The sequence below is a fragment of the Enterobacter cloacae complex sp. 2022EL-00981 genome, assembly GCF_028737495.1.
In the GTDB taxonomy this organism is placed as follows: domain Bacteria; phylum Pseudomonadota; class Gammaproteobacteria; order Enterobacterales; family Enterobacteriaceae; genus Enterobacter; species Enterobacter cloacae.
The window spans coordinates 57672-113702 of sequence record NZ_JAQZRK010000016.1 but is presented as its reverse complement, the minus strand read 5'-3'; the positions used below and the strand labels follow the sequence as shown (position 1 = coordinate 113702).

The window sequence follows — 56031 nt, the reverse complement described above, 5'->3', positions numbered from 1 at the left end:
TGTTGAGCAGGGCAGAAGAGAGGGACGCCAGACGGTGTTCGTTGGCGAGATCCAGACCCGCCGAGTTGATGCGGCCTTTGCCGTACAGCTCGCGCGGCAGGGCAATCTTCGGATGCGGCAGACCAATCTGGCCTTCCTGAGCCGCCATTTTCTCAACGGCCTGCACCGGATCGGCAACCAGTTCGTCCAGCGGCAGAGTGGTATCGGCAATGCGGTTAACGAAGGAGGTGTTCGCCCCGTTCTCCAGCAGACGACGCACCAGGTACGCCAGCAGGGTTTCATGGGTACCCACCGGAGCATAAATACGGCACGGACGGTTCAGCTTGCCCTCTGCCACTTTACCGGTGACCTGCTCGTACAGCGGTTCACCCATGCCGTGCAGGCACTGGAATTCGTACTGGCCCGGATAGTAGTTCTGCCCGGCCAGGGTGTAGATCGCCGCCAGGGTATGAGCGTTGTGGGTAGCGAACTGCGGGTAGATCAGGTTTGGTACGCCGAGCAGTTTTTTCGCACAGGCGAGGTAAGAGACGTCGGTGTAAACCTTGCGGGTGTAAACCGGGTAGCCTTCCAGACCTTCCATCTGGGCGCGTTTGATCTCGCTGTCCCAGTAAGCGCCTTTTACCAGTCGGGTCATCAGGCGACGACGGCTGCGGCTGGCCAGATCAATCAGGTAATCAATAACGAACGGGCAGCGTTTCTGGTAGGCCTGAATAACAAAGCCAATTCCGTTCCAGCCTGCCAGTTCTGGCTCAAAGCACAGTTTTTCCAGCAGATCGAGCGAGATCTCCAGACGGTCTGCCTCTTCGGCGTCGATGTTGATGCCAATGTCATACTGGCGCGCCAGCAGGGTCAGGGATTTCAGGCGCGGGTAGAGCTCTTCCATCACCCGGTCGTACTGCGCGCGGCTGTAGCGCGGGTGCAGGGCGGAGAGCTTGATGGAGATGCCCGGACCTTCATAAATACCGCGACCGTTGGACGCTTTACCGATGGCATGGATCGCCTGCTGGTAAGAGACCATGTAGGCCTGCGCGTCGGCAGCGGTCAGGGCCGCTTCACCCAGCATGTCGTAAGAGTAGCGGAACCCTTTATCTTCCAGCTTGCGGGCGTTGGCCAGCGCTTCGGCGATGGTTTCACCGGTAACAAACTGCTCGCCCATCAGGCGCATCGCCATATCCACGCCTTTGCGGATCAGCGGCTCGCCGCTCTTGCCGATAATACGGTTCAGGGAGCGGGAGAGGTTCGCTTCGTTGTGGGTCGAGACCAGCTTGCCGGTAAACAGCAGACCCCAGGTGGCGGCGTTAACGAACAGCGACGGGCTGCGGCCAATGTGTGACTGCCAGTTGCCGTTGCTGATTTTGTCGCGGATCAGCGCATCGCGGGTGGCTTTATCAGGAATACGCAGCAGTGCTTCTGCCAGACACATCAGCGCCACGCCTTCCTGGGAGGAGAGGGAAAACTCCTGCAGCAGGCTCTGCACCATACCGGCACGGCCGCTGGCGGTTTTCTGGTTACGCAGTTTGTCGGCCAGCTGATACGCCAGGCTGTGCGCCTGCGCGGCGACGGCTTCAGGCAGGCGAGCCTGCTCCAGCAGCATTGGCACGGCGTCCGTTTCAGCACGGCGGTACGCACCGGTAATGGCGGCGCGGCTGACGGACTGCGGCAGGATCTGCTCCGCGAACTCCAGGAACGGCTGATGATTCTCGTCGCCAGCAACCGGCGCGTCTTCGCTCTCATTGGCGGCACCTGCCAGCAGGGCGGGCAGCTCGGGCAGACCTTCGTCGCTCTCAAGCCGTTCGAGATAGTTAAAAATTGCCTGCTTGATTAGCCAGTGCGGCGTGCGGTCAATGCGGGTTGCTGCGGTCTTAATCCGTTCGCGGGTTGCGTCATCCAGCTTAACCCCCATGGTGGTCATGCCCATGCCAAAACTCCTGTTGTTCTTTGATCGTGTTCGGTGGTTAGCCTGAAATATCCACCATGTTGCAACTTTGTGCAACCGTGTTAAATGTGACCCGGCTAGCAAGCTGAAAAATGAATGGATTGTTAACAGATGGTTAGCTGGAAAAAAGCGCTGGCTTCTGCATACGAAGCCTGTTTTTATGCGGTACTTAACACTTTTAAAAGGTGCAACCCGTATAAATGTGAGCGAGTGCAACCTATAGGAAAGACATATAAAACCGGGGATGAATTTGATGTAAATGCAGTGTTAAATCGTTTGTGTGCGAGCACTGCTTACGGCAGGATACGCGCGGCCAACAGAAACACAGATACCCATCACCCCGTTCCGGTGATGACATAACAAGGCAACCCGGACGGTTGTCGCTCGACTTTTGGAGAATTTGAATGGCAATGAGCACACCGATGCTGGTGACATTTCTCGTTTATATTTTTGGCATGATCCTGATAGGGTTTTTGGCATGGCGTTCTACAAAGAACTTTGACGACTACATTCTGGGTGGCCGCAGTTTAGGCCCAATGGTGACTGCGCTTTCTGCGGGGGCATCGGACATGAGTGGCTGGCTGCTGATGGGGCTGCCGGGTGCGATTTTCATCTCCGGCATCTCTGAAAGCTGGATCGCCATTGGCCTGACTCTCGGGGCGTGGATTAACTGGAAGCTGGTAGCAGGCCGTCTGCGCGTGCATACCGAAGTGAACAACAACGCCCTGACGCTGCCGGATTATTTCACCGGCCGTTTCGAAGATAACAGCCGCATCCTGCGCATTATCTCGGCGGTGGTGATCCTGCTGTTCTTCACTATTTATTGTGCCTCCGGCATTGTGGCCGGTGCGCGTCTGTTCGAAAGCACCTTCGGCATGAGCTACGAAACCGCCCTGTGGGCCGGTGCGGCGGCTACCATCCTCTACACCTTCGTGGGTGGGTTCCTGGCGGTAAGCTGGACCGACACCGTGCAGGCGAGCCTGATGATTTTCGCCCTGATCCTGACCCCGGTGATTGTGATCTTCACCGTAGGTGGTTTTGGCGAGTCGCTGGAAGTGATCAAGCAGAAGAGCATTGAAAACGTCGATATGCTGAAAGGGCTGAACTTTGTTGCCATCGTCTCCCTGATGGGCTGGGGTCTGGGCTATTTCGGTCAGCCGCATATCCTGGCGCGCTTTATGGCGGCCTACTCTCACCACACCATCGTTCATGCGCGTCGCATCAGTATGACGTGGATGATCCTCTGCCTGGCAGGGGCGTGCGCGGTGGGCTTCTTTGGCATTGCATACTTCAACAACAACCCGGCGCAGGCGGGCGCGGTAAACCAGAACGCCGAGCGTGTGTTTATCGAGCTGGCGCAGGTGCTGTTTAACCCATGGATTGCCGGTATTCTGCTCTCCGCTATTCTGGCGGCGGTGATGTCCACCCTGAGCTGCCAGCTGCTGGTCTGCTCCAGTGCGATCACCGAAGACCTCTACAAGGCATTCCTGCGTAAAGGCGCAAGCCAGAAAGAGCTGGTATGGGTAGGGCGCTTTATGGTGCTGGTGGTGGCGCTGGTGGCCATTGCGCTGGCGTCGAACCCGGAAAACCGCGTGCTGGGTCTGGTAAGCTACGCGTGGGCGGGCTTTGGTGCGGCGTTTGGTCCGGTGGTGCTGTTCTCCGTGATGTGGTCGCGTATGACCCGTAACGGCGCGCTGGCGGGGATGATTATTGGTGCGGTCACGGTTATCGTCTGGAAACAGTTCGCGTGGCTGGGCCTGTACGAAATTATCCCGGGCTTCATCTTCGGCAGTCTCGGTATTGTGGTCTTTAGCCTGCTGGGTAAAGCGCCGTCTGCCTCCATGCAGAAACGCTTTGCGGAAGCGGATGCCCATTACCACACTGCGCCGCCGACGAAGCTCCAGGCTGAGTAATTTTTCTTCCTGCACACTGTAAGCCGGGTGAGCGTCAGCGCCACCCGGCTTTTTTCTTGCCAAAATCCGTAATTTACGGTGATATCGCTGCACTTATAACAATGAGGATAGCGAAGCATGACAATCAAAACAGGGTTACTGGCAGCGGCATTCCTGATGCTGGCTGGCTGTACGGCACCGTCGCAGCATACGGCGACTGACACCTGCAAAGTGGATAACCAGATGCAGCAGACCACGCTTTATTTCGGCTTAAATCGTCCGGCCGGGGCGCAGATCACCCCCGACGAATGGCAGCAGTTTGTTGACCGGGACGTGACGCCGCGTTTTCGTGATGGCTTAACGGTGTTTGATGCGCGCGGACAGTGGCTGGGCAACGACGGTAAAGTGGCGCGTGAGCCGAGCAAGGCGTTGATGCTGATCCACGGAAAAGATGCGCAGAGCGAGAAGAACATTGAGGCGTTACGCGGGATCTATAAATCCCGCTTTGCGCAGGAGTCAGTGATGCGGGTCGATCAGCCGGTGTGTGTGCAGTTTTAATGAAAACGGCGGGATAACCCGCCGTTGTTGCATCGTAGGCCGGGATCGCTGCGCGCTACCCGGCATCACATCACAGCACCAGGCCCGCAAAGCTCGCCGACAGCAAACTCACCAGCGTCGCGCCATACACCAGACGCAGACCAAACCGCGACACCACGTTGCCCTGCTGCTCGTTCAGGCCCTTGATTGCACCTGCGACAATACCGATAGAGGCGAAGTTGGCGAACGACACCAGGAACACGGATAAAATCCCCAGCCCGCGCGATGACATCTGATGCGCAATTTTTTGCAGCTCAATCATCGCCACAAATTCATTCGCTACCAGCTTAGTTGCCATAATACTGCCGGCATTTAAGGCATCGCTCAGCGGAATACCCACCAGCCACGCCAGCGGATAAAACACATAGCCCAGGATCTGCTGGAAGCTCATGCCAAATACGCTGGAGAAGAGGGCGTTAATGGCGCTAATAAGCGCAATAAAGCCAATCAGCATCGCCAGAATAATCATCGCCACTTTAAAACCGGCCAGAATATACTCGCCCAGCATTTCGAAGAAGCTCTGGGATTCATGCAGTTTTTCGAGCTTAATATCCGGCTCCGCTTCCGGGCGAACCGGGTTGATGACGGAGAGAATAATAAAGGTGCTGAACATGTTCAGAATGAGCGCCGCCACCACAAATTTAGCGTCGAGCATGGTCATATAGGCACCGACAATCGACAGGGAGACGGTCGACATGGCCGTGGCCGCCATGGTGAACAGACGACGTGACGAGAGATCGCCCAGTACGCCCTTGTAGGCAATAAAGTTTTCAGACTGTCCGAGGATCAGCGAACTCACCGCGTTAAAGGATTCCAGCTTGCCCATGCCGTTCAGTTTTGACAGCAGCGTGCCAATCAGCCGAATAAAAATCGGCAGAATGCGCCAGTGCTGAAGAATACCAATGAGTGCGGAGATAAAAATAATCGGGCAAAGCACGCCGAGGAAAATGAACGCCAGCCCTTTTTCACCCATTCCGCCAAAGACGAAATTGGTCCCTTCGCCGGCAAATTTCAGCAGTGATTCAAAGAAACCGGAGACGTATTTAATCAGGAATAACCCGCTTTCGGCGTGCAGGAAAAAGAACGCCAGCGCAATTTCAATAACGATCAGCTGTAAAACAAAGCGAATGCGAATTTTTCGGCGGTCAAAACTTACCAGCCAGGCAAGCGCAAGAATAATCACCAGCGCCAGCAGGAAATGGACAATCTTAAACATGGTTTATTTTCGGTTAGTTTGCGAGGCGGATATTTAGCCACAGCGCTGATTAACCGTAAATGGGCATTTTCGTTATACCTTATAAACCGGAACGTCACGAGCGCAACTATTACCCCGCGATGCGTTTACAACTCGTCATCAAAAACCACACATTTCGCTTGTTTTTCTTATCGCCGTAATGATAATCACTATCACAAGAATTTACCTTTCTTTGCATCAGTTGACCGCGATAAACATTTAAGGTGTCTGCATGTTTGTTCCATTTCTCATTATGTTACGCGAAGGCCTGGAAGCGGCCCTCATTGTTAGCCTCATCGCCAGTTATCTGAAGCGAACCCAGCGCGGACGCTGGATTGGGGTGATGTGGATAGGGGTTTTCCTCGCCGCTGCGCTCTGTCTTGGCCTGGGCATTCTGATCAATGAAACCACCGGTGAATTCCCGCAGAAAGAGCAGGAGCTGTTCGAAGGTATCGTTGCCGTGATAGCGGTGGTGATCCTCACCTGGATGGTGTTCTGGATGCGTAAAGTCTCGCGTAACGTGAAGGTGCAACTGGAGCAGGCGGTAGATAATGCCCTGCAGAAGGGAAATCATCACGGCTGGGCGCTGATCATGATGGTCTTTTTCGCCGTGGCGCGTGAAGGCCTGGAATCCGTTTTCTTCCTGCTGGCTGCCTTTCAGCAGGATGTGGGGATCTGGCCACCGCTGGGGGCGATGCTGGGGCTGGCAACGGCCGTGGTGCTGGGTTTCCTGCTCTACTGGGGCGGCATTCGCCTGAACCTGGGGGCCTTCTTTAAATGGACCAGCCTGTTCATTTTGCTGGTGGCCGCAGGGCTGGCGGCAGGGGCGATTCGCGCTTTCCATGAGGCGGGTCTGTGGAACCACTTCCAGGATGTGGCGTTCGATCTTAGCAATGTTCTTTCTACCCATTCACTGACCGGCACGCTGCTCGAAGGGATCTTCGGCTATCAGGAAACGCCAAGCGTCAGTGAAGTGGCGATGTACTTTATCTATCTTATTCCGGCGCTGGCGCTGTTCTTTATGCCATCGCGCCCCAGCGCTCAGCCGTCGCGTACTGCGCCCTGATGTGCTTACTGTAGTTACAACATACTTTTAAAAGGGAAGGGTCATGGCAATTCAATTTCGTCGTAGTGCGTTACAGGTTGGTGTGGCAGCGCTTGTTGCTTCTGCCTTCGCCGCTCAGGCTGCTGATATTCCACAGGTCAAGGTGACGGTGAATGATAAGCAGTGTGAGCCGATGACCATTACGGTCAACAGCGGTAAGACACAATTTATTATTCAGAACCACAGCCAGAAAGCGCTGGAGTGGGAAATTCTCAAAGGCGTGATGGTCGTGGAAGAGCGCGAAAATATCGCGCCGGGCTTTAGCCAGAAAATGACGGCTAACCTGCAGCCGGGTGAATATGACATGACCTGCGGTCTGCTGACCAACCCGAAAGGTAAGCTCATTGTTAAGGGAAATGCCACAGCGGATGCCGCGAAAGGCACGGCCCTGCTGAGCCTGGGCGATGCCATCACCGCTTATAAAGCGTATGTCATCAAAGAGACGGCAGACCTGGCAGCGGGAACCAAAGCCTTTACGGATGCGGTGAAAGCGGGCGATATCGACAAAGCGAAATCCCTGTATGCGCCCACCCGTCAGCACTACGAGCGCATTGAGCCGATTGCGGAGCTGTTCTCCGATCTTGATGGCAGCATTGATGCCCGTGAAGACGATTACGAGCAGAAAGCGGCCGATCCAAAATTCACCGGCTTCCACCGCCTGGAGAAAGCTCTGTTTGGCGATAACTCCACCAAAGGGATGGAGAAGTATGCCGATCAGCTCAACAGCGACGTGCTGGAGCTGCAAAAGCGCATCAGCGAGCTGGCCTTCCCGCCATCTAAAGTGGTGGGCGGTGCGGCCGGACTGATTGAAGAAGTGGCCGCCAGCAAAATCAGCGGTGAAGAAGATCGCTACAGCCACACTGATCTGTGGGATTTCCAGGCGAACGTCGATGGCGCGCAGAAAATTGTTAACCTGCTGCGCCCACAGCTGCAGAAAGAGAACAGCGAGCTGCTGGCGAAAGTGGATGCCAACTTTAAGAAAGTCGACACCATTCTGGCGAAGTACCGCACCAAAGACGGGTTTGAAACCTACGACAAACTGACCGACGCCGACCGTAACGCGCTGAAAGGCCCGATTACCACCCTGGCGGAAGATCTCTCCCTGCTGCGTGGCGTACTGGGTCTGGACTAAGCACGATGAACAAGCATGACGAATACGACGTGGCGGAACCTTCACGTCGTCGGTTGTTGAAAGGGGTAGGGGCGCTGGGGGGCACATTTGCCCTGGCCGGAGGGTGTCCGGTGGCGCATGCGGTAAAACCGCAAAGTGCGCCCGGTACGCTGTCACCGGATGCCCGTATGGAGACGCAGCCTTTCTATGGCGAACATCAGGCGGGCATTCTGACACCACAGCAGGCCTCCATGATGCTGGTGGCCTTTGATTCGCTGGCAAGTGATAAAGCTGACCTGGAGCGCCTGTTTCGCCTGCTCACCACCCGCATCGCGTTTTTGACTGCAGGGGGACCGGCGCCAGAAACGCCAAACCCACGACTGCCGCCTATGGACTCGGGGATCTTAGGGTCGTTCATCGCCCCGGATAACCTGACCATTACGGTGTCGCTGGGCGAATCGCTGTTTGATGAACGTTACGGGCTGGCAAAACAGAAGCCGAAAGCGCTGCAAAAAATGACGCGTTTCCCGAATGACTCGCTGGATGCTGCTCTCTGCCACGGCGATCTGCTCCTGCAGATTTGCGCTAACACGCAGGACACGGTGATCCACGCTCTGCGGGATATCATCAAACACACGCCTGATCTGTTGAGCGTGCGCTGGAAGCGGGAAGGGTTTATCTCTGACCATGCTGCCCGCAGCAAAGGCAAAGAGACGCCGGTGAACCTGCTGGGCTTTAAGGATGGCACCGCCAACCCGGACAGCAGCAACGGCGCGCTAATGAAAGAGGTCGTCTGGGTCACAGCCGATCAGGGTGAGCCTGCCTGGGCCGTCGGCGGGAGCTATCAGGCGGTGCGGGTGATTCAGTTCCATGTGGAATTCTGGGATCGCACGCCGCTTAAAGAGCAGCAGACGATCTTTGGCCGTGACAAGCAGAGCGGGGCGCCGCTTGGCATGAAGCACGAGCATGATGTGCCGGATTACGCCAGCGATCCTAATGGCGATACCATTGCGCTGGACAGCCATATCCGGCTGGCGAATCCGCGCACCAAAGAGACGCAGTCAAGCCTGATGATGCGCCGGGGCTATAGCTACTCGCTGGGGGTGACCAATTCCGGTCAGCTGGATATGGGGCTGCTGTTTGTCTGCTATCAGCACGATCTGGAGAAGGGCTTCCTCACCGTGCAGAAGCGGTTAAACGGCGAAGCGCTGGAAGAGTACGTTAAACCTATCGGCGGCGGCTATTTCTTCGCGCTGCCCGGCGTGCGCGATTCGAACGCCTGGCTCGCGCAAGGGCTGATAGAAGCCTGATAATTGTCCCTGCGATAGTTCGCGGGGACATTATTTTTTCATATGACTATCCCTCTGTTATATTTCTGTAATATACCTGTATGAGACTGTTTTCAACTGCAGGAGCAGTCTTAAAAGTTGCATTCAGGTAAAATAAATGTTGCATTTATGATAATCCCTGATGTACTTAAGATAAGACAGCGGTAGTTCCCGGCAGTGATGCTGAATCACTATGGAGATCGCGAATGGTATCGTCCTGTACTGGACAAGGTAAACACAACAACCGCAGTACCCGGCGCGGAGGCTCAGACTCCGGCAGCGATTTCCTCACCACTAAATTCTCCCCTTCTATTCAGAAACCAGATTCTACCGACGTGCAGAATGGTGCGCGTAGCTATTCTGTATCGTCATCCGGCAAGGCAAGCAATGGCTTACAAGGAAGCCAACCCTCTGATGTTCGTGCGCATAATCGTGCCGAAACTGGCGCGTGTGATGAATACCAACAACTCAAGGTGCTATCCATGGGAAGACAAAAAGCAGTGATCAAAGCTCGTCGCGAAGCAAAACGTGTGCTGAGACGGGATTCACGTAGTCATAAACAGCGTGAAGAAGAATCGGTCACCTCGCTTGTGCAGATGAGTGGCGTAGAAGCAATTGGCATGGCGCGGGACAGCCGTGATAATTCCCCAATTGTGGCGCGCAATGAGGCTCAGGCGCACTACCTGAATGCTATCGAGAGTAAACAGCTCATCTTTGCAACCGGTGAAGCCGGATGCGGGAAAACCTGGATCAGTGCAGCCAAAGCAGCGGAGGCCCTGATCCATAAGGACGTGGAGAGAATTATTGTTACCCGTCCGGTACTGCAAGCTGATGAAGATCTCGGCTTCTTGCCCGGTGACATATCGGAGAAGTTTGCCCCTTACTTCAGGCCCGTTTATGACGTGCTGGTGAAGCGACTGGGTGCATCCTTTATGCAGTACTGCCTGCGACCAGAGATTGGCAAGGTGGAAATCGCGCCGTTCGCCTATATGCGCGGACGTACATTTGAAAATGCGGTCGTCATTCTTGACGAGGCTCAGAACGTGACCGCTGCGCAAATGAAGATGTTCTTAACGCGCCTCGGGGAGAACGTGACGGTTATCGTCAATGGCGATATTACCCAGTGCGACCTGCCATCCGGCGTGAAATCCGGCTTGAGCGACGCCATGTCACGTTTTGAGGAAGACGACATGATTGGGGTAGTACGCTTTACCAAAGAAGATTGTGTGCGGTCGGCGCTGTGCCAGCGCACGCTGGGAGTCTATTCCGACTGACGGTAAAACATCGCCGTTTTACCGCTCACCTGTCATCCCTTCCCGGCGTAATGCCGGGAAGCTTCGTTTATTTCTTCTCACGACTCGCGTCTGGTTGTCTTTTAAAAGATTGCCTGTCTTGCGGAATTCATCATGTCGGTTATTCATTTTTGACGCTGGTTTTTTTATCACGCTCAGCGAAATGTGATGTGTATTTATAATATCCACAAAGTACCCATGAATATCATGATCGCGCTAATTGTTCGCTCAAATTTAAACGTGAATGTTGTCACATAATGTTACTAAGATGTGAAAATTAAGTTGGTGTATTGTGTCTAATTCTCTATGTTTCGTACTGATTCAAACAACATTCTAACAAGAAAATCCCATGGGGAACCGTTTCCCTGGAACATCACGTTGAGGGTCATACATGAACGAACTGGTTGGTGCAATTAACGGTGTTATCTGGAGCCCGGCGTTAATATTTTTATGTCTGGGTGTCGGCCTCTATTTCTCATTACGTAGTCGTTTTTTGCAGTTACGTCATATAAAACATATGATTACCTTGATGTTCCAGGGGCGTCCTACCGATGCTGGCGTATCGTCGTTCCAGGCACTGACGATGACGCTGGCAGGGCGTGTAGGGACCGGGAACATTGCTGGCGTCGCCACCGCTATTACCTTCGGTGGACCGGGCGCACTTTTCTGGATGTGGATTGTGGCGTTTTTGGGGGCCAGCTCTGCGTTTGTGGAATCTACGTTGGGCCAGGTTTATAAAGAAAAAATCAACGGTGAATATCGTGGCGGTCCTGCCTTTTATATTGAAAAAGGATTAGGCGTTAAATGGTATGCATGGTTATTTGCCGTCGTCACCATTTTCTCCTGCGGTTTATTACTGCCAGGGGTACAAGCAAACTCGATTGGTGCCAGCCTGGATATTGCATTTGGGCTTGATCCAAATGTCACGGCAGCATTACTTGCCGTACTGTTAAGTTTTATTATTTTCGGTGGTGTGAAAAGGATCGCCAGTTTTAGCAGTATGGTCGTTCCGTTTATGGCGCTCGGCTATATTATTGTGGCTTGCGTTATTATCGCCATTAATATTACCGAGCTTCCTGGTGTGATTCTGTTGATCTGGAAAAGCGCTTTTGGTCTGGAAGCTGGTTTTGGTGCCATTCTTGGTCAGGCTATCATGTGGGGCGTTAAGCGCGGGGTCTATTCCAATGAGGCGGCGCAAGGTACCGGGCCGCATGCGTCATCTGCGGCGGCAGTGAGCCATCCGGTGAAGCAGGGGCTGGTTCAGGCTTTCTCGGTCTATATCGACACGCTGTTTGTCTGCTCGGCGACCGGGTTTATGCTGTTGATCACCGGTCTGTATAACGTGCAGGGCATTGACGGTGCTGCACTCTACACCGGTATTTCCGGCGTGGCAGCAGGGCCTGGCTATGTGCAGACGGCAATGGAAAGTATGATGCCAGGCTTTGGTAATTACTTTGTTGCTGTTGCGCTGTTCTTCTTTGCCTTCACGACCATTATTGCTTACTACTATATTGCTGAAACTAATATCGCCTTCATCAACCGTAAAATTCACCGTCCATGGCTGACATTCGTGCTCAAATTATGCCTGATGGCTTCAACGGTATATGGCACAGTTCGTACGGCGGATCTGGCATGGGGGCTGGGGGATATTGGGGTAGGGCTGATGGCATGGCTTAACATTATTGCCATTGTGCTTTTACATAAAAAAGCGTTTGCCAGCCTTAAGGATTATGAAATTCAGAATGCGCAGGGGGTGGATCCGCACTTTGACCCGATTCGACTGGGGATTAAAAATGCGGACTACTGGCTGGAAGAGCGTAAAGATGAACCTGCTGCGAATCCAGAACAGACGACTTCTGTCGTGAGAGAGCAGAACGCAGGGAAACTGAACAATTAATCGTGGTAGCCCGTATTGCTATACGGGCTCAGACAGCTGGCAATGTGCGCTTTGTGGGTTTCGCCCGGCGGCGCTACGCTTGCACGGGCCTACGAGGCTTGTCGGCGGGATAAGGCGACTATAAAAGAAAAAAGCCCGTACTTTCGTACGAGCTTTTGTCTTGAATATGGCGGTGAGGGGGGGATTGACTCGCTTCGCTCGCCCTTCGGGCAGCCTGTTCGCTGCGCTCGCAGTCTGTCCAACTGGCTGTCGCCAGTTGTCGAACCCCGGTCGGAGGTTCTCATCCCCCCCTTTCGGAGACTATAAAAGGAAAAAGCCCGTACTTTCGTACGAGCTCTTGTCTTGAATATGGCGGTGAGGGGGGGATTCGAACCCCCGATACGTTGCCGTATACACACTTTCCAGGCGTGCTCCTTCAGCCACTCGGACACCTCACCATATTGTTTTGCTGCCTGACCGCTTGGGGGGCAACGGGGCGCTACTATAGGGAGTTGCGCTAAAACGGTCAAGCAGATTTTCAGCTTTAGTGCGTGTTCGGTTAAGCCTTAATCAGCTTTGGTCACAGCACGCGCGCTTAACGCTGTGAATCGAGCGCTTCGCTGTTTTTCACCACTTCCTGCGCCTTACCGTAGCTCTCGATCAGCAGCTGGTACGCCGGGAAAATGTGCGTGTAGACTTCTGCCCACTCGGCCGCATCTTCACGGTTCCATGTCCGCTGGATCTCAGAGGCAACGGCAGCCGTATCCATTGGCACTACGCCCGCCTGCACCACACGGGCCAGGGTGATCTCCTGCGCCATTTTGCTGTAAGTACCGGACGCATCAATCACCGCAAAGACTTTATAGCCATCCGCTACTGCGCTAATCGACGGAAACGCCATGCAGACGCTGGTGATGGTACCGGCGATAATCAACGTCTTACGTCCGGTGGCTTTAACCGCAGCCACAAATTCCGGGTTATCCCAGGCGTTGATCTCCCCTTTACGTGCCACATACTGTGCATGCGGCGCGTTGGCATGAATTTCCGGGATGAGCGGACCGTTCGGGCCCTGCGGGACGGAAGCGGTGGTGATCACCGGGATGTTCGCAAGCGTCGCGATTTTCGCCAGAGCCGCCGCACGGGCACGCAGCTCTGGCATCGGCATATCGCCGACGGTCTGGAACAGGCCACTCTGGTGGTCGATAAGCAACATCACCGCATCGTTCACATCAATGACCGGACGTGCTCCATTAAAGTTGGCAGGTGTAGACATGTTCATCTCCTTTATTACGGTTAGATCTGGCCGAAACGGCCGGAGTTGAAATCACGAATGGCTTCATTGATTTCGGTTTTACTGTTCATCACGAACGGGCCGTAGCCCTCAATCGGTTCATTCAGCGGCGCACCGGCCATCAGCAGTACTTTGGCATCGCTGCTGGCTTCCAGGTGTAACCTGTCACCTTCCTGACTCATGACCACCAGCTGTGCTTCTCCCGCGTGAGCCGTACCGTTCACCGTGACATGGCCTTCCAGCACCACCAGCGCCGTGCTCCAGCCCTCTGGCTGACTGAGTGTGACGTGGCTGCCCTGGTTGAGGGCAATGTCCCACACGTTCAGCGGCGAGAAGGTATGCGCCGGGCCGCTAACATCGTCGTAGTGACCAGCGATAACCCGCAGCGAGCCGCTGTTGTCGGGCAGCGTCACCACCGGGATATCGGCTTTGGTAATGCTCTGATAGCCCGGCGTGGCCATTTTGTCTTTCGCCGGCAGGTTGACCCAAAGCTGCATCATCTTGAGTTCTCCGCCTTTGTGCGCGAACGCGCTGGAGTGGAACTCTTCATGCAGAATGCCTGCACCGGCTGTCATCCACTGCACGTCGCCTGGACCAATGACGCCGCCTCTGCCGGTGGAGTCGCGATGCTCCACTTCGCCGGAATAGACGATGGTGACCGTTTCAAAACCACGATGCGGATGCTCGCCCACCCCGCGTTTTGTGCCGTCCGCCGGGAAGGTATGCGGGCCTGCGTAGTCCAGCAGTAAGAACGGGCTCAGCGACTCGCCGTGTGTCTGATAAGAAAACATCGAACGCACCGGGAAACCATTGCCAACCCAGTGTTGACGGGGTGCGGTATAGACGCCTGTTACGTTTTTCATGATGAACTCCTGATGTTCTGTTGATGTAATTAGCTTATATTCAGAGTTAATGTTCCGGTAGAGAGTGAAAATGGCATTCACTGTTCTGAAAATAGAACGATGAGGATTTATGCAGGATCTCAATGACTTTGTGTGGTTTGTGAAAGTGGTCGACTACGGTGGTTTTGCTGCAGCAGGGCGGGCACTCGATCTGCCTAAGTCCAGGCTGAGCCGCCGTATTGCGCAGCTTGAAGAGCGGCTCGGCGTGCGGTTAATTCAACGTACAACGCGACAATTTACGGTAACGGAGGTCGGGCAGACGTTCTATCAACACTGCAAAGCCATGATGGTTGAAGCGGAAGCGGCGGAAGAAGCCGTGGCCGCGCTGCAGGCGGAACCGCGCGGTATCGTCAGGCTCACCTGTCCTGTCACGTTGTTGCATGTGCATGTCGGCCCGATGCTGGCGCGCTTTATGGTGCGCTATCCCGGGATCAACCTTCAGCTGGAAGCAACGAACCGGCGGGTTGATCTGGTGGGGGAAGGTGTGGATGTGGCGATCCGCGTGCGTCCCCGTCCGTTTGATGACAGCGATTTGGTATTACGGGTGCTTGCCGACCGGGGACATTGCCTGGTCGCGGGCCCGGCCTTGATTGAACGCCTGGGAAAACCGTCGATGCCGTCAGAACTCAGCGCCTGGCCCGGGTTGAGTATGGGCGAGGGCAAGCATATCCATAAATGGGAATTATGCGGCCCGGAAGGCGCGAAAGCAGAAATCCATTTTACCCCGCGCCTGATTACCACCGACATGCTGGCGCTGCGTGAAGCGGCCATGGCGGGCATCGGTGTGGTGCAACTGCCGATATTGATGGTGAAAGATCAGCTGGCATCAGGAGAGCTGATTCGGGTGCTGGAGGCGTGGGAGCCAAAAAGAGAAGTGATTCATGCGGTTTATCCATCAAGACGCGGATTACTGCCGTCCGTCAGGGCGCTGGTGGATTTTCTTACAGAAGAGTATGCACGGATGGTTGAAGAGTAGTTTTTTGTAGGTCGGGTAAGCGCAGCGCCACCCGACATAGAGAACGCAGGGGGCTCAAGGTTCTCATCCCCCTTTTCGGAGACTATAAAAGAAAAAAGCCCGTACTTTCGTACGAGCTCTTGTCTTGAATATGGCGGTGAGGGGGGGATTGACTCGCTTCGCTCGCCCTTCGGGCAGCCTGTTCGCTGCGCTCGCAGTCTGTCCAACTGGCTGTCGCCAGTTGTCGAACCCCGGTCGGGGATTCTCTTCCCCCCCTTTTCGGAGATTATAAAAGAAAAAAGCCCGTACTTTCGTACGAGCTCTTGTCTTGAATATGGCGGTGAGGGGGGGATTCGAACCCCCGATACGTTGCCGTATACACACTTTCCAGGCGTGCTCCTTCAGCCACTCGGACACCTCACCATATTGTCATCCCGTTGTTGTCGGGACGGGCGCTAATGTAAGGAAAAGCCGAACAGCCGTCAACACACTTTTTCAGTAAATTAGCGCATTTAGACAAACTTCAAACAACATGTTTCTTAAATGTGCTGAAAGCGCCTTTTTTATCGGCAACGCGGTCCGGCGATAAATTTGTTATGCTGGCAATCCAGTTGAAAATGAAAATAAAACAGCGCAAAAAAGGCAGGAATGAGTATGGATATTATCTTCTATCACCCCACTTTTGATACGGCTTACTGGATTAAGGCACTTTCGGCAGCGTTACCGGGGGCGCGCGTGCGTGAATGGAAGCGCGGTGATAACGAACATGCAGACTACGCGCTGGTGTGGCATCCCCCGGTCGAGATGCTCCAGGGGCGCAAGCTGAAGGCCGTTTTTGCCCTCGGCGCCGGTGTGGATTCCATTCTGAGCAAACTGAAAGCGCACCCTGAAATGCTGCCGGAGGAAATCCCCCTGTTCCGCCTGGAAGATACCGGCATGGGCCAGCAAATGCAGGAATATGCCGTGAGTCAGGTGCTGCACTGGTTCCGACGTTTTGACGATTATCAGGCCTTAAAACTGCAATCCCGCTGGGAGCCGCTGCCTGAGTATCAGCGTGAAGATTTTACCATCGGTATTCTCGGGGCGGGCGTGCTCGGCTCAAAAGTGGCCGAAGCGCTGGCACCGTGGGGCTTCCCGCTGCGCTGCTGGAGCCGCAGCCGCAAGAACTATCCTGGCGTTGAGAGTTTTGCCGGAACAGATGAACTCCCGGCGTTTCTGAAGGGGACGCGCGTACTGATCAATCTGCTGCCGAATACGGCGGAAACGGTCGGCATTATTAATAGCGCGCTTATGAATCAGCTGGCGGATCAGAGTTACGTGATGAATCTGGCGCGCGGGGTTCATCTGGTGGAAGCCGATCTCCTAAAAGCCCTTGAGGGTGGCAAGGTGAAAGGCGCGATGCTGGATGTGTACAGCCGCGAGCCGTTGCCGGCAGAGAGCCCGCTGTGGGCACATCCGCGCGTGGCGATGACCCCACATGTCGCCGCCGTGACGCGTCCGGCAGAGGCGGTGGCCTATATTACGCACACCATCAGTGAGATAGAGCAGGGCAACGCGGTGACCGGGCAGGTCGACAGAACGCGCGGCTACTGAGTGAAACCCGGCGTTAGCCGGGTTTTTGCTAATAATCGCAGCAGATAACTGCTATCCTTTGGAAAAACCGCAGAGGAGAGAGAGATGTATCCCGTTGACCTGCATATGCACACCGTCGCCAGCACCCACGCGTATAGCAACCTCCATGATTACATTGCACAAGCGAAGCTCAAGGGCATCAGGCTTTTTGCGATCACCGATCATGGCCCGGATATGGCGGATGCGCCGCACTACTGGCATTTTGTGAATATGCGGATCTGGCCACGCCTGGTGGACGGTATTGGGATACTGCGTGGCATTGAGGCGAACATTAAAAATACCGACGGTGAGATCGACTGCACCGGCCCGATGCTGACATCTCTTGACCTTATTCTCGCCGGTTTCCATGAACCTGTCTTTGCGCCTCAGGATAAAGAAACCAACACCGCGGCGATGATTGCCACCATTGCCAGCGGCAACGTGCATATTATTAGCCACCCTGGCAACCCGAAGTACCCAATTGATATTCAGGCTGTCGCGCAGGCGGCAGCGAAGCATCGCGTGGCGCTGGAGATTAACAACTCCTCCTTCGTGCACTCGCGTAAGGGCAGTGAAGCGAACTGCCGCGAAGTGGCGGCCGCAGTGCGTGATGCCGGCGGCATGGTGGCGCTGGGTTCAGATTCCCATACTGCGTTCACACTGGGTGATTTCAGCGAGTGCCTGAAAGTGCTGAATGATGTTAACTTCCCGGAAGCGCAAATCCTGAACGTGACCCCTCGTCGCATGCTCGATTTCCTTGAGTCGCGCGGAATGGAACCGATTGCCGAATTTGCCGATCTTTAATTGTGTAATGGAATAAAAAAATGAATGAGTTTTCCATCCTTTGCCGCGTGCTGGGTACGCTGTACTACCGCCAGCCTCAAGACCCGCTGCTGGTCCCGCTCTTTACATTAATTCGTGAAGGGAAACTGGCGCAGAACTGGCCGCTGGAACAGGATGATTTACTGGAGCGACTGCAGAAAAGCTGCGACATGCAGCAAATCTCCACAGATTACAACGCGCTGTTTGTGGGGGAAGAGTGCCGTGTTTCACCTTACCGCTCTGCCTGGCAGGAAGGGGCAACGGAAGCGGAAGTGCGCGCTTTTCTTTCAGAGCGCGGCATGCCGCTGACCGACACGCCTGCCGATCATATCGGTACGCTGCTGCTGGCCGCATCCTGGATTGAGGACCACGCCGGTGACGATGAGAACGAAGCCATCGAAACCTTGTTCGAAATGTACCTGCTGCCGTGGGTCGGGACATTCCTTGGGAAAGTTGAAGCGCATGCCACCTCGCCATTCTGGAGAACGCTGGCTCCCCTGACGCGTGACGCCATCGCTGCAATGTGGGATGAGCTGGAAGAAGAGAATGAAGAGTGATCATGATCACATTAGTTCTGCAACGCAACGCATTATCTTGCATATAATGTGCTTCTGATCTCATTTTCATGGCGCGCTTCTGCTAAGATGCGCGCCATGAACATATTACTTTGTATCGCACTCACAACAGGTATCCTCTCCGGACTTTGGGGATGGGTGGCCGTCTCTCTCGGACTGCTCAGCTGGGCTGGATTTCTCGGCTGCACGGCCTACTTCGCCTGCCCGCAGGGTGGGATCAAAGGGCTTTTTATCTCTGGCTGCACGCTGATGAGCGGCGTTATCTGGGCGCTGGTTATCATGAAGGGCAGTGCGCTCGCTCCGCATCTGGAGATCCTCGGCTATATCATGACGGGCGTGGTCGCCTTTTTGATGTGCGTTCAGGCAAAGCATCTGTTGCTGTCGTTTGTACCCGGCACCTTTATGGGGGCGTGTGCCACCTTTGCGGGGCAGGGTGACTGGAAGATGGTGGTCCCCTCGCTGGCGCTGGGGTTGCTGTTTGGCTATGCCATGAAGAACAGTGGTCTGTGGCTGGCGGCACGACGAGAAAAAGCGCAAAACGTGCCAGCGGTGAGTGAATAAAAAAAGGCGAGATAACTATCTCGCCTTTTTTTATGCGCGTCCTGTCAGGATTCCGGAGGAACCGACATATCGCGGTATTTCACCAGTACCGGGTTTTGCACGTCTGCTTTGTTTTGCAGATCCCACAGCCCGCGGTCGATACCATCATTTATCAGGAAGATAACTCCGGTTTCAATGGCTGACATCAGGCACATCATCACCGGCTCGTTAGAGGTATAACCGATTTCACCCTCCAGCAGACGCTGATAGTCAATGAAGCGGAACACCCCGGCCTGCACTTCATAAGAAAGTATGGTTTTGCTGGTGGTTACCGAAGAGAGCACTTCCCCGGTACTGACGTTAACGACACGCAGGTTAACGGCAATTTGGTCGAGCTGATATTGCGTATCTGCACCGATACCAAAATAACGTGCGCCAGCACCGCCAGATTTCACGTTACTTTCGTAACCGATAATCGACCCTTCAATCATAACGTTCGCCGCAGCCAGAGATTGCAGCGGCATGCGGTTATTATCTGCAACGGTACCATTCTCCTGCGCCGCACGAATAATTTTTCGTTCATTTAACAGGTTTTGCAGCCCCTGACGTTCCAGTGGAATAAACCAGCGCGAATCTTTCAGCGCGGTCACCAGCATGGCGGTGGCGCTTTGCGGTACGGCCGTAGAGAAGTTACTTGCCGGGTAAGGTTTAAATTGCCCGGTTTCATCCTGAATGTTGTAGACGGAGACAAATATTTTACCTGTCGGGGCAGGCAAATGGGTTAAATCACGATAACTTTGAGCCCGAGGCATTAATGTCGGTTTTGCAGCTTCTTTAGGTGGAGCAGTTAAACAACCGCTCAATAAGCACACTGCAACAAGTATCAGGAAGCGCTGCATGATCGTTGTCCTTATTTTGGGGTTGTTCAAAAGTCAGTCGAGTTATTTTGTAAACCGGAAACCTGAATGGTTGAGGTTTTTCCGGTTTTACGATCGGTAACGTTCAACTGGAGCTGCCCGTCCCTGTTGGCGATATCGACAATGAAGTCATTGGTCACCATGCGGCCGGGTTTGCCGGTGTTGATATTGGTCAGCAAACCGCCCAGAATTTGCGACTGGATCGCCTGGGTGAAGTTGTCCAGTGCAGATGGCGTATCCACGCTAAAATCCTTGAAGCTGGGATCTTTATAAGAATTTTGCGCCTGGGCTTCATTCAACATGAACGCCCCATTATTCGGGTTACCACCAAAGTTGGGATTACGGAACTGGAATGTCATATTCCCGGCCCAGCTTAATGGGGTGATGAGCATTATCGAAACAACTGCATATGCAATACGCATGACAGCCTCCGGATATAGGTTCGCTAGAACTCGTCTTTTGCTAAATCTCTTGTGCTTAATAGCGCTTTGTCTATTTGCATGCGATTAATAGCGTCTTCTGATTGCGCCAGCGCCAAGGCTACGTTTTTATCGAAGTCTATTTTGGTGGGAAATAAAAATGTTTGATAAATAACGAACTGATTAGCCGTTATTGTTATCCAACTTCCCCATCGTGCACTGGGCCGCTCGTTGATTGTTATATTTCCAGGATACGTACTGTCCCATTTATCACTGAAGGCACGATAAAAATTGTGTCCGACAGAAGAGACAGTATGGTCCGTTAACAATCCGGGAACTTCGACCTCGACGGCCTTCAGGTTCCCGGCAGCGAGCAGAAAGCCCGCTGCGGCAATCCAACTCATGGTGCGTTTCATGTGATTAACGCCTGAGGTTATCGTTTGCCCATGAAACCGCCTGAGTTCGGTTTTTAACAGCTATCTTCTTGAAAAGATTATAAAGGTGCGTCTTTACCGTATTTTCGCTGATAAATAACGAACGGGCGATTTCAATATTTGAAGCACCAATGCGCAATTTGTTCAGGATCTCTTTCTCGCGGTGCGTTAGCAGTGCTGACTCTGAACTGTTGTAGCGGTAATTTCCGGAGTGCGTGATAAGGTAGCTGGCCAGCTTTTGCGAAAAATAACACTCTCCTCGCAAGATACCTTGCAGGCCTTCTACCACCCGATTCTCTTCTTCAGTGACGTAGAACACGCCATTGATTTGCGGCCAACTTTCAATGTCCCGGAAAGGATACTCGTCAGGCGTATTCAATAATAACACGCGGATGTTATTGTTTTTCCTGCTCAAAGTATCTTGCCAGTAATGGATGAGCTTTTTATCCGCTTCCATCATATCGAAAAGAATAATGCAGCCAGGTGCAATATCATCGAAAGAACGTTGAATATTATGCAATTTCCCGTTCAGTGATAAAGATTGCTTTAAATGTTGTAATAAAGCGGTCGCCTGCAAAGAAGGTTTTGTGATCAACAGTAATGTATGACCATGTAAACTATGGACTTCATTATACATGATGAAACCCCACTTTTTATGACACCTGGCAGTTGTCCTCCTGCGAAAAGAGGACACCAGAAGTACTGACAGATGTTGCGCTGCTGTGTGTAGAATCAAACCATAACCTCCACAGGGGAGGAAAATATAAAACGAATTTCGTACTTCTAATTTCAATCTAGCTTTTACGAAGTTTAAAGCAAGTGTTAAACGTGTAACAAAATGTAAAAATAAATATTAATTTATGAATGCGTACCTTCTTGAAAGCCTTTAATTGATGAAAAAGTTGTACAGCTAAATAATGCTGCACAGATTTTAAAAATCATACAAATATTAGTATGTGACTGATTTTAATGTTTTTATGCTATTCTTTTTCAGAAATTTTAAAGTATGAGTTTCAAAAAAAATCTAACCTACGGAATGCATGCCGCTTCGCCTTAAGAAATCGCGTCCTGTGTCACACGTTAACGTTAATGTCATCCTGTCGTTACGTTTAACCCTTCCTCTCTCGCGTCGGAACAGCCGCTGCGATGTTTCACCCATTTGCGAGGGATAAGGCTTTATAAAAATTAAATGGCTTCGCTTATCGCTATTTTTGTTCAGGGATTACTACTTTGAGGTGACCTGAAAAATAAAAATAAGCCGCGCGGGTGAGATATTTAACGTGTTTTGGCAGACATACTCTTCACCGTAACGACGCGTTAACAAAATATGCGTTGTTCTAACCTGAAGTCTTTTAAAACAGCCAGGTCCAGGGTGGCAACATGAAAAACACATCGTTATTTATGATGTTTACATTACTGGGAGCGCCTGGGGTTGTCACCGCGGCGAATTCAGATTTGGCTACCTCTGAATATAACTTTGCGGTAAATGAATTAAGCCGTACATCATTAAATCAGGCAGCCATTATTGGTCAACAGGGTGTACTTAATGACGCTCAGGTGCGCCAGGACGGTTCAAAATTATTGTCCATCGTTTCCCAGGATGGGTCAGGTAACAGGGCGCGGGTTGAACAATCAGGGACTTATAATATTGCGTATATTGCTCAGAGCGGCTTTGCGAATGATGCAGATATTACGCAGGACGGATTTGGTAATAGTGCGAAAATTATCCAGAAAGGGTCGGGTAATAGGGCAAGCATCACGCAGTACGGTACACAGAAAAACGCAGTTGTAGTGCAAAAACAGTCGCAAATGGCAATTCGCGTTATTCAACGTTAGTTATTCGCGGCGACTTTAATCAATCCGATGGGGGTTTTACCATGAAATTTATCAAAGTGGCAGCTCTTGCAGCAATCGTCGTTTCTGGTAGTGCTATGGCCGGTCTCATTGATCAAGGTGGCTGGGGCCATGGACACGGTCATGGCCATGGTCAAGGCGGTAATGGCCCAAATTCAACCCTGAATATTTACCAGAACGGTGGCGGTAACTCAGCTGTCGCCTTGCAGACCAATGCCAGAGATTCAACGCTGTCTATTAGCCAGAGCGGTGGCGGTAATGGCGCAGATGTTGGACAAGGTTCTGACGACAGCACCATCTCTCTGACTCAGAATGGTTTTGCCAACAGCGCAACGCTTGATCAATGGAACAGTCACGACTCCACAATGAATGTGAGCCAGTACGGTGGATTTAACGGCGCAATGGTTGATCAGACTGCGTCTAATTCTACGGTCAATGTTACCCAGATTGGTTTTGGTAACCACGCTGCAGCTTATCAGTATTAATACTGAAATCTGTGCTACAAAAAAACAGGGCCTCAGCCCTGTTTTTTTTCGGGAGTGCATCATGAATACCTTAATTCTCCTTGCCGCGCTTTCCAGTCAAATAACGTTTAACACATCGCAGCAGGGCGATATGACCACCATTATTCCCCAGGTTACGCTGACAACGCCGTGTGATTGTCTGGTACAAATCGTGGCTGAACGGGAAGGGCAGAGTGGCCAAAGTACATCACGCCAGCAAAACAGGCTTTTTATCCCCGCTAATCAGACGATCGATTTAATGCGGCTGAGTTTAAATATTGGTACGGGGGATACGGTGAACATTATTGTCACCGTCTCTGATGGTAAATCGCTTCATTTATCACAGCAGTGGTCACCGCCGGAGAAGAGGCTTTAATCATTCATAAAATCAATGATTTGCCAATATGGCAGGCCTTCACCGTTGAGCTATGCTGATAACAGGAACTGAGCAACTAAGTTCCGGAACGTGAAACTACGTTTGCTTTAATGGAGCGCTTTTACCCCTCAAGGACGATTTTCATTGAGGAGTACATACACGTGACCAAATATATCGCTCAACTCGCTTCTGGTTTTAGTCTGCTCGTTTCTCTTTTTGTAACCCCGGTTTTTGCGGCGACGGTTGTTGAGGGTGGGGTCATTCATTTTCGCGGCGCGATTGTCGCCGACCCCTGTGAAGTGACTGCACAAACGCGGCAGTTTGCGTTGTCATGCCCGGAAAATAACCGGATTCATACGCGCATGGTCAGTTATGAAGATGCACTTAATGGCCATGTGACCGATACCAGCCTCGCCACCCTCAGCATGAAGTACCTCAATCCTGAAAAAACGCTCGCGGTGGTACAAATTCAGTACCGCTGATGTGTGCTCTTCCGCTTTACGGCGGAAGAGGTTTTTCCCGATAGTTTTTTCTCTCGGGTACCTCTGCGATACACTTAAGAAAATGGCGGGAAGCAGAGGGTATTTATGAAACCGCAAATTGACGTTATTCATGGCGATATTACGACGATGCACGTTGATGTGATCGTCAATGCAGCCAATCCGTCACTGATGGGCGGCGGTGGCGTGGATGGCGCTATCCACCGGGCTGCCGGACCGCAACTGCTGGAAGCCTGCAAGACTGTGCGTCAGCAACAGGGGGAGTGCCCACCGGGTCATGCCGTTATTACGCTTGCGGGCGATCTTCCCGCGAAAGCGGTGATTCATGCCGTGGGGCCAGTATGGCATGGCGGCGATCGGCACGAGGCGAGTATCCTCGAAGAGGCCTACCGAAACTGCCTGCGTCTGGCCGCTGATAATGGCTATAAAACCATGGCGTTTCCGGCCATCAGCACCGGAGTGTATGGCTATCCGAAAGCTGCCGCAGCGACGATTGCGGTAGACACCGTGTATCGTTACCTGTCGCTTAAACCGATGCCCGAAAAAGTGACATTTGTCTGTTTCGATGAGGAGACACTGCATCTTTATCAGCGGCTGTTGACCCAGCGCGGACAGGAATTAGAGACCTGAAACACACGCGGCGCACTGAGTGCGCCGTGTTTTTTTATGATGCTCTTACCTGCGGTTTCCCGGAGAAAAGGAAACGCAGAAGCGGTATCCGCAGGTGGATTTCGTAAAGCACGATGGCGATTCCAATCACAAAGACCAGCCCGGTAAAGAAGCCCAGCGTGTTGGAGGCGATATGCGGTGTGATATAGGCCCCGAAGAACAACGTCAGAGGGTGGTGCACCAGATAGATAAACAGCGAAGCATTGACGAAATAGGTGACGCGGCTGGACTTAAAATTAAGCAGCCGGTGGCCCAGCGCAAAGACCACATTCACCATCCACAGGCCCAGCAGCATGGTAATGACGCTCTCGGTTTCATACATCCACGCATCGCCGCTGCCGTAGCGCTGATTTAACAGATAGGCCGCAAACGCGATGGCGGCACCAAAAGCACACCACGGTGAGGGCGTCGTAAACAGCGACTTAAGCTTCGGATAAATAAAGGCCAGCGCCCCGATTAAAAAGAAGGGGATGTAGAACAGCGACTGCATCACCACAAAATTGAATAATCCGTCGCTCAGAATCGGCGGATAAACAATAAACAGCGTCCGTCGCACTGCCGCATAGGCGATGCCCAGCAGCAAAAAGAGCAGCGAAAGTTTTACCAGGGTGATACTGGCGAAAAAGGCGTTAGCTTTGTCGCTTAAATGGCGGCGAAAGCGGCTAAAAATCAACACGCTGACCGTGGTAAGGACCACCAGCACCAGCAGGAACCAGAGGTGGGACACCAGCTCCCAAACCAGGGTGTTGTATTTTTCGTACAGCGACAGATTAGGCCAGTTCTCCGCCTTACCCTTTACGTACTGCAACATGATGAACTGCGGCAGCGTCAGCAGAGGAATGGCGGTGAGCATCGGAATGCCGACGCGCTCCACGCGCACTTTCCACCAGCGCTTGATGGGGTAGCGCAGAAACAGCATATAAGAGAAATAACCTGAAATGACAAAAAACACCTGCATGCGGAAGGCGTGAATAAAGTCATTAAACAGCGTCAGCCACCAGGAGGGCATTTGACTATTAACATGCCAGGTGTGGCTGGAGTAAATCAGTGAAATGTGGAAGGGGATCCCCAATAGCATCAGCCATGCCCGGATCGAGTCGAGGAAGTATTCACGTTCTACAGGTGTTGTGCTCATATAACTTTGTGCATTCTCAGACTTTTCGCCTTATCCCTAAGACTCATAATGGTTACATTCGAAGCCAACCCTACACCAAGACCGACACCCTGTCTCCAGGATAAGCACGCAAAGTGAAAAGCGGGTTCTTTCATTTGCTTAATCCCTGAGCCAGCGAGCTGAACAAAGCGGTGATAATGTTGTCGGATTGCCTGAGTTTCCATTAAAATGGATCGGATCGATATAAGCACACAAAGGGGGAAGTGCTTACTTATTATGAAACATAAACCACAGATGATGAAAATGCGTTGGTTGGGTGCTGCAGTGGTGTTATCCCTGTATACCTCATCGGCACTGGCCTTTAACATCGACGATGTCGCAAAACAGGCAAAATCGATGGCAGGCAAGAGCTACGAAGCGCCGAAAAGTAACTTGCCCTCCGTTTTCCGCGACATGAAATATGCGGACTATCAGCAGATCCAGTTCAATCACGATAAAGCGTACTGGAACAATATTAAGACCCCGTTCAAGCTTGAGTTTTATCATCAGGGTATGTACTTCGACACCCCTGTAGCCATCAATGAAGTGACGGCAACGGCGGTACGTAAAATCAAATACAGCCCGGATTACTTCAATTTTGGCGATGTGCAGCACGACAAAGATACGGTTAAAGATCTGGGCTTTGCAGGCTTCAAGGTGCTTTACCCGATCAACAGCAAAGATAAAAACGACGAAATCGTCAGCATGCTCGGCGCCAGCTACTTCCGCGTTATTGGCGCGGGACAGGTGTACGGGCTTTCTGCGCGCGGCCTGGCTATTGATACCGCGCTGCCATCAGGTGAAGAATTCCCACGTTTCCGCGAGTTCTGGATCGAACGTCCAAAACCAACGGATAAACGTCTGACTATCTACGCACTGCTGGATTCCCCGCGTGCAACGGGCGCGTACCGCTTTGTGATCATGCCAGGGCGTGACACGGTGGTTGACGTGCAGTCTAAAGTCTACCTGCGCGACAAAGTGGGTAAACTGGGCGTTGCGCCGCTGACCAGTATGTTCCTGTTTGGGCCGAACCAGCCGTCACCGGCGACCAACTTCCGTCCTGAACTGCATGATTCCAACGGCCTGTCTATTCATGCCGGTAACGGTGAGTGGATCTGGCGTCCGCTGAACAACCCGAAACATCTGGCTGTCAGCAGCTTTGCGATGGAAAACCCGCAAGGTTTCGGCCTTCTACAGCGTGGCCGTCAGTTCTCTCGTTTTGAAGATCTGGATGACCGCTACGACCTGCGTCCAAGCGCGTGGGTGACCCCGAAAGGTGACTGGGGCAAAGGGAAGGTTGAACTGGTTGAAATCCCAACCAATGATGAAACCAACGATAACATCGTCGCTTACTGGACGCCGGATCAGCTGCCGGAAGCCGGGAAAGAGATGAACTTCAAATACACGATCACCTTTAGCCGTGACGAAGACAAACTGCATGCGCCGGATAACGCGTATGTCATGCAGACTCGCCGTTCAACGGGTGACGTGAAACAGTCTAACCTTATCCGTCAGCCTGACGGTACCGTCGCTTTCGTGGTGGACTTCACCGGCCAGGACATGAAGAAACTGGCGCCGGATACTGCCGTGACCGCCCAGGCCAGCATCGGTGATAACGGTGAGATCGTTGAGAACACCGTACGTTACAACCCGGTAACGAAAGGGTGGCGTCTGACCCTGCGCGTGAAAGTGAAAGATCCGAAACAGACCACTGAAATGCGCGCTGCGCTGGTCAGTAACGATCAGCCGCTGAGTGAAACCTGGAGCTATCAGCTACCTGCCAATGAATAATACATCTGAATATATTGATGCCATGCCGCTGACGGATATCGAAAAAGCGGCACTGCCTGAGAGCGACATCCGCGCGGTACATGCCGCGCTGGATGGGGAACATCGTCAGTTTTCACGTGATGACGATTCTCCGCTGGGGTCAGTGAAGGCACGTCTGGAGCAGGCATGGCCGGACTCGCTGGCAGAAGGGCAGTTGATTAAAGACGACGAAGGACGCGATCAGCTTCAGGCGATGCCGAAAGCAACGCGTTCTTCCATGTTCCCCGACCCCTGGCGTACCAACCCGGTTGGCCGCTTCTGGGATCGCCTGCGCGGGCGTGACGTGACGCCGCGCTATCTGTCGCGTCTGACAAAAGAAGAGCAGGCCTCCGAACAGAAATGGCGTACCGTGGGGACGATCCGTCGCTACATCCTGCTGCTGCTGACCCTGGCGCAGACGGTTGTCGCAACCTGGTACATGAAGACGATTCTGCCTTACCAGGGCTGGGCGCTGATCAACCCGGCAGACATGATGGGCCAGGATATCTGGGTCTCCTTCATGCAACTGCTGCCGTATATTCTGCAAAGTGGCATTCTTCTGCTGTTCGCCGTTCTCTTCTGCTGGGTCTCGGCCGGTTTCTGGACCGCGCTGATGGGCTTCCTGCAACTGCTGATGGGACGAGACAAATACAGCATTTCGGCGTCTACGGTCGGGGATGAACCCCTGAATCCTGAGCACCGCACGGCGCTGATTATGCCTATCTGTAACGAAGACGTTGACCGCGTATTCGCGGGGCTGCGCGCAACCTGGGAGTCCGTTAAGGCGACCGGTAACGCCGCCCATTTCGACGTCTATATCCTGAGCGACAGCTACAATCCGGACATCTGCGTTGCCGAGCAAAAAGCCTGGATGGAGCTGATTGCAGAAGTACAGGGCGAAGGTCAGATCTTCTACCGTCGCCGCCGTCGTCGTGTGAAGCGTAAAAGCGGTAACATCGATGACTTCTGCCGTCGCTGGGGTAACCAGTACAGCTACATGGTGGTGCTGGACGCCGACTCGGTGATGAGCGGTGATTGTCTGAGCGGTCTGGTGCGTCTGATGGAAGCTAACCCGAACGCGGGTATCATCCAGTCTTCGCCAAAAGCGTCCGGCATGGACACGCTTTACGCGCGTTGCCAGCAGTTTGCCACCCGTGTTTACGGGCCGCTGTTTACTGCCGGTCTGCACTTCTGGCAGTTGGGTGAGTCCCACTACTGGGGTCACAACGCCATTATCCGCGTGAAGCCGTTTATTGAGCACTGTGCGCTGGCACCGCTGCCGGGCGAAGGTTCGTTTGCCGGCTCGATTCTGTCGCACGACTTCGTGGAAGCGGCGCTGATGCGTCGTGCAGGGTGGGGCGTCTGGATTGCCTACGATCTGCCTGGATCCTATGAAGAACTGCCGCCGAACCTGCTGGATGAACTTAAGCGTGACCGCCGCTGGTGTCACGGGAACCTGATGAACTTCCGTCTGTTCCTCGTGAAAGGGATGCACCCGGTTCACCGTGCGGTGTTCCTGACCGGCGTGATGTCTTATCTCTCCGCGCCGCTGTGGTTTATGTTCCTGGCGCTGTCCACGGCTCTGCAGGTGGTGCATGCGCTGACTGAGCCGCAGTACTTCCTGCAGCCGCGTCAGCTGTTCCCGGTGTGGCCACAGTGGCGCCCGGAGCTGGCGATAGCGCTGTTTGCCTCCACCATGGTGCTGCTGTTCCTGCCGAAGCTGCTCAGTATCATTCTGATCTGGTGCAAAGGCTCGAAGGAGTATGGCGGTTTCTGGCGGGTAACGGTTTCACTGCTGCTGGAAGTGCTGTTCTCCGTGCTGCTGGCACCGGTGCGTATGCTGTTCCATACCGTGTTTGTGGTCAGCGCGTTCCTGGGCTGGGAAGTGGTCTGGAACTCACCGCAGCGTGATGATGACTCCACGCCGTGGGGAGAAGCCTTTATGCGTCACGGCTCGCAGTTGCTGCTGGGTCTGGTGTGGGCTGCTGGGATGGCATGGCTGGATCTGCGCTTCCTGTTCTGGCTGGCGCCGATTGTCTTCTCGCTGATCCTGTCGCCGTTTGTGTCGGTCATTTCAAGCCGCTCAACGGTTGGCCTGCGTACCAAACGCTGGAAGCTGTTCCTGATCCCGGAAGAGTATTCGCCGCCGCAGGTGCTGGTGGATACTGACACCTATCTGGAGCAGAACCGCCGTCGTACGCTGGATGATGGCTTTATGCACGCGGTGTTTAACCCGTCGTTTAACGCCCTGGCAACGGCAATGGCTACCGCGCGTCACCGTGCCAGTAAGGTGCTGGAGATTGCCCGCGATCGTCACGTTGAACAGGCGCTGAACGAGACGCCAGAGAAACTTAACCGCGACCGCCGTCTGGTGCTGTTAAGCGATCCGGTGACTATGTCGCGTCTGCACTACCGTGTGTGGTCTTCCCCGGAGCGCTACTCCTCGTGGGTGAACTACTACAACGATCTGAAGCTTAACCCGCTGGCGCTGAAGGCGAAGTAAGTGGCAACGTAGGGCGGGTAAGCAATGTGCCACCCGCCAGATAAAATACCGGCTTAAACGCCGGTATTTTTTTAGAGGTAACGGATGAAAATAATCATCGTCGTCATGATGGTATGTCTGCTGAGCGGCTGCGGCAGCATCATCAGTCGCACCATTCCGGGGCAGGGCCACGGGAATCAGTACTATCCGGGCGTAAAATGGGATGTCCGGGATTCCGCATGGCGCTACCTGACGGTGCTCGATCTGCCGTTCTCGCTGATTTTCGATACGCTGTTGTTGCCCATCGATGCCAGCCACGGCCCCTATGAGTAGCGGTAATTAACGCTCGTCCCATTCGTCAGCTGCGGTTTGACCTTCTTCCGTATCCAGCGGTGGCTCGAGCTGAAATTCACCCTCATCCCACTCGTGCAGGGTGTTCTCTTCCAGCCACTCCTGACGCAACTCAATTTCGTCATAGTCACCATCAAAGACGGCCTGAGCTCCTTCACCGCTCAGGATCGGCAAACATTCGCCTTCTTCACCTTCGTCAGCAAAGAATTCGGCCTGCCACATAATATCTCCGTCCTGAAGGACATACTTTTGGATGTTGAGTTGTTGCACGTCCGCATCTTCTTCATCAACGCCGGGGTTATCGGCGAGGAACTCTTCACGAGCGGCATCAATAGCTTCTTCCAGCGTGGCGTACATGGTCATTGGTGTCTCCCTGTTTTCCAGAAGGTTTCAGGGAAAGAATAGCTGAATATCTGATTCTGCAAGTATGAATGCGAAAATAAGCCGTCACGTATTTGTCTTATTCCGCCACCGGCCGTAATGTCCGGGATAAACTGAACCACGAGTAAACCGCATTAAACAGCACTACGCACGCCGTGACGATAAACACGGCGCGAAAACCGAAGCTGGCGGAAACCGCGGCTCCGACAAGCGGGCCGGTGACGTTGCCGATGTCGCGAAATGACTGGTTGTAGCTAAAGATACGCCCGGCGATCTGGTTCGTGGAGTTGTAAACCAGCAGGGTCTGAACGGCGGGCAGTAACGCCCCGTCGGCGGCACCCAGCAAAAAGCGCAGAACGCCCAGCTGCCAGGGTGAATGCACCATCGACATGGGAATGAGCAGCAGCACGGAGATCACCAGCGCACAAATCAGGATCTTTTCCGGGCCGACGCGGTCTCCCAGTTTCCCTAACCTCGGGGCGCTAAGCAGCGCCGCCACGCCGGGTACGGAGGCAATCAGCCCGCTGATAAACGCAATGTTGCTCACGTTACCGGCCAGATCGCGAACGTACAGCGTCAGAATAGGGGCAATCGAACCGGTCGCGACCTGAATAATCAGGGTCGTCACGAACAGGCTCAGTACCAGTCTGGGGTTTTTGAGTGAAGCCAGCACATCCCGTGCGTGGAGCATCTCTTTTTTGGCGACGGGGGTGAAGTTTTCACGAATGCAGATCAGCGTAACGATAAAGCAGAGGAACAACACGCTGGCAGTAATGAAAAATACCGGGCGCAGGCCATAGCTGTCCGCCAGCAAGCCGCCCGCCAGAGGCCCCAGCAAGGCGCCGCTGACGCCACCGGTTGAGAGCGTCCCGAGCGCCCAGCCGCTTTTATGACGCGGGATCTGGGTGGCGATCAGCGCATTCGCGTTGGGAATAAATCCTCCCAGCAGGCCAAGTAGTGCGCGCAAAATCAGAAACTGCCAGACGTTCTGCGCCACACCCATTAACGCCATGATGATGGCCATTCCCAGCGCCGAGCGCAGCAGCATGATTTTACGCCCTTTACGGTCGGCAAGGCCGCCCCAGAACGGCGAAGCAATGGCGGAGAAGAGGAAAGTGATGCTGAACACCAGACCAGACCACATATTGAGCGCACTGTGGCCCGTCACGCCCAGTTGTTCAACGTACAGGGGCAGAAAGGGCATCACGAGGCTAAACGCCGCGCCGGTAAGAAAACAGCCAAGCCAGGCAACCGTAAGGTTACGTTTCCAGTTTATGGGGGCATCTGAGGGTGACATAACAATCCGCATAATGAGGTGCAGCGCACCGTAAGGCATGAAGTAATAAGCCTGCTAATTATGCGCCTGGGTTATGATTGCCGCAATGAGGGAGAGCTTTTAAAGCTAAAACAGGGAGCGGCCCAAAGGGCCGCAGGGGGAATTAATAGCGGGACGGCGTGCCTTCTGGCCGCGTTTTAAAGCGGCGGTGCAGCCACATGTACTGCTCCGGTGCGAGCATAATGCATTTCTCGACAATGCCGTTCATCCAGCGTGCGGTGGTTTCAGCATCATCCAGTGGAGGCGCCAGTTCGGGCTCCAGCATAATCAATTCGTAACCCGAACCATCCGGTTTGCGGCGCGGAACAAAAGGGACGATGGCGGCTTTGGACATGCGTGCCAGCATCCAGGTGCCCGTGGTGGTGGCCGCCTCTTCAACGGCAAAGAACGGAACAAATACGCTGGATTGCGGGCCGTAGTCGTGATCGGGGGCATACCAGACCACTTCACCTGATTTGAGGGCGCGGATCATACCCTTCAGATCCTTACGGTCGATCATGCTTTTGTTGGACCGCATACGGCCATTGGTCTGGATCAGATCAATAACCGGGTTGTCGTTTGGACGATAAACCCCAATGCCGGGCGCCTGCATACCGAACATACGGGCGCCGATTTCCAGGGTCAGAAAGTGTACGCCAATCAGCAGCACGCCCGTCTGATTCGCCTGCAGCGAATGTACCGGCTCCATCCCCGTACCGGCAACGACGCTCCAGCGTGCCATGCGTTTGTCCGGCCAGAACCACGCCATTCCTGTTTCCATCAGCCCCATGCCGACAGACTCAAAATTCCTAGTCACCATGTCATGACGTTCAGCCTCGCTCATGTCCGGGAAGCACAGTTCAAGGTTGCGGTAGGCGATTCTGGCGCGACGCTTCATAAACATTTGCGCAAGACGACCCATGCTTTTGCCCAGACGGAAAATAACCGGGTAGGGGAGTTGGACCAGAAGCCATAAAAAGCCAATGCCAAGCCAGGTCAACCAATAACGAGGATGCAAAAGGGTGACGGTAAATTTCGGTAATTGGGTCATGTCGGTCCTGTTTTCTAACGTCCTGAAGGTCTTAGTGTCTCATTTTTTACTACATAGCCAAAATGTCTGATGTCGAAACGCGCGCTAATGCAGCAAATGTTATGACGCATAGTTCAGGCTGACAGAAATGTAGCGTAAATTGTGTGGATGTAAATTGTTATTGTTTGCTATATGATGCCGACCGATTTTCCTTTCTCAATAACGATTGCAGGACTTGTACACCATGCCAGTGTTACACAACCGCGTATCGAATGAGATGTTGAAAGCGCGTATGTTGGCTGAAACCGAACCGCGCACGACCATCTCATTCTATAAATACTTCACGATCAACGATCCGCAAGCGACCCGCGATGAGCTCTATAAAGCCTTCACCGCGCTGAACGTCTTTGGGCGCGTCTATCTGGCGCGTGAAGGTATCAACGCCCAGATCAGCATCCCGGAAAGCAACGTGAGCGCCTTCCGCGATTTTCTTTACGGCTTCGATCCGGCGCTGAACGGCTTACGCCTGAATATCGCCCTGGACGATGACGGTAAATCATTTTGGGTGCTGCGTATGAAAGTGCGTGAGCGCATCGTGGCAGACGGCATTGACGACCCGGCCTTCAACCCGGCCGACGTGGGGGAATACCTGAAGGCGGCGGAAGTCAATGCGATGCTTGATGACCCTGACGCGGTATTCATCGATATGCGTAACCACTACGAATATGAAGTGGGCCATTTCGAGAACGCAATGGAAATCCCGGCCGACACCTTCCGCGAGCAACTGCCGAAAGCGGTTGAGATGATGCAGGAACATAAAGATAAGAAAATCGTTATGTACTGCACCGGTGGTATTCGCTGCGAAAAAGCCAGCGCGTGGATGAAACATAACGGATTTAATAAGGTCTGGCATATCGAAGGCGGTATCATCGAGTATGCCCGCCGTGCCCGTGAGCAGGGGTTACCGGTGCGTTTTATCGGTAAAAACTTTGTCTTTGACGAGCGAATGGGTGAGCGTATTTCAGAAGACGTGATTGCCCATTGCCACCAGTGCGGCGCACCGTGCGATACCCACACCAACTGCAAAAATGACGGTTGTCATCTGCTGTTTATTCAGTGCCCGGCGTGCGCAGAGAAATTTAACGGCTGCTGTAGCGAATTGTGCAGTGAAGAGAGCATGCTGCCGGAAGAGGAGCAGCGCCGCCGTCGTGCGGGACGTGAAAACGGCAATAAGATTTTTAATAAATCCCGTGGTCGCCTGAATACCAAACTGGGTATTCCTGACCCGGAATGATAATGACGCCCGGCAACGTCAAACCCTGCCGGGCGTGTTTATTATGCCTTCTGCTGAACACCTTCAACGGAAATAATCAGTTCTACGTCCTGAGACGCCGGACCCAAATCCGTGGTGATATTAAAATCTTTCAGATGAATTTTCCCTGCGGCTTCAAAACCTGCGCGTTTGCCACCCCACGGATCGTCACCCTGGCCGAGTAATTTGGCTTCCAGGGTCACCGGTTTCGTGACGCCATTGAGCGTGAGATTACCGGTAATATTCAGCTTCTCACCTTCTTTCTTCACCTCGGTCGACGTAAAGGTCGCCTGTGGGAATTTTGATACATTCAGGAATTCCGCACTACGCAAATGTTTATCGCGCTCTGCATGGTTGGTGTCGACGCTATTCGTATTAATGGTCACATTGACCTTATCGGCGGCAGGATTTTTATCGTCAAAGGTGAATGTGCCGTCAAAATCTTTAAAGGTACCGTACAGCCAGCTATAACCGAGGTGCTGAATACGGAAATTGACGAAAGCATGCTGGCCTTCTTTATCAATTTTATAATCAGCCGCCACGGCAGAACCGGTGGTGAATAACAGAGAACCTAATGCGATACCCAGCAGGTGTTTTTTCATTTTATGCTCCAGAGTCAACTGACGAACGGCCAAGCATGCGCTTTAACGTATCGTCTTTATCGATGAAATGGTGTTTAAGGGCGGCAAGCCCGTGCAGCACAGACAGGATCACCACGCTCCACGCGAGCCAGAGATGCACCACGCCTGCGGTATCGGCCTGAACCCCTGCGTCAGAGAGCGTGGCCGGAACCTCAAACAGGCCAAAGACGTTAATCGGCTTACCGTCTGCAGTGGAAATGAGATAGCCGCTAATCAGAATGGCGAACAGCAGGATATAGAGCGTAACGTGCGCGGCAACCGCGCTGACACGCGTTAATTTATTGTGGGTTTTGGGCGCGGCGGGCGGCGGGGAAATGTGACGCCAGATCACGCGAATAACCAACGTCATCATCAGCAGGATGCCGATGCTTTTATGCAGTTCTGGTGCCTGGTGATACCAGCCGTCGTAATAACTGAGCGTCACCATCCACAGACCCAGTCCGAACATTGCATAAACGGTAAGAGCAACTATCCAGTGTAAACACATGGATATTATTCCGTAGCGCTGAGAGGAGTTACGCAATTGCATCAGAATGACCATTCGAAGAAAAACAGAATAGTAAAAATGAACGGGAATAAATGATATTGCAACTGAAATAATTGAATATAGATTTTTATTTTATTTATTTCAGCGGTTTTGAAAATGATCCGCAAATGTAATTCAATCGCTTCGTCCAAGGCGGAATAAGCAGCAAGCAAAAGATTAAGCTAACCTAAAGTAATGTCAGTAATTGTCAGCTTCACTTTTCAGTAAAATACAATGTAAATAATATCAATGAGTGCCAGCAGCACCCATAATAAAATATAGAGCATAAAATGCTCACGAATGTTATTGATAAGAAAGCCAACGATCCTGCGCATAATGTCCCGTTTTCAGTCTGGAAAACGGGTTCCGGACGTCCGAAACCCGCGGCGGATTATCTGCTAAAACGCGAAAGTGAGAAGGGGGTGAGATCAAACTGCGGTGCGATCCCCTGGGCAAACTGCGCAGCGATTTCGCCCAGCACGGAGGCGAACTTGAAGCCATGACCACTGAGGCCAGTGATAAGCAGCGTGTTGTCATGCCCCGGCAGGGTGTCAATGATGAAGTCTTCGTCCGGCGTGTTGTCGTAGGTGCAGGCAGCACCATACAGTAAGCCGCCTACGCCCGGCAGGATATTGCGCAGGAAGGTAAACGCTTCGGAGCCATCCTGTGGGTATGCACCGAACGGTTTACGCTCTTCAGGTGAGGAGATCGCCTGCCCGCCATTGTGTTTTCCGATTTTGAGCGCGTCTTTCTCAGACGGGAAGCCGTAAAACTGATCGCCGTTCGGTAACTCCCCGGTAAATGCCGGGAATTTATTCTGTGCACTGTAACGGCCATCCGACTGGAACCAGGAGAAGACCTTGCGCACCGGCTGAACAGGCAGATCGGGCAGCAGACGGGTGACCCAGGTACCTGCGCTAATCAGCAGACGGGACGCTGAATATTCTCCGTCCGCAGTGGTGACCGTAACGCCGTCAGCGTGATGAGTGAGGGATTCCACCGGACAGTTGAAGAGCTGAGCGCAGCCCGCTTTTTCCGCAAGATCGATCCAGGTTTTGATGGCCGTTTCACTGTGTAAGACCCCGGAGTTGGCTTCAAACAGGCCGATATAATCGTCCGGGACGGCGATCTCTGGCCAACGGGCCATGATGCCTGCCGCGTCCAGCTTCTCCACATCAAGATTAAACGCTTTCGCACTCTGCTCAAAGTTGGCCAGAAAATCAGAGCGGGCAGGGCCCAGGTTGATGATGCCCGTCCGTTCGAAAATGCGTTCTTCCGTCAGCTTCGCCAGTTCATCCCATAGCGTCTGGGCGCGAAGCACCAGCGGAACATAGCGCTCGCCTTCACCATAGGCGTGGCGAATAAGCCGGGTGTCGCCATGATGGCTGCCCTCTGCATGGGGAGGACGATGGGCATCGATCATCAGGACCTTCAGACCCGCTTGCGTTGCGTAATAACCGGCGGCAGACCCCACGGATCCGCTACCAATAATGATTAAGTCGTATCTCATATCCATCTCTCGAACTTACGCTTTGTTAGCAGAGTAATTAACTATACCCGTCATACTTCAAGTTGCAGGTGCGTTGGCCGCACTCGTTCACCCCAGTCACTTACTGGAGTAAGCTCCTGGGGATTCACTCCCTTGCCGCCTTCCTGCAACTCGAATTATTTAGGGTATATGCGGGCTGACACAAGGGAGAAATAAATAAGGCACCCGGAGGGTGCCTGTTGAGCGAAGAATAGGTATAAACCTAGTGCCGTTTATACTCATTTTCCTGATAGTCGCCAGATTCTATTTTGGCAATACCTGCCTCTAAAATAGAAATAAACTGACGGGCGACGTCTGTTGTAAGCCACAGCGTCTGTCCAACTTCCGCTTCTTCACGGTTGAGTTGATTCGGGGTCTGGTAGTGCAAACGCAGCATCAGCGCATCGTAGCTATCTACGGTACTGATATCCCAGCCAACAAGCGGATGGGTCTGGATGACTTCGCTATTCTTTTCCATTATAACCCCCTTAATGCGTGTTAGAAGACAACGGCTCCGAGGTTCAATGCATGTTTTTCTGAAAGCATCTTCAGTATACAAGTAATAAGGGTTCGCAAGGGAAAAATAAACAGTTGGCAACACATTTTTCTGCTTTTTAGGATTGTTCGAACAATAAAACACCACCTTGTTCACGATTTTTAAATTTGTTGCCGAATTAATTTGAACGAACCGGATTTCAGACGAAAAAAAGCCGGGGCGACCCGGCAAAAAAGAACAATGAGGGAGCAAGATTAATCTGTGATGAACCAGTCGTCGGCGCTTTCCCAGGTTTCCTGCAGGATTTCGCTGATACGGTCTTTATCTTCTTTCGCGCCGCCAATGACGGAGAGGTTGTTTGCCGCCGCATAACGAACCGTTACGGCACCAGCGTTGTCAGGGAAAGTACTGTTAATACGGCGGGATAATTCACCGGCCAGCGCATCAAGCGCGCCAGCAGGCAGAACGGTTGTTTTGGCTATGGTGACTTCAATACGCATAAATGCCCCCTGTGTAATATACTGTTTATTTATACAGGTATATTATGGGTTTGACAACAAGGGGCCCAGTTTTTTTAGCGTTTTACCGTCCAGTTGACGGTTTCACCGGCAAGGAATGGGATGAGCGTGTCATCCGTCAGCGGAATGGCCTCGTCCACGCGGCTCTCTTTACGCTCCAGTTCAATGTACGTTTCGTTGACCGGCAGCCCGTAGAAGCGTGGTCCATTGAGCGAGCAGAACGCTTCGAAATGCTGCAGTGCATTCATCTCTTCAAACACGGTGGCGTAGCTGGCGAGTGCGGTAGGGGCGTTAAAGCAGCCTGCGCAACCGCAGCTGGCCTCTTTGCGGTGGCGTGCATGAGGCGCGGAGTCCGTGCCGAGGAAGGCGCGGGAGAAACCGCTGGCAACGAGTTCACGCAGCGCCTGCTGATGAACGTTACGCTTCAGGATAGGCAGGCAATAGAGATGCGGACGAACGCCGCCAACCAGCATGTGGTTGCGGTTAAACATCAGGTGCTGTGGTGTGATGGTGGCGGCAATCAGCTCATTGCCATCGCGGACATACTCTGCGGCATCTTTGGTGGTGATGTGTTCAAACACCACTTTAAGCGCAGGAAGACGCTGGCGTAGCGGCTCCATTACGGTTTCGATAAAGCGGGCTTCACGGTCGAAGATATCAATGTCGGCGTGGGTCACTTCACCGTGTACCAGCAGCGGCATGCCCAGTTTTTGCATGCGCTCCAGAACCGGCATGATGGCGTCAATACTGGTGACACCGTGGCTGGAGTTGGTGGTAGCGTTAGCCGGATAGAGTTTCGCCGCGGTGAACACGCCTTCGTTAAAGCCGCGTTCCACTTCATTCGGATCGAGGGTGTCGGTCAGATAGCAGGTCATCAGCGGGGTGAAATCATGTCCTGCCGGCACGGCATCAAGAATTCGCTGGCGATAAGCCATAGCGGCATCAACGGTGGTGACTGGTGGAACCAGGTTAGGCATGACAATCGCGCGGCCATAAATTTCGCTGGTATACGGCACGACCGTTTTCAACATATCGCCATCACGCAGATGGATATGCCAGTCGTCAGGGCGGCGGATTTTAAGAACCTGGGGTTGTGCAGTCATGGAAGCTCCGGCTTGTCAGGAATCAGTCATTAGGATGGCTGTTTTTGCCGGACACAAATCATAAGCGGAAACGTTTTCGTTTGCACACTTTTCCGTAAAAAAAAGGGCGCTTTTGCGCCCCTTCAGGTTAATCGGTGAATGGAATAACGATCTCTCCCGGTTTCACCTCGATGCCTTTGGCATATTTTTTCGCCAGTGCCTCACCCTTGCTCTTGTCTTCACTTAAGACATAGGCCGGCTGCTGGTTAAAGTAGTTGCGCAGGGACTGGTTCAGGTAAGGCATCAGAGTCTGCATCACCGGTTTCATCTTGTCCGGCGTGACGTCCGCGTCTACCACTTCCATCTCCTGCAGGAAGATGGCCCCTTTATCTTTGTTAAAGACCGGCAGCGCCTTGAGCTTCAGCTTAATGTTGGCTTTCTGGTTACCGAAGAGAGAGGTCATATCGAGATTGGCATCCCCGGCGAGAGTGACTTTATTCGGCTCTTCGCGCCCAATCTGGCTGGTGAGGTTGCTGAGGACGATATGCGCATCGGCAAGCCCCGGCACACCAATGTCTTTTGAAAAGTTATTATGTTTTTCCAGCGCCTGATTAATTTCCTGCTCACTGACGGTGTATTGCGTAAGCTGGTTACAACCTACCAGCAGGCCGCTGACAATGAATGCGGCGGCAATGACAATTTTTTTCATAGTGTTCCTCAACGAAAAATCGGCGCTACTGTCCTGTTACGCCAGTATGTCAGGGTGAAATAGCGGAAACCAGCAGAAAAAACTGATAATGGCGGCGGGAAAGGCCCCGCCGCAGGGAATATTATGCCCCTGGTTCGAGCATGCCGCTCGCGCTGCGCTTCTGGCTGAATTGCCACCACAGTGCAAGGAGCGTCATAAAGCCGACCACGCCGAGCATGACCCACGGCAGTTCCGGCTGGCTTAGGGCTTTTCCGGCATCGAACAGCCAGCCGCCGCCGGCGTAACCCAATGCACCGCCAAAGGCCAGCCCCAGGCGGCTGAACCCCATATAGCTGCCGCGAGCGCGCGCGTCGGCAAGCGAGGCGCTCAGCGTTTCACGAGCCGGTTCGGCAATAATGGAGCCGATATAGAAGGTGCAAATCAGCGTAAACAGCTGCTGGAGCGAGTTCACCAGCCCGATGGGCATCATGCTGAGCGTCATCAATAACAGCCCGGCCATCAGGCGATGCTCCAGGCGAAAACGCCGTTCGCTCCAGCGGGCGATCGGGTAGAGCAGGGTCAGAGAGAGGCAGGCTTCTATGGCGTACATCCATTTTACGGCGGCCGGGGTGCCCGCAATGTCGTTTACCATGATCGGCAGCATCAGCATGACCTGAACGGCCAGCATGTAATACCCCGTCAGGGTCAGCACGTACGTAACAAAGCGTTTGTCTCGCAGCACGCGGCCAAGACCTTCGCGTACCGGGGCTTTGATCGTTGACAGTTTCCATGCCGGCAGAAACAGGGCATTAAAGAGCGCACACAGAATAAAGAGCAGCGCCCCCGCCGCGCAGACCAGACGAAAGTCGTACTGCAACAGCCAGCTTCCCAGCAGGGCGCCAATCACCGCCCCGGCGCTGTCCTGCATCATCAGAATTGAGAAGAAGCGTCCCCGGTGCTGCGGACGAATGAGTTTAACCACCAGCGCGGTGCGCGGCGGGTCAAACAGGGTGCCACCGATACCGGAGAGGAAGCAGGAAAACCACAGCAGCCACGGCTCCTGGGCAATTGCCATAGTGGCGAAGCCTGCCGCGCGTAGCAGCATGCCCGTCACGATCATCGGTTTGGCACCAAAGCGGTCGGCGATGGCACCACCAAACACGCCCAGACCCTGCTGGACAAACTGGCGTAACCCGAGCGCGATACCGACCATCAGTGCCGCCCAGCCCATTTGATCGACAAAGCGGATCGAGATGAGGGGAAACACAACAAAAAAGCCGAGCACGACCAGCATGTTATCGACTAGCAGGAAATATTTACCCAGGCTCCTGGCCTGTGATAGGCGGGACATTTTCCCTCCAGGGAAAACAGGATGGTGAGCACGCTAACATTCTGCGGTGTCGCCACGTTTTTTCCCACCCCCGCGCGTGACAATATTTTTTTATCAAAAGAGCGCTTTGATAGAGAGTTCTCATCGAAAAATGTGAAAAGAGGTCAAAATGGTATGTCACTGTTTTCACAGACGGCACAGGCGCAGGTATAGTAAAGCTAATGGGTAAGCAGAAGTGACGGGAAGGAGTGGTATCGATGTTTGGCTATCGCAGTAATGTGCCAAAAGTGCGTCTGACAACGGACAGGCTGGTTGTTCGTCTGGTGCACGAGCGTGATGCCTGGCGTCTGGCGGATTATTACGCCGAGAATCGCCAGTTTTTAAAACCCTGGGAACCCGTTCGGGATGAGAGCCATTGCTACCCTTCCGGCTGGCAGGCGCGCCTCAGCATGATTGCAGAATTCCACAAGCAGGGAAGCGCGTTCTATTTCGCGCTGCTGGATCCGGAGGAAAAAGAGATCATCGGCATTGCCAACTTTTCCAACGTGGTGCGCGGATCGTTTCACGCCTGCTACCTCGGCTACTCCCTCGGCCAGAAATGGCAAGGGCAGGGGCTGATGTATGAGGCGCTAACGGTGGCGATCCGTTATATGCAGCGCACGCAACATATCCATCGCATTATGGCGAACTACATGCCACACAATCAGCGCAGCGGTAATTTGCTCGCGCGGTTGGGGTTTGAGAAAGAGGGGTACGCCAAAGATTATCTGCTGATAGACGGAGAGTGGCGCGACCACGTACTGACAGCATTAACCACCCGGGACTGGACGGCAGGCCGCTAAGGAGAAGAGATGAAATATCAGTTAAGCGCAACAGAAGCGCGTGTGATTGGCTGCCTGCTGGAAAAACAGGTCACCACACCGGAACAGTATCCGCTCTCCGTCAATGCCGTGACGATGGCGTGTAACCAGAAAACCAACCGTGAGCCGGTGATGAATCTCGGCGAACATGAGGTGCAGGATATTCTCGATGAACTGGTTAAACGCCATTACCTGCGCACGGTCAGCGGTTTCGGTAACCGCGTGACCAAGTACGAGCAGCGGTTTTGCAATTCTGAGTTCGGCGATCTGAAGTTGAGTGCCGCCGAGGTGGCGGTGATCGCCACGCTGTTACTGCGCGGCGCGCAAACACCCGGTGAACTGCGCACCCGGGCCTCCCGCATGCATGAGTTCGCCGATATGCAGGAGGTTGAGCAGACCCTGGACGGGCTTGCCACCCGCGAGGATGGCCCTTACGTGGTACGTCTGGCGCGTGAGCCGGGGAAACGTGAAAGCCGCTATATGCACCTGTTTAGCGGTGAGGTTGATCCGTCAACGGTGTTAGCAGATTCGGCTGCCCCCGCCGCGCATGACAGCCTCGCAGCACGCGTAGAGGCGCTGGAGGAAGAGGTGGCCGGGCTGAAACAACGCCTGGATGCATTGCTGGCACATTTAGGAGACTGACGGTGAAAAAATTACGCGTTGGCGTGGTAGGGCTGGGCGGTATTGCGCAAAAGGCCTGGCTGCCTGTTCTGGGGGCCGCGACGGACTGGACGCTGCAAGGGGCGTGGTCACCTACCCGCGAGAAGGCCGAGCGGATCTGCGAAACCTGGCGCATGCCGTATGCGGCATCGCTTCAGGATCTGGCGCGCGACTGCGATGCGGTCTTTGTGCACACCTCTACCGCCACCCATTATCAGGTAGTCAGCGAATTACTGAATGCCGGGGTCCACGTTTGTGTGGATAAACCCCTGGCGGAAAACATTCAGGATGCCGAACGGCTGATTGAACTCGCTGCACGCAAAAAACTGACGCTAATGGTGGGCTTCAATCGCCGTTTTGCGCCGCTTTACCAGCAGTTGAAGGCCAGGTCTGGTGGGCTCGCGTCCCTGCGAATGGACAAGCATCGTACCGACAGCGTCGGACCGAACGATCTGCGCTTTACCCTTCTGGATGATTACCTGCACGTAGTAGATACGGCGCTCTGGCTAACCAACGGGCAAGCCCAGCTTAAAAGCGGCACCCTGTTGACCAACGATCAGGGCCAGATGGTTTACGCTGAGCACCATTTTGCTCATGAGCATCTGCAGGTCACCACCAGCATGCATCGCCGGGCCGGCAGTCAGCGGGAGTCTGTGCAGGCGGTCACTGAGGGTGCCCTCTATGATATTACCGACATGCGCGAATGGCGCGAAGAGAAAGGCAGCGGCGTGGTCACGCTACCGGCGCCTGGCTGGCAAAGCACCCTTGAGCAGCGCGGCTTTGACGGATGCGCCCGCCACTTTATCGCCTGTGTGCAAAATCAGACGGTTCCGGAAACGTCCGGTGAGCAGGCCATCATGGCACAACGCATTGTGGAGCGGCTCTGGCGAGAGGCCATGAGCGAATAATTCTCTGTAACATCTGCCGATAGTAATTCCCTTAAATCCGGGTAGACTAAGCGCCGTTTGTTGGTTTCAATGGGTGGCGCTTTCGCTTACCCGTCCTGGAAATCCGTAGGGTTGTGGGAATTCTCATTAATGAACTTATTAAAATCGCTGGCGGCAGTCAGCTCGATGACCATGTTTTCCCGCGTGCTGGGTTTTGCGCGCGATGCGATTGTGGCAAGAGTATTTGGTGCAGGGATGGCAACGGACGCCTTTTTCGTCGCGTTCAAATTGCCAAATTTATTGCGTCGCATTTTTGCCGAGGGGGCATTTTCCCAGGCATTCGTTCCTATCCTGGCGGAATATAAAAGCAAGCAGGGTGAAGACGCCACGCGCGTGTTTGTCGCTTACGTTTCAGGCCTCCTGACGCTGGCCCTGGCGATCGTCACGGTGCTCGGGATGCTGGCTGCGCCCTGGGTGATTATGGTGACGGCACCCGGCTTTGCGGACTCGGCAGATAAATTTGCCCTGACCACTCAACTGCTGCGTATTACCTTTCCTTATATCCTGCTGATCTCCCTGGCCTCGCTGGTGGGGGCAATCCTCAATACCTGGAACCGCTTTTCCGTTCCGGCCTTTGCGCCAACCTTCCTTAACATCAGCATGATTGGCTTTGCGCTGTTCGCCGCGCCCCATTTCAACCCGCCGGTGCTGGCGCTGGCCTGGGCGGTGACGGCGGGCGGCGTGTTGCAACTGGCGTATCAGCTGCCGCATCTGAAGAAAATCGGCATGCTGGTTCTGCCGCGAATTAATTTCCGTGACGCCGGTGCGATGCGCGTGATTAAGCAGATGGGGCCTGCCATTCTCGGGGTTTCGGTTAGCCAGATCTCGCTTATCATCAACACTATCTTTGCCTCTTTCCTCAAATCCGGTTCCGTTTCGTGGATGTACTACGCGGACCGTTTGATGGAGTTTCCCTCCGGGGTGTTGGGGGTGGCGCTGGGGACCATTCTCCTGCCGTCGCTGTCGAAAAGTTTTGCCAGCGGAAACCATGACGAATATTGCCGTCTGATGGACTGGGGGCTGCGTCTCTGCTTCCTGCTGGCGCTGCCGAGTGCGGTGGCGCTGGGGATCCTCGCGCAGCCGCTGACCGTTTCCCTGTTCCAGTACGGCAAATTCACCGCTTTTGACGCGTCAATGACGCAGCAGGCGCTGATTGCCTACTCGGTGGGGCTGATGGGGCTGATCGTCGTTAAAGTGCTGGCACCAGGGTTCTACTCGCGCCAGGACATCAAAACGCCGGTGAAAATTGCCATTGTGACGCTGATTATGACTCAGCTGATGAACCTGGCCTTTATTGGCCCGCTGAAGCACGCCGGTCTGGCCTTGTCTATTGGTCTTGCGGCCTGTCTCAACGCCGGGCTGTTGTACTGGCAGTTGCGTAAGCAGGATATCTTCACGCCGCAGCCGGGCTGGAAAAGCTTCTTTGTGCGTCTGATCGTTGCGGTGCTGGTTATGGCAGCGGCGTTGCTTGGCATGCTGCATGTCATGCCGGAATGGTCGCAGGGCACCATGCTTTACCGTCTGATGCGGCTGATGGCCGTTGTGGGTGTTGGGGTTGTGGCCTACTTTGCGACGCTCGCGGTGCTGGGCTTCAAAGTGAAAGAGTTTGCCCGCCGTACCGCATAAACGCCAAAAGGGGAGTTCACCTTAGGGTGCTCCCCGCTGCCTGATTTGTCGCCTGGGCTTCAAATCGAAATCTTTTTCCCGCCCGTGACACGTGCCGTTGATGTTTGACCATCCGCACCGTACAGCCCGGGCTCTTTATGCGGCTTTAACACCTCAAGCGCTTGCTGATTACGCTCAATCTGGCCTTCCAGCAGCCAACCGTTGTGCTGATTAAGATGGCGCAGATGCTGGGTTTTTTCTGTAATGGTCTGCCAGCGTTCTACAATATCGTCATTCGCACTGCGCTTAGGATCTTGCTCAGCGCGACGCTGTTGTTCCAGATAATCCAGCGTCGCCAGAAGCGAACTTTTATCTTCCGTAATACGCTGCAACGCGCTGCCGTTGATCTGACCGGAAGAGAGGTGCTGTTGCTCCGCGTCCATGACTGTTTTCAGGTCGTTCAGGACAACCGTCATTTGATCCAGTATTTCTGACAGTCGACTCATACGGTTAGTTACTCTGTAAGAAACTCTGTGCTTCCTGAATCAGGGCGTCAGCAATTTTGCTGGTATCCATCTTCAGCTCACCATTACGAATAGCCGTTTTCAGCGCTTCCACGCGTTCCATATTGATATCGCTGCTGCCTGGCTGCATCAGTTTTGCCTGAGCATCGCTCAGGGTGACGCTGGTGCTGTTGGACGTTGACGGTTTTTCCACACGCGTTTTCTGCGGCGTGGCGTCATTCGTTTCGCGAGGCTGTACAGCGCTTACCGGCTTCAGGGCTGATGTACGATCAATGCTCATAGTGTTGTCCTCATCGAGGGTTCGCGGCGTTGGCGCCTGATATCATCATTAGTTGATTATTTATCGGCAGTCGCAGCGATTTCTTTAAAAAGATTATAGGTTAATCAGAATATTCCCATCAGAATCGACGGTTCCGCTAACCACCTGGCCTGAGGACATCCTGACGCGGGCATTTTGCGCCACCGCGGCATTGTTTAATGCCTTCCCTTCACTGTTTATCTGAAAACCATCGCCGTTGGCCACCACCATCACCTGCTGACCCGCTTTAACCCGCCATGCCTGACGCAGCATGGAGAGTTGTATCGGCTGGCCTGGCGCGACATCACGCAGGCTGACGGCATCTTGTGCCTGGTTAATGTCAAGCATGGTGCGCGGCGGAAGCTGATCCAGACGACCGCGTTTCAGAGTCACGCTGCTGGCGTGCAACATGCTGCCGCGAGCAATGGGAACGGCGGCCACAACATAATTGCCCGTCGCCTGTACCGCAACCTGTAAATAGCGTTTTTCACCCGGACAGCGCGCCAGCACGTTCACGTTCCCCCACAGTTTTGTGGTGCCCGTTACGCTGAACGACGGCTGCTCACAGGAGGGATAGAGATTAGGTGGCGTGCGCACGGTGACGTTGACTTCATCGCTAAAGCCCGCCAGTTGCTGAGCAAAGAAAGCCGTCAGTTGATCCTGTACTTCAGCCTGTACCAGGGGGCTGAAAAGCAGGGCCGTAGCCACCAGGCCGCGTTTTAACGTTTGCATTGCACATTCCACCGTTACCCGAATTGAGAGGATTTTACCTGCAGTGGTTTTGCATCAACGGAATAAATAGCGACGCATTTTGCGCTTATTCCGTCGATAGGGGTGACGGGGTGAGATTTAAGCTGTGAACTGAAATTTTGCCATCAGCGGAGGAGACATGCTCGATAAACTCGACGCCGCGTTACGTTTTCAGCAGGAAGCGCTCAATTTACGCGCCCAGCGGCAGGAGATTTTAGCCGCCAATATTGCCAACGCCGATACGCCAGGGTATCAGGCGCGCGATATTGATTTTTCCAGTGAGCTTAAAAAAGTGATGGAGCGTGGACGTGCAGAAGGGAGCGGTGTCGCGCTCGCTCTGACCTCCTCACGCCATATTCCTGCTCAGGCGATGACGGCGCCCACGACCGATTTACTTTATCGCATTCCCGACCAGCCTTCACTCGACGGTAACACCGTGGATATGGACCGGGAGCGTACGCAGTTTGCCGATAACAGCCTGAAATACCAGATGGGCCTGACCGTACTCGGCGGACAGATCAAAGGCATGATGAACGTCCTGCAGGGGGGCAACGGATAAATGGCCTTGCTGAATATTTTCGATATCGCCGGCTCGGCGTTAACCGCGCAGTCCAAGCGCCTGAACGTGGCTGCCAGTAACCTGGCGAACGCCGACAGCGTGACCGGACCTGATGGACAGCCTTATCGTGCAAAGCAGGTGGTGTTCCAGGTGGATGCTGCACCAGGCGCGGCGACGGGCGGGGTGAAAGTCTCTGACGTGGTGGAAAGCCAGGCACCGGACAAGCTGGTGTATGAGCCCGGCAACCCGCTGGCGGATGCGAACGGTTACGTGAAAATGCCAAACGTGGATGTGGTGGGGGAGATGGTGAACTCCATGTCCGCCTCACGTAGCTACCAGGCAAACGTCGAAGTGCTTAATACCGTGAAGAGCATGATGCTCAAAACCCTCACTCTCGGCCAGTAAAGGAGACATGCATGTCCATCGCCGTTAATGTGAATGATCCAACGAACTCGGGCGTCAGTGGCGCCAAAAGTTCGACGGGTTCCAGCTCCCTGACGGGAAGTAACGCCTCCGATCTGCAAAGCAGCTTTCTGACGCTGCTGGTGGCACAGCTGAAGAACCAGGATCCCACCAACCCCATGCAGAACAACGAACTGACCACGCAGCTTGCGCAGATCAGTACCGTCAGCGGCATTGAGAAACTCAATACCACCCTCGGCTCTGTTTCCGGGCAAATTGATAACAGCCAGTCCCTGCAGGCTGCGAGCCTGATTGGTCACGGGGTGATGATCCCGGGCACCACGATCCTGGCGGGCACCAGCACCACCGAAGGCAACACGACCACCACCACCACGCCGTTCGGCGTTGAGCTGCAGCAGGCGGCCGACAAAGTCACCGCGACGATCACCGACGCTACCGGCGCCGTGGTTCGCACGATTGATATCGGCGAACTGAAGGCGGGCGTTCATACCTTTACCTGGGATGGCAGCCTGGCCGACGGCACCAAAGCGCCAAACGGTTCTTACAAAGTGGCAATCAGTGCCAGCAATGGCTCTACCCAGCTGGTGGCTCAGCCGCTGCAGTTTGCGCTGGTCCAGGGCGTCATTAAAGGTAGCGATGGCAACAAACTGGATTTGGGTACTTCTGGTACCACCACACTCGACGAAGTTCGGCAGATTATCTAAGCCTTAACACTTATCAGGAGTAAGTCATGGCCTTTTCTCAAGCGGTCAGCGGCCTGAATGCTGCGGCCACCAACCTGGACGTCATTGGCAACAACATCGCCAACTCCGCGACCTATGGTTTTAAATCCGGTTCTGCTTCATTTGCAGATATGTTTGCCGGTTCCAAAGTGGGTCTGGGCGTAAAAGTTGCAGGCATTACCCAGGACTTTACCGACGGCACCACCACCAATACCGGTCGTGGCCTGGACGTTGCCATCAGCCAGAACGGTTTCTTCCGTATGGTCGATGCTAACGGCTCGGTGTTCTACAGCCGTAACGGCCAGTTCAAGCTGGACGAAAACCGTAACCTGGTGAACATGCAGGGGATGCAATTAACCGGTTATCCGGTTGCCGGGACGCCATCAACGGTTCAGACCGGTGCGAACCCACAGCCTATTAATATCCCGACCACGCTGATGGCCGCGAAGGCCACCACCACGGCTTCCCAGCAGATTAACCTCAACTCCACCGATACCGCACCGACCACCGCCTTTGATCCGGCCAACCCGGATACTTACAACAAAAAAGGTACGGTAACCGTCTTTGACAGCCAGGGTAATGCGCACAACATGAACCTGTTTTACGTTAAAGATGCGACCCCGGCTAACTCCTGGAAAGTGTATGCCCAGGACGGTAGCGTGGCAGGCAGCACGGCCTCTCTCGCCACGACGCTGACCTTCAACAACAACGGTACGCTGATCGGCGGTGGCAACATCAACCTGACTACCGCGACCATTCCTGGTGCCACACCTGCGACTTTCGCCATGAGTTTTGCGAACTCCATGCAGCAGAACACCGGTGCGAACAACATCGTTGGAACCAGCCAGAATGGTTTTAAACCGGGCGACCTGGTGAGCTACCAGATCAACGACGACGGCACCGTGGTCGGTAACTACTCCAACGAACAGACCCAGGTTCTGGGCCAGATCGTGCTGGCAAACTTCGCCAACAACGAAGGTCTGAAGTCTGAAGGTGATAACGTCTGGTCTGCCACGCAGTCCTCCGGCGTCGCGCTGCTGGGTACCGCGGGTTCCGGTAACTTCGGTACGCTGACCAACGGTGCGCTGGAAGCCTCTAACGTCGACCTGAGTAAAGAGCTGGTGAACATGATTGTCGCGCAACGTAACTATCAGTCGAACGCGCAGACCATCAAGACCCAGGATCAGATCCTCAACACGCTGGTTAACCTGCGTTAAGCGGCTAACAGGAAAGCGCAATGGATCACGCAATATATACCGCGATGGGCGCGGCAAGTCAGACGCTCAATCAGCAGGCCGTTACCGCCAGCAACCTGGCGAACGCCTCTACGCCGGGGTTCCGCGCACAGCTCAATGCGCTGCGTGCGGTGCCGGTAGAAGGGTTGTCCCTGCCGACGCGTACGCTGGTGACCGCCTCCACGCCGGGTGCAGACATGACGCCAGGGCAGATGGATTACACCGCCCGTCCGCTGGATGTTGCTCTGCAGCAGGACGGCTGGCTGGCCGTGCAAACGGCAGACGGCGGCGAAGGCTATACCCGCAACGGTAATATCCAGGTCAGTGCCACAGGCCAGTTGACGATTCAGGGGCACCCGGTAATGGGTGAAGCGGGTCCGTTGACGGTGCCGGAAGGCTCAGAGCTGACCATCGCCGCAGACGGTACCATCTCTGCATTGAACCCGGGCGACCCGGCCAATACCGTTGCGCCCGTCGGGCGTCTGAAGCTGGTCAAAGCGGATGGCAAAGAGGTGCAGCGTGGTGATGATGGTATGTTCCGTCTGACCCAGGCGGCTCAGGCCACCCGTGGCGCCACGCTTCAGGCCGACCCGACCATTCGCGTGATGTCCGGTGTTCTGGAAGGCAGCAACGTCAAGCCGGTCGAAGCCATGACCGACATGATCGCCAGCGCCCGTCGTTTTGAAATGCAGATGAAGATTATCAGCAGCGTTGATGAAAACGCGGGCAAAGCTAACCAACTTCTGGCTATGAGTTAACAGGACTCCCTATGATCAGTTCTTTATGGATCGCGAAAACTGGCCTGGACGCGCAGCAAACCAATATGGATGTGATTGCCAACAACCTGGCAAACGTCAGCACCAATGGTTTCAAGCGTCAGCGTGCCGTTTTCGAAGATTTGCTTTACCAAACCATTCGTCAGCCGGGTGCACAGTCCTCTGAGCAAACCACGCTGCCGTCAGGTTTGCAGATCGGTACCGGTGTTCGTCCGGTCGCCACCGAGCGTCTGCACAGCCAGGGCAACCTGTCTCAGACCAACAACAGCAAAGACGTCGCCATTAAAGGCCAGGGTTTCTTCCAGGTGCAGTTGCCTGACGGGACCTCTGCCTATACCCGTGACGGCTCGTTCCAGGTCGATCAGAACGGCCAGCTGGTCACGGCCGGTGGTTTCCAGGTTCAGCCTGCTATCACGATCCCGGCGAATGCCCTGAGCATCACCATCGGGCGTGACGGCGTGGTGAGCGTCACCCAGCAGGGACAGGCCGCGCCTGTTCAGGTGGGGCAGCTCAACCTGACCACCTTCATGAACGATACCGGTCTGGAAAGCATTGGCGAGAACCTCTACACCGAAACGCAATCCTCCGGTACGCCGAATGAGAGCACCCAGGGCCTGAACGGGGCAGGGCTGCTGTATCAGGGGTATGTGGAAACCTCGAACGTGAACGTGGCGGAAGAGCTGGTGAATATGATCCAGGTCCAGCGCGCGTATGAAATTAACAGTAAAGCAGTGTCGACGACCGACCAGATGCTGCAGAAACTGACGCAACTCTAAGGTGCAGCCCGGTGCGGTGAACGCCGCACCGGCTCCCTGTTTTCGAAGATGAAGGCAATGCAAAAAAACGCGGCGTTTCGTTATCCGATTCTGACTGTTCTGGCCGTCACCCTTAGCGGATGTGCCTGGATCCCGTCTAAACCATTGGTCCAGGGTGCGACGACCGCCCAACCCGTTCCTGGCCCTGCGCCAGTGGTGAACGGCTCCATTTTCCAGACCGCGCAGCCGATCAACTATGGTTATCAGCCGCTGTTTGAAGACCGTCGCCCGCGTAACGTCGGCGATACCCTGACCATTGTGCTGCAGGAGAACGTCAGCGCGAGCAAGAGCTCGTCGGCGAATGCCAGCCGCGATGGCAAAACCAATTTTGGCTTCGATACCGTACCGCGCTATCTGCAGGGACTCTTCGGCAATGCACGTGCGGATGTTGAGGCGTCTGGCGGCAATACCTTTAACGGTAAAGGTGGCGCGAACGCCAGCAATACCTTCAGCGGCACGCTGACGGTAACGGTTGACCAGGTGCTGGTTAACGGCAATTTACATGTGGTGGGTGAAAAACAGATCGCCATTAACCAGGGCACTGAATTCATTCGCTTCTCCGGTGTGGTTAACCCTCGCACCATCAGCGGCACCAACACCGTTCCGTCCACCCAGGTGGCGGATGCGCGCATTGAGTACGTCGGTAACGGCTATATCAACGAAGCGCAAAATATGGGCTGGCTGCAGCGCTTCTTCCTTAATTTATCGCCGATGTAAGCGAGGTGACCCATGTTTAAATCGATCTTCGCCGTGGCGCTGATGCTGGTGGCAACATTTGCCCAGGCTGACCGCATTCGCGATCTCACCAGCGTTCAGGGCGTGCGTGAAAACTCCCTCATTGGCTATGGTCTGGTGGTTGGCCTGGATGGCACGGGTGACCAGACCACCCAGACGCCATTCACCACCCAGAGCTTGAACAACATGCTGTCCCAGCTCGGTATCACCGTACCGGCGGGCACCAACATGCAGTTGAAAAACGTGGCGGCGGTCATGGTAACCGCTTCCTACCCGGCATTTGCGCGTCAGGGGCAGACCATCGATGTGGTGGTTTCCTCCATGGGTAACGCCAAAAGCCTGCGCGGCGGTACGCTGCTGATGACTCCGCTGAAAGGGGTGGATAGCCAGGTTTATGCCCTGGCGCAGGGTAACATTCTGGTGGGCGGCGCGGGGGCCTCTGCAGGCGGCAGCAGCGTGCAGGTCAACCAGCTGAACGGCGGGCGTATCACTAACGGTGCAATCATTGAGCGTGAACTGCCGACCCAGTTCGGCGCGGGGAATACCATCAACCTGCAGCTGAACAACGAAGATTTCACCATGGCGCAGCAGATCGCCGACACCATCAACCGCAGCCGCGGCTATGGCAGTGCGACGGCGCTGGACGCCCGTACCGTGCAGATCCGCACCTCAACGGGCGGCAGCAACCAGGTGCGCATGCTGGCCGATATCCAGAACATGGAGGTGAATGTCCCTGTTCAGGATGCCAAAGTGATCATCAACTCCCGTACCGGTTCGGTGGTGATGAACCGTGAAGTGTCGCTGGACAGCTGCGCCGTGGCGCAGGGTAACCTCTCGGTAACGGTCAACCGCTCCGCCAACGTCAGCCAGCCGGATACCCCGTTTGGTGGTGGGCAGACGGTGGTAACGCCGCAAACCCAGATCGATTTGCGTCAGAGCGGGGGCTCGCTGCAGAGCGTACGCTCCAGTGCCAACCTCAACAGCGTGGTGCGCGCCCTGAATGCCCTGGGGGCAACGCCGATGGATCTGATGTCTATTCTGCAATCCATGCAAAGTGCGGGCTGTCTGCGCGCCAAACTGGAAATCATCTGATGCTGACCGATAGCAAACTGTTGACCAGCGCGGCCTGGGATGCCCAGTCGCTTAACGAACTGAAAACCCAGGCAGGCAAAGACCCGGCGGCGAATATCCGCCCGGTCGCCCGCCAGGTGGAGGGGATGTTTGTACAGATGATGCTGAAGAGCATGCGTGAAACTCTGCCTAAAGACGGCATGTTCAGCAGTGATTCAACGCGCCTGTATACCAGCATGTATGACCAACAGATTGCACAGCAGATGACCGCCGGTAAAGGGCTCGGTCTGGCTGACATGATAGTCAAACAGACCGAAGCCGCGCAGGGGATCCAGCCGAAGGATGAGCCGCAGCAGGTGCCGATGAAGTTCGACCTGCAAACGGTGACCAGCTATCAGAACCAGGCGCTGACGCAAATGGTGCGTAAAGCGATACCGAAGGCGACGGTGAGCAGCGATGAGCCGCTCTCCGGCGACAGCAAAGACTTCCTGGCACAGCTTTCGCTGCCGGCCCGTCTTGCCAGTGAACAGAGTGGGGTACCACATCACCTGATTCTGGCGCAGGCCGCGCTGGAATCGGGCTGGGGTCAGCGCCAGATCCGTAAGGAAAACGGCGAGCCGAGCTTCAACATCTTTGGCGTGAAGGCGAATGCCAGCTGGAAGGGGCCGACAACGGAGATCACCACCACCGAATATGAAAACGGTGCGGCGGTGAAGATCAAAGCAAAATTCCGCGTTTACAGCTCTTATCTGGAAGCGTTGTCCGATTATGTGGGCCTGTTGAGCCGCAACCCGCGTTATGCCGCCGTTACGCAGGCGGCTACGCCTGAGCAGGGTGCGCAGGCCCTGCAAAATGCGGGCTATGCCACCGACCCGAACTATGCGCGTAAGCTCACCAGCATGATTCAGCAGCTTAAATCGATGGGCGAGAAAGTCAGCAAAGCCTATAGCACAGATATCGAAAATCTGTTCTGAAACTTCTCAAGTCCCGGTGGAGGCTGCCGATAACTTTCATCAGGACTCGTGTCTGAACGAATAAAAGGAACCTCCATGTCCAGTTTGATTAACAGCGCCATGAGTGGCCTCAGTGCTGCTCAGGCGGCACTCAATACCGTCAGTAATAACATTTCAAGCTATAACGTGGCAGGTTACACCCGCCAGACGACCGTGCTGGGTGCGTCTAACAGCACGCTGACCGGCGGTGGCTGGGTGGGTAACGGGGTGTATGTGTCTGGTGTGCAGCGTGAATATGATGCTTTCATCACCAACCAACTGCGCGCCGCGCAAACGCAGAGTAGCGGTCTGACGACGCGCTATCAGCAGATGTCAAAAATTGACGATGTGCTCTCTGATTCCACCAACTCACTTTCGACGACGCTTCAGGATTTCTTTAAAAGCCTGCAAACGCTGGTGAGCAACGCGGAAGACCCGGCCGCAAGACAGACGGTGCTGGGAAAAGCGGATGGTCTGGTCAATCAGTTTAAAACGAACGACCAGTATCTTCGCGATCAGGATTCTCAGGTTAATACCGCCATCGCTTCAAGCGTTGAGCAGATCAACAACTACGCAAAACAGATTGCGAATCTGAACGATCAGATTTCCCGTCTTACCGGCGTAGGGGCAGGTTCATCGCCAAATGATCTGCTGGATCAGCGCGATCAGCTGGTGAGTGAGCTGAACCAAATTGTGGGTGTTGAAGTGGCTGTTCAGGACGGTGGCACCTATAACGTCTCCTTTGGCAACGGTTACAGCCTGGTGCAGGGGAGCAAAGCAAATCAGTTAGCCGCGGTGAAATCCAGCGCCGATCCGACCCGGACGACTATCGCCTACAGCGATGAGGTGTCCGGCAACGTCGAAATTCCCGAGAAAATGGTCACCACCGGTTCGCTGGGGGGCTTGTTTACGTTCCGCTCAGAAGATCTGGATAAAGCGCGTAACAACCTCAATCAGCTGGCACTGGCCTTTGCGGACGCGATGAATAAGCAGCATGAAGCCGGGTTTGATGCCAATGGCGATGCCGGTGGCAAGCTGTTCGACTTTGGTTCGCCAGCCGTGGTAACCAACAGCCGCAATACCGGTACGGCCGCAATGACGGCCACTGTGGCAGACAGCACCAAAGTGCAGGCCACCGATTATAAGCTGCAGTTTAACGGCACCGACTGGACTATCACCCGTTCGGATAAAACCAGCTTCACCATGGCCCCGGACGCAAGTGGCAATCTCTCCTTTGATGGCCTGAATGTCAACGTGACCGGTAGCGCGAACGCCAAAGACAGTTTCATCGTCAAGCCTGTTTCTGATGTCATCGTCAATATGGAGCTCAAGTTCAAAGATGAGTCCAAACTGGCTATGGCATCCGCAAGCAACGGCGGCGAGAGCGACAACCGCAATGGCCAAAAACTGCTCGATCTGCAAAACAGTAAGGTTGTTGGCGGCAATAAGACTTTCAACGATGCCTATGCTTCCCTTGTCAGTACGGTCGGCAGCTCAACCGCCGCGCTGAAAACCAGCAGCGAAACGAAAGCGAATGTGGCGACGCAACTGACTAAGCAGCAGCAGTCCATCTCTGGGGTAAACCTCGACGAAGAGTATGGCAACCTGCAGCGCTATCAGCAGTATTACCTTGCCAATGCGCAGGTTTTACAAACTGCCAGCACGCTTTTTGATGCAA

The 56031-nt window shown here is 54.1% G+C and carries 59 protein-coding genes, 2 tRNA genes and 2 other RNA genes (2 of these 63 running past the window's edge); 35 read left to right on the top strand and 28 right to left on the bottom strand.

Annotated elements, in window-relative coordinates; all coding sequences use genetic code 11:
- On the bottom strand, nt 1–1918 hold the beginning of the coding sequence (gene putA / locus PUZ33_RS15145) for a trifunctional transcriptional regulator/proline dehydrogenase/L-glutamate gamma-semialdehyde dehydrogenase (protein WP_058681264.1). 2045 nt of this gene lie to the left of the window's left edge; only the first 1918 of its 3963 coding nucleotides appear in the window; its start codon is at nt 1916–1918; the stop codon falls past the left edge of the window.
- Between the two features lie 422 nt (nt 1919–2340).
- On the opposite strand from putA, the gene putP reads away from it, so the two are divergent.
- Complete coding sequence (gene putP, locus PUZ33_RS15140; protein ID WP_058681263.1) at nt 2341–3849, top strand: sodium/proline symporter PutP; 1509 nt, start codon at nt 2341–2343, stop codon at nt 3847–3849.
- Nucleotides 3850–3966: 117 nt separating this feature from the next.
- Complete coding sequence (locus PUZ33_RS15135) at nt 3967–4386, top strand: DUF3574 domain-containing protein (protein ID WP_013097188.1); 420 nt, start codon at nt 3967–3969, stop codon at nt 4384–4386.
- Nucleotides 4387–4456: 70 nt separating this feature from the next.
- Here PUZ33_RS15135 and PUZ33_RS15130 read toward each other — a convergent pair whose 3' ends face one another.
- A complete protein-coding gene (locus PUZ33_RS15130) occupies nt 4457–5641 on the bottom strand; it encodes a NupC/NupG family nucleoside CNT transporter (RefSeq protein ID WP_038419083.1) in 1185 nt (394 codons plus the stop codon).
- A gap of 250 nt (nt 5642–5891) precedes the next feature.
- Between PUZ33_RS15130 and efeU the strand changes: the two genes are divergently transcribed.
- The 5 genes from efeU to PUZ33_RS15105 all read left to right on the top strand — a co-directional run bounded on the left by efeU (nt 5892) and on the right by PUZ33_RS15105 (nt 12392).
- Nucleotides 5892–6725 (top strand): iron uptake transporter permease EfeU, encoded by an 834-nt coding sequence (gene efeU / locus PUZ33_RS15125; RefSeq protein ID WP_013097186.1) that lies wholly within the window; start codon nt 5892–5894, stop codon nt 6723–6725.
- Between the two features lie 43 nt (nt 6726–6768).
- Complete coding sequence (gene efeO / locus PUZ33_RS15120; RefSeq protein WP_013097185.1) at nt 6769–7896, top strand: iron uptake system protein EfeO; 1128 nt, start codon at nt 6769–6771, stop codon at nt 7894–7896.
- Nucleotides 7897–7901: 5 nt separating this feature from the next.
- Nucleotides 7902–9185, top strand: a complete 1284-nt coding sequence (gene efeB, locus PUZ33_RS15115; protein ID WP_058681262.1) for an iron uptake transporter deferrochelatase/peroxidase subunit — start codon at nt 7902–7904, stop codon at nt 9183–9185.
- 500 nt (nt 9186–9685) lie between these two features.
- Complete coding sequence (gene phoH / locus PUZ33_RS15110; protein WP_058681261.1) at nt 9686–10477, top strand: phosphate starvation-inducible protein PhoH; 792 nt, start codon at nt 9686–9688, stop codon at nt 10475–10477.
- Nucleotides 10478–10886: 409 nt separating this feature from the next.
- Nucleotides 10887–12392, top strand: a complete 1506-nt coding sequence (locus PUZ33_RS15105) for an alanine/glycine:cation symporter family protein (RefSeq protein ID WP_038419085.1) — start codon at nt 10887–10889, stop codon at nt 12390–12392.
- A gap of 167 nt (nt 12393–12559) precedes the next feature.
- On the opposite strand, the gene PUZ33_RS15100 is transcribed toward PUZ33_RS15105, so the two are convergent.
- The 4 genes from PUZ33_RS15100 to PUZ33_RS15085 form a co-directional block, all read right to left on the bottom strand.
- A non-coding RNA gene (locus PUZ33_RS15100) (RtT sRNA) lies at nt 12560–12697 on the bottom strand.
- A 44-nt stretch (nt 12698–12741) separates the two neighbouring features.
- Nucleotides 12742–12829, bottom strand: a tRNA-Ser gene (locus PUZ33_RS15095).
- A gap of 137 nt (nt 12830–12966) precedes the next feature.
- Entirely contained in the window at nt 12967–13644 is a 678-nt protein-coding gene (locus tag PUZ33_RS15090) for an isochorismatase family protein (RefSeq protein WP_020689641.1), read from the bottom strand.
- Between the two features lie 20 nt (nt 13645–13664).
- Nucleotides 13665–14525 (bottom strand): pirin family protein, encoded by an 861-nt coding sequence (locus PUZ33_RS15085; protein ID WP_058681260.1) that lies wholly within the window; start codon nt 14523–14525, stop codon nt 13665–13667.
- Nucleotides 14526–14634: 109 nt separating this feature from the next.
- On the opposite strand from PUZ33_RS15085, the gene PUZ33_RS15080 reads away from it, so the two are divergent.
- Complete coding sequence (locus PUZ33_RS15080; RefSeq protein ID WP_020689639.1) at nt 14635–15540, top strand: LysR family transcriptional regulator; 906 nt, start codon at nt 14635–14637, stop codon at nt 15538–15540.
- Between the two features lie 131 nt (nt 15541–15671).
- On the opposite strand, the gene PUZ33_RS15075 is transcribed toward PUZ33_RS15080, so the two are convergent.
- Both PUZ33_RS15075 and PUZ33_RS15070 read right to left on the bottom strand, forming a co-directional pair.
- Nucleotides 15672–15809, bottom strand: a non-coding RNA gene (locus tag PUZ33_RS15075) — RtT sRNA.
- Between the two features lie 45 nt (nt 15810–15854).
- Nucleotides 15855–15942 (bottom strand) — tRNA-Ser (locus PUZ33_RS15070).
- A gap of 231 nt (nt 15943–16173) precedes the next feature.
- Here PUZ33_RS15070 and ghrA point away from each other — a divergent pair.
- The 4 genes from ghrA to PUZ33_RS15050 all read left to right on the top strand — a co-directional run bounded on the left by ghrA (nt 16174) and on the right by PUZ33_RS15050 (nt 19088).
- Nucleotides 16174–17112: a glyoxylate/hydroxypyruvate reductase GhrA gene (ghrA, locus tag PUZ33_RS15065; RefSeq protein ID WP_058681259.1), complete on the top strand. Its 939-nt coding sequence runs from the start codon at nt 16174–16176 to the stop codon at nt 17110–17112.
- An 84-nt stretch (nt 17113–17196) separates the two neighbouring features.
- Entirely contained in the window at nt 17197–17934 is a 738-nt protein-coding gene (locus tag PUZ33_RS15060; protein WP_023622347.1) for a phosphatase, read from the top strand.
- Between the two features lie 20 nt (nt 17935–17954).
- Nucleotides 17955–18509 carry a TorD/DmsD family molecular chaperone gene (locus PUZ33_RS15055; protein ID WP_013097176.1) on the top strand — a complete coding sequence of 185 codons (555 nt, stop codon included), beginning with the start codon at nt 17955–17957 and terminating at the stop codon, nt 18507–18509.
- Between the two features lie 96 nt (nt 18510–18605).
- On the top strand, nt 18606–19088 hold the full coding sequence (locus PUZ33_RS15050; RefSeq protein ID WP_274205344.1) for a DUF1097 domain-containing protein: 483 nt from the start codon (nt 18606–18608) through the stop codon (nt 19086–19088).
- Nucleotides 19089–19132: 44 nt separating this feature from the next.
- On the opposite strand, the gene csgG is transcribed toward PUZ33_RS15050, so the two are convergent.
- From csgG to csgD, 4 genes are read right to left on the bottom strand one after another with little or no spacing between them, the layout of a single operon-like run.
- On the bottom strand, nt 19133–19966 hold the full coding sequence (gene csgG / locus PUZ33_RS15045; protein WP_028027948.1) for a curli production assembly/transport protein CsgG: 834 nt from the start codon (nt 19964–19966) through the stop codon (nt 19133–19135).
- Between the two features lie 26 nt (nt 19967–19992).
- A complete protein-coding gene (gene csgF / locus PUZ33_RS15040; RefSeq protein WP_013097173.1) occupies nt 19993–20406 on the bottom strand; it encodes a curli production assembly/transport protein CsgF in 414 nt (137 codons plus the stop codon).
- A gap of 23 nt (nt 20407–20429) precedes the next feature.
- Nucleotides 20430–20819, bottom strand: a complete 390-nt coding sequence (csgE, locus tag PUZ33_RS15035) for a curli production assembly/transport protein CsgE (RefSeq protein WP_023620196.1) — start codon at nt 20817–20819, stop codon at nt 20430–20432.
- A 4-nt stretch (nt 20820–20823) separates the two neighbouring features.
- Nucleotides 20824–21474 (bottom strand): biofilm master transcriptional regulator CsgD, encoded by a 651-nt coding sequence (gene csgD / locus PUZ33_RS15030; RefSeq protein ID WP_058680550.1) that lies wholly within the window; start codon nt 21472–21474, stop codon nt 20824–20826.
- 743 nt (nt 21475–22217) lie between these two features.
- Here csgD and csgB point away from each other — a divergent pair.
- The 5 genes from csgB to ymdB all read left to right on the top strand — a co-directional run bounded on the left by csgB (nt 22218) and on the right by ymdB (nt 24700).
- Nucleotides 22218–22673 (top strand): curli minor subunit CsgB, encoded by a 456-nt coding sequence (gene csgB / locus PUZ33_RS15025; protein ID WP_058680549.1) that lies wholly within the window; start codon nt 22218–22220, stop codon nt 22671–22673.
- 41 nt (nt 22674–22714) lie between these two features.
- Nucleotides 22715–23176 carry a curli major subunit CsgA gene (gene csgA / locus PUZ33_RS15020; RefSeq protein ID WP_023620194.1) on the top strand — a complete coding sequence of 154 codons (462 nt, stop codon included), beginning with the start codon at nt 22715–22717 and terminating at the stop codon, nt 23174–23176.
- A 61-nt stretch (nt 23177–23237) separates the two neighbouring features.
- Entirely contained in the window at nt 23238–23570 is a 333-nt protein-coding gene (csgC, locus tag PUZ33_RS15015) for a curli assembly chaperone CsgC (RefSeq protein ID WP_023620193.1), read from the top strand.
- A gap of 161 nt (nt 23571–23731) precedes the next feature.
- Complete coding sequence (locus tag PUZ33_RS15010; protein ID WP_038985522.1) at nt 23732–24052, top strand: type 1 fimbrial protein; 321 nt, start codon at nt 23732–23734, stop codon at nt 24050–24052.
- Nucleotides 24053–24157: 105 nt separating this feature from the next.
- A complete protein-coding gene (ymdB, locus tag PUZ33_RS15005; protein ID WP_023620191.1) occupies nt 24158–24700 on the top strand; it encodes an O-acetyl-ADP-ribose deacetylase in 543 nt (180 codons plus the stop codon).
- Nucleotides 24701–24734: 34 nt separating this feature from the next.
- On the opposite strand, the gene mdoC is transcribed toward ymdB, so the two are convergent.
- Complete coding sequence (gene mdoC / locus PUZ33_RS15000) at nt 24735–25874, bottom strand: glucans biosynthesis protein MdoC (protein ID WP_058680548.1); 1140 nt, start codon at nt 25872–25874, stop codon at nt 24735–24737.
- 255 nt (nt 25875–26129) lie between these two features.
- Here mdoC and mdoG point away from each other — a divergent pair, with 255 nt between their 5' ends.
- The 3 genes from mdoG (at nt 26130) to PUZ33_RS14985 (ending at nt 30516) form a co-directional block, all read left to right on the top strand.
- Nucleotides 26130–27683 (top strand): glucans biosynthesis protein MdoG, encoded by a 1554-nt coding sequence (gene mdoG / locus PUZ33_RS14995; protein WP_020689627.1) that lies wholly within the window; start codon nt 26130–26132, stop codon nt 27681–27683.
- Entirely contained in the window at nt 27676–30204 is a 2529-nt protein-coding gene (gene mdoH / locus PUZ33_RS14990; RefSeq protein WP_013097163.1) for a glucans biosynthesis glucosyltransferase MdoH, read from the top strand. Before mdoG ends, mdoH begins: the two co-directional genes overlap by 8 nt.
- Before the next feature lie 84 nt (nt 30205–30288).
- Nucleotides 30289–30516 (top strand): YceK/YidQ family lipoprotein, encoded by a 228-nt coding sequence (locus tag PUZ33_RS14985; RefSeq protein WP_058680547.1) that lies wholly within the window; start codon nt 30289–30291, stop codon nt 30514–30516.
- A 6-nt stretch (nt 30517–30522) separates the two neighbouring features.
- On the opposite strand, the gene PUZ33_RS14980 is transcribed toward PUZ33_RS14985, so the two are convergent.
- The 3 genes from PUZ33_RS14980 to PUZ33_RS14970 form a co-directional block, all read right to left on the bottom strand.
- The gene (locus PUZ33_RS14980) at nt 30523–30897 is read right to left on the bottom strand and encodes a MysB family protein (protein WP_014831418.1); all 375 of its coding nucleotides are present in this window, start codon (nt 30895–30897) and stop codon (nt 30523–30525) included.
- A gap of 97 nt (nt 30898–30994) precedes the next feature.
- Nucleotides 30995–32212: a multidrug efflux MFS transporter MdtG gene (gene mdtG, locus PUZ33_RS14975; RefSeq protein WP_058680558.1), complete on the bottom strand. Its 1218-nt coding sequence runs from the start codon at nt 32210–32212 to the stop codon at nt 30995–30997.
- A 142-nt stretch (nt 32213–32354) separates the two neighbouring features.
- Nucleotides 32355–33281: a Kdo(2)-lipid IV(A) acyltransferase gene (locus PUZ33_RS14970; protein ID WP_058680546.1), complete on the bottom strand. Its 927-nt coding sequence runs from the start codon at nt 33279–33281 to the stop codon at nt 32355–32357.
- Between the two features lie 223 nt (nt 33282–33504).
- Between PUZ33_RS14970 and trhO the strand changes: the two genes are divergently transcribed.
- Nucleotides 33505–34554, top strand: coding sequence for an oxygen-dependent tRNA uridine(34) hydroxylase TrhO (trhO, locus tag PUZ33_RS14965; protein ID WP_013097157.1), 1050 nt, complete (start codon nt 33505–33507; stop codon nt 34552–34554).
- Nucleotides 34555–34595: 41 nt separating this feature from the next.
- Here the strand turns inward: trhO and PUZ33_RS14960 are convergent, their stop codons facing one another.
- From PUZ33_RS14960 to mdtH, 9 genes are all read right to left on the bottom strand, one after another.
- Nucleotides 34596–35174 carry a YceI family protein gene (locus PUZ33_RS14960; RefSeq protein WP_013097156.1) on the bottom strand — a complete coding sequence of 193 codons (579 nt, stop codon included), beginning with the start codon at nt 35172–35174 and terminating at the stop codon, nt 34596–34598.
- 1 nt (nt 35175) lies between these two features.
- Complete coding sequence (locus PUZ33_RS14955; RefSeq protein ID WP_058680545.1) at nt 35176–35742, bottom strand: cytochrome b; 567 nt, start codon at nt 35740–35742, stop codon at nt 35176–35178.
- 218 nt (nt 35743–35960) lie between these two features.
- Entirely contained in the window at nt 35961–36074 is a 114-nt protein-coding gene (locus PUZ33_RS14950) for a YceO family protein (RefSeq protein ID WP_020689623.1), read from the bottom strand.
- Between the two features lie 56 nt (nt 36075–36130).
- A complete protein-coding gene (gene solA, locus PUZ33_RS14945) occupies nt 36131–37249 on the bottom strand; it encodes an N-methyl-L-tryptophan oxidase (protein WP_252107864.1) in 1119 nt (372 codons plus the stop codon).
- 241 nt (nt 37250–37490) lie between these two features.
- Nucleotides 37491–37745, bottom strand: coding sequence for a biofilm formation regulator BssS (gene bssS, locus PUZ33_RS14940; RefSeq protein WP_008500827.1), 255 nt, complete (start codon nt 37743–37745; stop codon nt 37491–37493).
- A 272-nt stretch (nt 37746–38017) separates the two neighbouring features.
- Nucleotides 38018–38263, bottom strand: a complete 246-nt coding sequence (dinI, locus tag PUZ33_RS14935; RefSeq protein ID WP_013097151.1) for a DNA damage-inducible protein I — start codon at nt 38261–38263, stop codon at nt 38018–38020.
- Between the two features lie 74 nt (nt 38264–38337).
- On the bottom strand, nt 38338–39384 hold the full coding sequence (gene pyrC / locus PUZ33_RS14930) for a dihydroorotase (RefSeq protein ID WP_058680544.1): 1047 nt from the start codon (nt 39382–39384) through the stop codon (nt 38338–38340).
- A gap of 127 nt (nt 39385–39511) precedes the next feature.
- Nucleotides 39512–40072: a lipoprotein gene (locus tag PUZ33_RS14925; protein ID WP_058680543.1), complete on the bottom strand. Its 561-nt coding sequence runs from the start codon at nt 40070–40072 to the stop codon at nt 39512–39514.
- Nucleotides 40073–40193: 121 nt separating this feature from the next.
- A complete protein-coding gene (gene mdtH / locus PUZ33_RS14920) occupies nt 40194–41402 on the bottom strand; it encodes a multidrug efflux MFS transporter MdtH (protein WP_058680542.1) in 1209 nt (402 codons plus the stop codon).
- 236 nt (nt 41403–41638) lie between these two features.
- Here mdtH and rimJ point away from each other — a divergent pair, with 236 nt between their 5' ends.
- The 4 genes from rimJ (at nt 41639) to murJ (ending at nt 45474) form a co-directional block, all read left to right on the top strand.
- On the top strand, nt 41639–42223 hold the full coding sequence (rimJ, locus tag PUZ33_RS14915) for a ribosomal protein S5-alanine N-acetyltransferase (RefSeq protein ID WP_058680541.1): 585 nt from the start codon (nt 41639–41641) through the stop codon (nt 42221–42223).
- Nucleotides 42224–42232: 9 nt separating this feature from the next.
- On the top strand, nt 42233–42883 hold the full coding sequence (locus PUZ33_RS14910) for a YceH family protein (RefSeq protein ID WP_058680540.1): 651 nt from the start codon (nt 42233–42235) through the stop codon (nt 42881–42883).
- A gap of 2 nt (nt 42884–42885) precedes the next feature.
- Nucleotides 42886–43809 (top strand): Gfo/Idh/MocA family protein, encoded by a 924-nt coding sequence (locus tag PUZ33_RS14905; RefSeq protein ID WP_058680539.1) that lies wholly within the window; start codon nt 42886–42888, stop codon nt 43807–43809.
- Nucleotides 43810–43938: 129 nt separating this feature from the next.
- Complete coding sequence (gene murJ / locus PUZ33_RS14900) at nt 43939–45474, top strand: murein biosynthesis integral membrane protein MurJ (protein ID WP_023620179.1); 1536 nt, start codon at nt 43939–43941, stop codon at nt 45472–45474.
- A 59-nt stretch (nt 45475–45533) separates the two neighbouring features.
- On the opposite strand, the gene flgN is transcribed toward murJ, so the two are convergent.
- From flgN to flgA, 3 genes are all read right to left on the bottom strand, one after another.
- Nucleotides 45534–45959: a flagella biosynthesis chaperone FlgN gene (gene flgN, locus PUZ33_RS14895; protein WP_028027944.1), complete on the bottom strand. Its 426-nt coding sequence runs from the start codon at nt 45957–45959 to the stop codon at nt 45534–45536.
- Between the two features lie 4 nt (nt 45960–45963).
- Nucleotides 45964–46257 carry a flagellar biosynthesis anti-sigma factor FlgM gene (flgM, locus tag PUZ33_RS14890; protein ID WP_013097141.1) on the bottom strand — a complete coding sequence of 98 codons (294 nt, stop codon included), beginning with the start codon at nt 46255–46257 and terminating at the stop codon, nt 45964–45966.
- A gap of 93 nt (nt 46258–46350) precedes the next feature.
- Nucleotides 46351–47007, bottom strand: coding sequence for a flagellar basal body P-ring formation chaperone FlgA (flgA, locus tag PUZ33_RS14885; protein ID WP_013097140.1), 657 nt, complete (start codon nt 47005–47007; stop codon nt 46351–46353).
- A 157-nt stretch (nt 47008–47164) separates the two neighbouring features.
- Here flgA and flgB point away from each other — a divergent pair, with 157 nt between their 5' ends.
- The 10 genes from flgB to flgK all read left to right on the top strand — a co-directional run.
- Nucleotides 47165–47584 carry a flagellar basal body rod protein FlgB gene (gene flgB / locus PUZ33_RS14880; RefSeq protein ID WP_013097139.1) on the top strand — a complete coding sequence of 140 codons (420 nt, stop codon included), beginning with the start codon at nt 47165–47167 and terminating at the stop codon, nt 47582–47584.
- On the top strand, nt 47585–47989 hold the full coding sequence (gene flgC, locus PUZ33_RS14875; RefSeq protein ID WP_013097138.1) for a flagellar basal body rod protein FlgC: 405 nt from the start codon (nt 47585–47587) through the stop codon (nt 47987–47989).
- A gap of 11 nt (nt 47990–48000) precedes the next feature.
- A complete protein-coding gene (flgD, locus tag PUZ33_RS14870) occupies nt 48001–48711 on the top strand; it encodes a flagellar hook assembly protein FlgD (protein ID WP_013097137.1) in 711 nt (236 codons plus the stop codon).
- 26 nt (nt 48712–48737) lie between these two features.
- Nucleotides 48738–49946 carry a flagellar hook protein FlgE gene (gene flgE / locus PUZ33_RS14865; RefSeq protein ID WP_013097136.1) on the top strand — a complete coding sequence of 403 codons (1209 nt, stop codon included), beginning with the start codon at nt 48738–48740 and terminating at the stop codon, nt 49944–49946.
- A 20-nt stretch (nt 49947–49966) separates the two neighbouring features.
- Entirely contained in the window at nt 49967–50722 is a 756-nt protein-coding gene (locus PUZ33_RS14860) for a flagellar basal body rod protein FlgF (protein WP_013097135.1), read from the top strand.
- A gap of 11 nt (nt 50723–50733) precedes the next feature.
- Nucleotides 50734–51516: a flagellar basal-body rod protein FlgG gene (flgG, locus tag PUZ33_RS14855; protein ID WP_274205343.1), complete on the top strand. Its 783-nt coding sequence runs from the start codon at nt 50734–50736 to the stop codon at nt 51514–51516.
- Between the two features lie 57 nt (nt 51517–51573).
- The gene (gene flgH, locus PUZ33_RS14850) at nt 51574–52272 is read left to right on the top strand and encodes a flagellar basal body L-ring protein FlgH (protein WP_003857987.1); all 699 of its coding nucleotides are present in this window, start codon (nt 51574–51576) and stop codon (nt 52270–52272) included.
- Between the two features lie 12 nt (nt 52273–52284).
- A complete protein-coding gene (locus PUZ33_RS14845) occupies nt 52285–53382 on the top strand; it encodes a flagellar basal body P-ring protein FlgI (RefSeq protein WP_013097134.1) in 1098 nt (365 codons plus the stop codon).
- A complete protein-coding gene (gene flgJ, locus PUZ33_RS14840) occupies nt 53382–54335 on the top strand; it encodes a flagellar assembly peptidoglycan hydrolase FlgJ (RefSeq protein ID WP_020689612.1) in 954 nt (317 codons plus the stop codon). Before PUZ33_RS14845 ends, flgJ begins: the two co-directional genes overlap by 1 nt.
- Before the next feature lie 75 nt (nt 54336–54410).
- Nucleotides 54411–56031, top strand: partial view of a flagellar hook-associated protein FlgK gene (flgK, locus tag PUZ33_RS14835; protein WP_047024052.1) — the 5' portion only. It continues 17 nt past the right edge of the window; the window shows 1621 of its 1638 coding nt (coding positions 1–1621); the start codon lies at nt 54411–54413; its stop codon lies off the right edge, out of view.

Excerpts from the sequence above, each read along its gene's own strand:
- mdoC (WP_058680548.1), bottom strand. The coding sequence starts at position 25,874 with ATGAGCACAACACCTGTAGAACGTGAATACTTCCTCGACTCGATCCGG.
- PUZ33_RS14950 (WP_020689623.1), bottom strand. The coding sequence starts at position 36,074 with ATGCGCAGGATCGTTGGCTTTCTTATCAATAACATTCGTGAGCATTTT.
- csgB (WP_058680549.1), top strand. The coding sequence starts at position 22,218 with ATGAAAAACACATCGTTATTTATGATGTTTACATTACTGGGAGCGCCT.
- PUZ33_RS14845 (WP_013097134.1), top strand. The coding sequence starts at position 52,285 with ATGTTTAAATCGATCTTCGCCGTGGCGCTGATGCTGGTGGCAACATTT.
- dinI (WP_013097151.1), bottom strand. The coding sequence starts at position 38,263 with ATGCGTATTGAAGTCACCATAGCCAAAACAACCGTTCTGCCTGCTGGC.
- efeU (WP_013097186.1), top strand. The coding sequence starts at position 5,892 with ATGTTTGTTCCATTTCTCATTATGTTACGCGAAGGCCTGGAAGCGGCC.
- PUZ33_RS14980 (WP_014831418.1), bottom strand. The coding sequence starts at position 30,897 with ATGACCATGTACGCCACGCTGGAAGAAGCTATTGATGCCGCTCGTGAA.
- mdtH (WP_058680542.1), bottom strand. The coding sequence starts at position 41,402 with ATGTCCCGCCTATCACAGGCCAGGAGCCTGGGTAAATATTTCCTGCTA.
- flgD (WP_013097137.1), top strand. The coding sequence starts at position 48,001 with ATGTCCATCGCCGTTAATGTGAATGATCCAACGAACTCGGGCGTCAGT.
- efeO (WP_013097185.1), top strand. The coding sequence starts at position 6,769 with ATGGCAATTCAATTTCGTCGTAGTGCGTTACAGGTTGGTGTGGCAGCG.
- PUZ33_RS15085 (WP_058681260.1), bottom strand. The coding sequence starts at position 14,525 with ATGAAAAACGTAACAGGCGTCTATACCGCACCCCGTCAACACTGGGTT.
- flgM (WP_013097141.1), bottom strand. The coding sequence starts at position 46,257 with ATGAGCATTGATCGTACATCAGCCCTGAAGCCGGTAAGCGCTGTACAG.
- flgA (WP_013097140.1), bottom strand. The coding sequence starts at position 47,007 with ATGCAAACGTTAAAACGCGGCCTGGTGGCTACGGCCCTGCTTTTCAGC.
- ymdB (WP_023620191.1), top strand. The coding sequence starts at position 24,158 with ATGAAACCGCAAATTGACGTTATTCATGGCGATATTACGACGATGCAC.
- flgJ (WP_020689612.1), top strand. The coding sequence starts at position 53,382 with ATGCTGACCGATAGCAAACTGTTGACCAGCGCGGCCTGGGATGCCCAG.
- flgH (WP_003857987.1), top strand. The coding sequence starts at position 51,574 with ATGCAAAAAAACGCGGCGTTTCGTTATCCGATTCTGACTGTTCTGGCC.
- PUZ33_RS15060 (WP_023622347.1), top strand. The coding sequence starts at position 17,197 with ATGTATCCCGTTGACCTGCATATGCACACCGTCGCCAGCACCCACGCG.
- putP (WP_058681263.1), top strand. The coding sequence starts at position 2,341 with ATGGCAATGAGCACACCGATGCTGGTGACATTTCTCGTTTATATTTTT.
- csgF (WP_013097173.1), bottom strand. The coding sequence starts at position 20,406 with ATGCGTATTGCATATGCAGTTGTTTCGATAATGCTCATCACCCCATTA.
- csgA (WP_023620194.1), top strand. The coding sequence starts at position 22,715 with ATGAAATTTATCAAAGTGGCAGCTCTTGCAGCAATCGTCGTTTCTGGT.
- flgG (WP_274205343.1), top strand. The coding sequence starts at position 50,734 with ATGATCAGTTCTTTATGGATCGCGAAAACTGGCCTGGACGCGCAGCAA.
- PUZ33_RS14955 (WP_058680545.1), bottom strand. The coding sequence starts at position 35,742 with ATGCAATTGCGTAACTCCTCTCAGCGCTACGGAATAATATCCATGTGT.
- PUZ33_RS15105 (WP_038419085.1), top strand. The coding sequence starts at position 10,887 with ATGAACGAACTGGTTGGTGCAATTAACGGTGTTATCTGGAGCCCGGCG.
- PUZ33_RS14910 (WP_058680540.1), top strand. The coding sequence starts at position 42,233 with ATGAAATATCAGTTAAGCGCAACAGAAGCGCGTGTGATTGGCTGCCTG.
- mdoG (WP_020689627.1), top strand. The coding sequence starts at position 26,130 with ATGAAACATAAACCACAGATGATGAAAATGCGTTGGTTGGGTGCTGCA.
- rimJ (WP_058680541.1), top strand. The coding sequence starts at position 41,639 with ATGTTTGGCTATCGCAGTAATGTGCCAAAAGTGCGTCTGACAACGGAC.
- murJ (WP_023620179.1), top strand. The coding sequence starts at position 43,939 with ATGAACTTATTAAAATCGCTGGCGGCAGTCAGCTCGATGACCATGTTT.
- PUZ33_RS15080 (WP_020689639.1), top strand. The coding sequence starts at position 14,635 with ATGCAGGATCTCAATGACTTTGTGTGGTTTGTGAAAGTGGTCGACTAC.
- pyrC (WP_058680544.1), bottom strand. The coding sequence starts at position 39,384 with ATGACTGCACAACCCCAGGTTCTTAAAATCCGCCGCCCTGACGACTGG.
- phoH (WP_058681261.1), top strand. The coding sequence starts at position 9,686 with ATGGGAAGACAAAAAGCAGTGATCAAAGCTCGTCGCGAAGCAAAACGT.
- efeB (WP_058681262.1), top strand. The coding sequence starts at position 7,902 with ATGAACAAGCATGACGAATACGACGTGGCGGAACCTTCACGTCGTCGG.
- PUZ33_RS14985 (WP_058680547.1), top strand. The coding sequence starts at position 30,289 with ATGAAAATAATCATCGTCGTCATGATGGTATGTCTGCTGAGCGGCTGC.
- PUZ33_RS15135 (WP_013097188.1), top strand. The coding sequence starts at position 3,967 with ATGACAATCAAAACAGGGTTACTGGCAGCGGCATTCCTGATGCTGGCT.
- csgE (WP_023620196.1), bottom strand. The coding sequence starts at position 20,819 with ATGAAACGCACCATGAGTTGGATTGCCGCAGCGGGCTTTCTGCTCGCT.
- PUZ33_RS15050 (WP_274205344.1), top strand. The coding sequence starts at position 18,606 with ATGAACATATTACTTTGTATCGCACTCACAACAGGTATCCTCTCCGGA.
- PUZ33_RS14960 (WP_013097156.1), bottom strand. The coding sequence starts at position 35,174 with ATGAAAAAACACCTGCTGGGTATCGCATTAGGTTCTCTGTTATTCACC.
- PUZ33_RS14860 (WP_013097135.1), top strand. The coding sequence starts at position 49,967 with ATGGATCACGCAATATATACCGCGATGGGCGCGGCAAGTCAGACGCTC.
- PUZ33_RS14925 (WP_058680543.1), bottom strand. The coding sequence starts at position 40,072 with ATGAAAAAAATTGTCATTGCCGCCGCATTCATTGTCAGCGGCCTGCTG.
- solA (WP_252107864.1), bottom strand. The coding sequence starts at position 37,249 with ATGAGATACGACTTAATCATTATTGGTAGCGGATCCGTGGGGTCTGCC.
- PUZ33_RS14970 (WP_058680546.1), bottom strand. The coding sequence starts at position 33,281 with ATGACCCAATTACCGAAATTTACCGTCACCCTTTTGCATCCTCGTTAT.
- PUZ33_RS15130 (WP_038419083.1), bottom strand. The coding sequence starts at position 5,641 with ATGTTTAAGATTGTCCATTTCCTGCTGGCGCTGGTGATTATTCTTGCG.
- mdtG (WP_058680558.1), bottom strand. The coding sequence starts at position 32,212 with ATGTCACCCTCAGATGCCCCCATAAACTGGAAACGTAACCTTACGGTT.
- csgG (WP_028027948.1), bottom strand. The coding sequence starts at position 19,966 with ATGCAGCGCTTCCTGATACTTGTTGCAGTGTGCTTATTGAGCGGTTGT.
- csgD (WP_058680550.1), bottom strand. The coding sequence starts at position 21,474 with ATGTATAATGAAGTCCATAGTTTACATGGTCATACATTACTGTTGATC.
- mdoH (WP_013097163.1), top strand. The coding sequence starts at position 27,676 with ATGAATAATACATCTGAATATATTGATGCCATGCCGCTGACGGATATC.
- flgE (WP_013097136.1), top strand. The coding sequence starts at position 48,738 with ATGGCCTTTTCTCAAGCGGTCAGCGGCCTGAATGCTGCGGCCACCAAC.
- csgC (WP_023620193.1), top strand. The coding sequence starts at position 23,238 with ATGAATACCTTAATTCTCCTTGCCGCGCTTTCCAGTCAAATAACGTTT.
- PUZ33_RS15055 (WP_013097176.1), top strand. The coding sequence starts at position 17,955 with ATGAATGAGTTTTCCATCCTTTGCCGCGTGCTGGGTACGCTGTACTAC.
- ghrA (WP_058681259.1), top strand. The coding sequence starts at position 16,174 with ATGGATATTATCTTCTATCACCCCACTTTTGATACGGCTTACTGGATT.
- trhO (WP_013097157.1), top strand. The coding sequence starts at position 33,505 with ATGCCAGTGTTACACAACCGCGTATCGAATGAGATGTTGAAAGCGCGT.
- flgN (WP_028027944.1), bottom strand. The coding sequence starts at position 45,959 with ATGAGTCGACTGTCAGAAATACTGGATCAAATGACGGTTGTCCTGAAC.
- flgB (WP_013097139.1), top strand. The coding sequence starts at position 47,165 with ATGCTCGATAAACTCGACGCCGCGTTACGTTTTCAGCAGGAAGCGCTC.
- flgC (WP_013097138.1), top strand. The coding sequence starts at position 47,585 with ATGGCCTTGCTGAATATTTTCGATATCGCCGGCTCGGCGTTAACCGCG.
- PUZ33_RS15090 (WP_020689641.1), bottom strand. The coding sequence starts at position 13,644 with ATGTCTACACCTGCCAACTTTAATGGAGCACGTCCGGTCATTGATGTG.
- bssS (WP_008500827.1), bottom strand. The coding sequence starts at position 37,745 with ATGGAAAAGAATAGCGAAGTCATCCAGACCCATCCGCTTGTTGGCTGG.